The sequence below is a fragment of the Pseudomonas sp. IT-P171 genome (genome assembly GCF_949767765.1).
In the GTDB taxonomy this organism is placed as follows: domain Bacteria; phylum Pseudomonadota; class Gammaproteobacteria; order Pseudomonadales; family Pseudomonadaceae; genus Aquipseudomonas; species Aquipseudomonas fluorescens_B.
This window is the reverse complement of record NZ_CATKQN010000006.1, coordinates 113214-170046: the sequence shown is the minus strand read 5'-3', so window position 1 is coordinate 170046 and position 56833 is coordinate 113214. Positions and strand designations below refer to the sequence as shown.

Genomic DNA, 56833 nt, shown 5'->3' with positions numbered 1-56833 from the left:
TATCTGCGTATGCAGGTAGGGGTTTTGTTTTAGTAGAAGTCACCAATTTTGCTGGCACGTTACCGCGTAACGGGCTGGTCACAGAATTTCTTGACGACCATAGAGCATTGGAACCACCTGATCCCATCCCGAACTCAGCAGTGAAACGATGCATCGCCGATGGTAGTGTGGGGTTTCCCCATGTGAGAGTAGGTCATCGTCAAGATTGAATTCCGAAACCCCTGTCTGTTAACGCAGACAGGGGTTTTGTCGTTTCAGGTTTGCTGAAAGCCCGATAGGCCGTCTCAACGAAACCAAAAAGCCAGCCCTTGTTCTCGATCACGTCTATTGGCGTGCTCAAGGTGCTGATCATCGACTTCGAGTACTCGATGTATGAACGCGACAGCCCGGACGCCACAAATGATAATTAGTCGCATTTTTATCAAGGGCTGGGAAGTTTGCAACCGCCGCTCGAACAACCGTCATCACGAAAATGCTACTGAGGCGCTCTAGCACGCCGTTCGGCGGGTATCTGACGGAAATGCCGGTCATTTCGTACATATCCCTAAGATTTAACCCGTTTGTGCCGACAGACTGATGAGACATGCGTGCACCAAAGTAGAGCGGCCATAGAAGCCACTTGAGCTGCACATGGAATGTTGCAACCCGGACCGCATCCCCACTTTCTGCATAAGAAGTCCCATGAAATGAATCTCAAGTTCAGCCATAAAATCCTGCTGGCCGCCTCCGGCGTCGTGGTACTGGCCTTTGCGTTGTTCACTTTGTACAACGACTATCTGCAGCGAAATACCATTCGGCAAAACCTCGAGTCCTCTGTTCAACAGGCCGGCGACCTGACCGCCAGCAGCGTGCAGAACTGGATGAGCGGCCGCGTGCTGGTGCTGGAAAATCTCGCACAGAACGTCGCTCATCAAGGCGCCAATGCCGATCTGCCGGGTCTGGTTGATCAGCCGGCCTTCACCTCGAACTTTCAGTTCACGTACGTCGGCCAGACCAATGGCGTGTTCACCCAGCGCCCGGACGCGAAGATGCCGGACGGCTACGATCCGCGTCAGCGGCCGTGGTACAAGCAAGCCGTTGTCGCTGACAAAACCATGCTGACTCCGCCTTACATGGCCGCCGTCGGTGGCCTGGTCGTGACCATCGCCATGCCGGTAAAAAAGAACGGCGAACTGCTCGGCGTGGTCGGCGGTGACCTGAGCCTGGAAACCCTGGTGAAGATCATCAACTCGGTGGACTTCGGCGGCGTTGGCCATGCGTTTCTGGTCAGTGCCGACGGGCAGGTGATCGTCAGCCCGGACAAAGACCAGGTCATGAAAAACCTGAAGGACATCTACCCTAATACAAGCCTGCGCATCGAGAAGGGTAATCAGCAAGTCACCCTGAACAACCAGGAACGCATCCTCTCGTTCACCCCGGTCAACGGTTTACCGAATGCGGCGTGGTACATCGGTCTGTCGATCGATAAGGACAAGGCCTACGCACCATTGAGCCAATTCCGAACCTCGGCATTGATCGCGATGTTCATCGCCGTGGCTGTGATCGCAGTGCTGCTGAGCCTGCTGATCAACGTGCTGATGCGTCCGCTGACTACCATGGGCCGCGCGATGCAGGACATCGCCCAGGGCGAAGGCGACCTGACCCGTCGTCTGTCCGTGGAAAGCAAGGATGAATTCGGCGAACTGGGCGGTTCTTTCAACCAGTTCGTGGAGCGGATTCACGCGTCGATTTCCGAAGTGTCGTCGGCCACTCGCCAGGTCCATGACCTGTCGCAACGGGTCATGGCCTCGTCCAACGCCTCGATCGTTGGCTCTGACGAGCAAAGTGCTCGCACCAACAGCGTGGCGGCGGCGATCAACCAATTGGGTGCCGCCACCCAGGAAATCGCTCGCAACGCTGCTGATGCCTCGCAGCACGCCAGCGGCGCGAGCGAGCAGGCGGATGACGGTCGTCTTGTGGTGGAAAAAACCATTCTGGCCATGACCGAGCTGTCGCAGAAAATCAGCCTGTCCTGCACGCAGATCGAAACCCTCAACGCGAGCACCGACAACATCGGGCACATTCTCGATGTGATCAAAGGCATCTCCCAGCAGACCAACTTGCTCGCCCTCAACGCGGCCATTGAAGCGGCTCGCGCTGGTGAAGCCGGGCGTGGTTTTGCGGTGGTGGCGGACGAGGTGCGCAACCTGGCCCATCGCACGCAAGAGTCGGCCGAGGAGATTCACAAGATGATCACGTCGCTGCAGATCGGCTCGCGCGAAGCGGTGACCACCATGAACGCCAGCCAGGTCTCCAGCGAAGAGAGCGTCGAAGTGGCGAACCAGGCGGGCTTGCGCCTGGTCAGCGTGACGAAGCGTATTGGCGAAATTGACGGTATGAACCAATCGGTGGCCGCCGCGACGGAAGAGCAGACGGCGGTGGTGGAGACCCTCAACGTTGACGTCAACCAGATCAATTTGCTGAACCAGCAGAGCGTGGCCAACCTCAATGAAACGTTGAAGGATTGCGATGCGTTGTCGTTGCAGGCGAACCGATTGAAGCAGTTGGTTGATAGCTTCAGGATCTGACCGCGTTATCGTTCAATCGCGGGCAAGCCCGCTCCCACAGGATTTTTGGCGCACACAAAATGTGTGTCCAGCCGCGATACTGTGAGAGCGGGCTTGCCCGCGATTGCGATGGCTCAATTACCACCAAGCTGAAGCTTTAAACAAACAGTTTCAACACATTACTCATCGCATTATCAGCAAATCCCTGCACAAAATCCTTGAACCCCGGCAGTGCCTCATCGCCACCCTCAGCCGGTTCAGCAATGATGGTCCAGGTCGCCCGGGACTTGCCTTCACCGAGCGCTTCAACCGTCATCGCCGCCCACAAATTAGCCACGCCCAGCGTGTTGTAAATCGTGGTCCAGGTCATGCTCTGAGCCTGGTCATCCCGCGAGTTGAGTTGCTCGACCACCAGGTTGCCATCCTTAAAGAATTTCTTGCGCAGGGACGATACGCCTTCGCCGGTCATCTCGATGTGCGACAACGCCGGGATGAAGCGATCGAAGCCGGCAAAATTGCCGACCACTGCCCAGACTTTCAGGGCCTCTGCCGGCACATCCACCGACGACACGACGTGGCAGCCTTGAGGGTTTTTGATCAGGGTATCGGGTTGCAGGGTCTTCATGGTTTTGCTCCGGTTGGGTGAATCAGATGAAGTTGATTTCCTTGAGGTAGTCGCAGCCGCGGCGCAGCAGTGCCGGGGACTTTTCCGGGTAGTGCGCACCCATCTGCCGCACACCGGCCTGGGCGTTGTCGTGGCCGATCATCGAGATGTCGCCGATGTCTTCCTCGAAGCCGTTGAGGTAGAAACCGAGTACGCCGAACAGCGCGTTGTCGCTGTCGACCCGGCCCAGTTGCTGCTGCCAGTCGGCCACGCTGACCATGGAAAATTCCCGCCCCGCTTCACGAAAGGACGCGACGTAATCGTCCCAACTCAAGGGTTCGGGGTTGTGCAGGTTGAACACCGCTTTTTCCGCTGAATAACGACTGGCGTGGAACGCGATGAAACGGGCGAGAAAATCCACCGGCATCAGGTCGAAATTCAACGCGAACTCCGGCACCTGACCAAGCTGGATCGAGCCTTTGAGCATCAGCATCAATCGATTTTTGTGTGGCTGGCAGACACCCGTGAGGCTGTTGAAACTGATGTTGCCGGGGCGATACACATTGACCCGGACCCCACGCTCCCGCGCTCGTTCGAGGATGCGCTCACCGACCCACTTCGACAGGTTGTAGCCGTTCTTGATGTAGATCGGCGGGGTCTGCGCGGCGGGCAGTTCAAGCACCCGACCGTCATCGGAAATCGTGCTCGACGCAGACAATGTCGACACGAAATTGAAGATCTTTTTGCTGCGCCCTTCGCACAAGCGCAGGCACTCGAAAATCGGTTCGACGTTGTCCCGCGCCAGCGACTCGTAATCGAGCACGTGATTGACGTTGGCGGCGTTGTGCACAAGTGCGCCGAACTCGCGATCCAGGTGCTCGTAAACCTCCACGGCGAGCCCGAGTGAGGGCCGTGTGATGTCCGCCGCGTAGACCCGCACCCGGTTCAGATCCAGATGCTCCAGACGGTTCTCGCGCAGTGCATGAGCAAAGCGCTCGGCCGCCGATTGCCCGTCACCATCGCGTACCAGACAAGCCACTTCGCTGGCCCCCCAGGCCAGCAACGCCTCGACGATGTGCACACCGACAAAACTGTTGGCGCCGGTGACGATCACCTTGTGCACATCGCCCATGCGGCTGACCGGTAACGGCTGTACATCCAGCTCGCGGAACGCATCCGCCATGGCCTGCTCGCTCAGCACTTCTTCGGTGCCGGAGCCGCGTACCAACGTCGCGAGTTTCGTTACGGTGGGCAGTTCGATGAAGCGGTTGATCGAAATGCTGCGCCCGAACTCTTCACGCAGTCGCAATAGCATGCGCGACAACAGGATCGAGTGACCGCCCAGATTGAAGAAGCTTTCGTCAGTGGAAATATCGCTGGCCGGCAGCTCCAGCAGCTCGGCCCAGATCTCCAGCAGCAACGCTTCATCGGCGTTGGCGGGCAAACGGCGCGACGGGTTTTCCGTCATGCTGACGGGCAGTTCCAACAGCGCTTTGCGGTCAACCTTGCCGTTGCTGGCGAACGGCATGCTCGTCAATTCGGTCCAGGCGGTGGGCTGCATGTAGTCCGGCAGAAACCGGGTAGCGTGTGCCTTCAGTGCTTCTCGCGCGGCACCGGTTTGATTTTCCTGAGGCTGGGCGAGGAAGGCGAGGATCCGCCGCTGGCTGTCGATCACCACCGCCACCTGGCGGTACAGCTGACTGTCACGCAGGCAGCGTTCGATCTCTTCCGGCTCGACCCTAAAGCCGCGAATCTTGACCTGATTGTCCCGGCGTCCGCACAGCTCGATGCCTGCACCGGTCCACTTCGCCATGTCGCCGGTGCGATAGGCGCGCAGACTCTCACCGTTCGGCAAGCTCAGGTTCAGGTAACGTTCGGCGGTCTGTTGCGGGTTGTTCAGGTATCCCAGGCAAACGCCCGGTCCGATGATGTACAACTCGCCGACGGTCTGTTCGGGCACCGGTTGAAAATCCTCGTCGAGAATCAGCACCTGACTGTTGGCGATCGGCGCGCCGAGTGTGCGATTGCTGTCATCGACGCGCAGTTGCCGCGCGGTGATCAGCACCGTGGCTTCGGTCGGGCCATAGAGGTTGTAGAGATTGCCCTGGCGGGTGAGTTGCTCGATGACACAGGGTTCGCAGACATCGCCACCAGTCATCACGTGGTTCAGCACCTGCAATTGATCCAGCGGCAGAATGCTCAGCAAGGCCGGTGGCAAAAACGCATGGCTCAACTGTTGGTGGCGGATCAGTTCGACCAGTTGCAGCGGGTCACGGCGTTGATCGTCGTTGGGTACGATCAGCTCGGCGCCTTGGAGCAACGTCGGGAAAATATCGATCAGCGACGAGTCGAAGCTCAGTGACGAAAACTGCAATACGCGGCTCTGTTCAGTCAGTTGTACATAGTCGGCATACCACGCGGTGAAGTGGGCCAGGTTGGCCTGGCTGAGCAACACGCCCTTGGGATGACCGGTAGTGCCCGAGGTGTAGAGCGCCATGCACGGCGCGTCGAGGTCCGGGCGCTGGCGCATCAACGGTTGATCGACATCCACGTGCTCGATGTCGATTGCGCTGATGTCCAGGCTGGGCATCTCGGAGGCGAGCGGGTGCTGTCCGTCGTGCAGCAACAGCACGGCGCCAGCATTCGACAAAATGTACTGCTGGCGCTGCATCGGGTGGCTCGGTTCCAGCGGCAGGTACACCGCGCCGCTGCCGAGAATCGCCAGAATCCCCGCATACAACGCGCTGCATTTCGGCAGGCAGATGCCCACCACCAACGGCTTGTCGTGCTGTTCGAGCAATGGTTGCAATCGCTGCGCGATTGCACGGCTGTGAGCATGCAGTTGGCGATAGCTGAGGGACGTGCCGGCAATGCTCAGCGCTGGCCGTTCGGCGGAATCGATGAAGCGCTGCTCAAGGCGCTCGATCATCGGCACCTGAGCGCGTTGCAGCACACCGGGGTTAGCGGTTGCGTTGAGGCGGTGGACGAAGGCCAGGTGTTCTAAAAAAAGCAGACTTTCCACCTGCTCGAACTGAACGGGCGTCACCGGTTCGACGAGCAGAAAATAGTCGGCATCCCGGGAGAAACGGCTGACCAGCAAAGCGACATGGTCCACCAGTTGCGCCACCGCTCGCAGACGCAACGCCTGGCCATTGCCCGAAGGTTCGTCGGCAATCGGCACGCGGGTGAGCAGCGTCGAACCGTACAGGCACAGCAGGTCCAGCGGCGGTAAACCTGAATCCCCACGAACTCCGACACCCAGGCGCAACGTCAGTCGAGGTACATCGCCCAACGGCTGGAACGACAGGCTGGCATCGTCGATCAGTAAGTCAGCGTTGTCCGACGGCGGCGGGTCGAGGGCCGTCAGCCGCGTCAGTGAATGACCGTGTTGTTCAAGCTCCAGCGCCAGGTCGGTCAGGGCCTGGCTGTGGCCAATGAGCAGAATGTCGAGACGTCTCATGATGTGCTCCTCGTTAAACCAGGTAGTCGCTCAGGGCTTCTTGAACACACGGCGAATCGAGCAGCGAACTGCTGTGGAAAAACCGCACGATGTTGGCGACCAGCGGGTGATGGCGGTTGATCGGGAAGGCCAGCCCCGACACTTCGCTCTTGAGTGCGCGGCGCGTGGCATCGCTGATTTGCAAGGACTCGATCAGGCGCAAGTCGAATGATTTCTGGATGTCGTTGGTCAGGTAATGGCCGATGAACACCGGCAGAAGCTGAGCGATGCACTGACGGTCGTCTTCGCTTGCGGTGTGCCAGTAAATGCGCACCAACCGCGCCCAGAATCCGGAATGACGGCCCTCGTCGAGCAAGTGATCGGCCATCAATCCCTTGATCGATTGCTTGACCGTGTTGTCCTTGGCGAATGCCGCCACGTCGCCGGTCACGGTGTTCTCCGCGATGGCTACGCAGATCAATTCCACGGCGCTGCGCAAATGCTCCGGTGCCAGTGCAACAGCCGCCGGAATCGCCCGGCTCAGCTCGATTTCATCCGGCAGCCCGATCGGTGTGATCCCGGTCATGGCGACGGTTTGCTGCATGAAATCCATCGCCACCAGCGCGTGGTAATCCTCGTCCACCACGACGGTCATGGCGTCGTAACGACAGGCGAACGGAAAGGTCACGGCGAAGCGGTTCTTGGCGATGCTGCGCGCGGTTTTGTCGACGATCTCGGTTTCGAAAATCACCACGTCGTTGATGAATTTGTAGAGCGTCTGCACCAGGGCGAAATCCCGTTGTTCGGGGCATTCGCGCAGAAAGGTTTCGCTCAACACCAGCGGTTGACGACTCAGCGGGTAGATCAGCTTTTCGTCGTTCTCCAGCACGCGGCGCGGGCGGGTGCGGATGGTCGCGCGGCTTTCCCAGGCGTCGGCGAAGGATTGGTAGTCGGCGGCGTTCATGCGTTCACCTCCGCCACCGGTTCGCTCATGCTCAGGCGCAGGCCGTCCCACAGGGCGATGCGACTTTCAACGGCCGCCAGAGCGCTGGCGTAGACGTCTTCTTCCCGTTGCGGATCGCCGTTGACCAGCCGCGCGAGGAGTTTTTCCGCCGCCGGGCCGTGGTCCTCGGAATCGACTTCAATGTGCCGCTCCAGGTAGTAACGGAAGGTCGGCGCCTGTTCAAAACCGATACCCCAATCGTCGAGAATGCGCTGGAACATTTGCGGAATAACGCTCTCGCGCCCGTGCAGAAACGCCGCCGCCACGCTGTGGCCGGGCGCATGCAGTGCGGTGTGCAAGGTGTGGCGCACGAATTGCGCAGCGGCCGGGTCGATGTCCACGCTTTGCAGCGCCACGTCGTAACTAACGCCCTCTTGTTGCAGCGCCACGAAGCGTTCGATGGCGACGGTGCTGGCGCCCACTTCACGCATCGCATCCAGGTACAACTCGAAGTGGCTGTAATGACCGTGGGCCGGACGATCATCGGACTCTTCGCCCAGCACAATTTCGTTGATCAGTCGGGCAGCCTGCGGATCTCTTGGCGGCAGCCAGGGCAACTGGATGCAGGTCAGTTCCTGTTGCAGGCGCTTGGTCAGCGACATGAAATCCCACACCGCAAAAACATGGGATTCCATGAAGCGTTGGAGTACCGAAAGCGAATGTATTTCAGAAAAAATCGGATGCGCACTCAGTTCTGCTTTCTTCTGATTAAGACGGTCTTTAGTCGATTTCATGGCGAGCCTATAAGTGATCCGGAATGAAGTGTGAACAGTAATTGACGGCGTTTTGAATGTTCTGATGGCGAGCATGTACCTCAAATGAATTGATCGTTATTAGTTGCATACAAGTAGTGTGGCTTTGGTGCTGCGGCCAGTGTCCAGTGGTCGCGAAGAAACGCTAATACACGAGCAAAGTTCCGGGCAAGTTATTTTTATACTATTTGCAAGTTTAACTTTTCCTGGCGCGACAAGTTCCAATAAGACTTTTGATTAAAGTTTTATTTGGGCGTAGTTGCTCCTTCCGGCTTATGTAAGTCGAAATAGAAGTAAAGAGTGAATGCCTCACTCGAAGCAACTTTCCAAGGGTGATCGTTAGTGTGATTTGAGGGGTGGAAGTTGGCCGGGATGCCGATGCTTCCTTTCCCGTTGCAAGACTCCTTCCGTAGGTTCTTGATGCGGGGACTGCACCGCTGATGCGATGCGTCACCCGTTTATTACTGGTTGGCACGCCAAGAGTGAGCGTAAATCAAGGCAGCCGCTATCGCCGACGCGTCATACGGTCGATGCAATTGTCTGGCTTGGGGTAACGGACACGCAGGTGCGGCCAGCGCAGGCGAGCAGGTTGATCTGCTCGCTCCGATAGCCGGTATGATTTATTTCGAGGTTTTTCTGCTTTGTGCTTCGGGGCTGTTGAGGTAGTTCGTGATGACCTCGACGCCCCGGTTGAGGTGTTGTTCGAGCAGCTTCACCGCGCGTTCGACGTCGCGGTCTTCCACTGCGCGCAACAGCGCACGGTGATCTTCCTGGGACAGTTTGCCCAGGCCCATGGCTTCCAGGTTGAAGCGCAGGAAGCGTTCCTCTTCGTTCAACCCGTCTTCGACCAGTTTCAAGAGCCGGCGATTAGGCGCCTTGCTGTACATCGCCATGTGAAACAGACGGTTGAGCCGGCCAATTTCGGTGTAGTCGTGCTCCGTTTCCAGTTCATCGATGTAGCGGGCCGCCTGTTCAAAGTCCTCCTGGGTGAGCAACGGGATCGACAGGCGCAGGGCTTCGGACTCCAGCAGGATCCGCAGCGCATAGGTTTCGACGGCGTCGCCCTGAACCAATGGCGCAACCACCGCACCTTTATGGGCGATCACATTAAGCAGCGCTTGCGCTTCGAGCTGGCGCAAGGCTTCACGGACCGGCATGCGACTGACCCCGAACAGGTCGGCCAGGTCTTGCTGACGAAGGGCTGTGCCGCAAGGAATACGGCCGTCGAGAATGGCGGCGCGCAGGGTTTCTTCGATGACCGAGCGTGCCAGATGAGCGGGAATCGGACCGTTGACCTTGATGCTGCTGAGAGGGTTGGGCTTCTGTGGCACTACTACACACCCTGAATGACTGAAAGAATTTGGATCCAAGAGGACACTAGTGACTGCCTGACAGGTTGTCAAACACGCAGACTAAACAGCTCACACCCCAAGTTTAGCCCGCTCCGGTGATCTCACCGTGCCATTGTCTTTTAACCGGCTAACCTTCACCATCAATCGATTCCACCTGCCTACCTGGATGCCTCCCATTGGCGGTACGTTTCGCGATCCCCTGGACGTTGCGCTGGCTATGCTGCGCGTTGCTGCTGGCCGGCGTCATGTCGGGCGGTCTGCATGCCGACTGGGATTTTTCCCTGGTCAGCCGCCGGGCGCAGGCATTGTACGGGCCATTGGGCGCAGGGCAGCAACGCATTGATGCCTGGCAGCATTTGCTGGCCACGCAGAAGCAGATCAGCGAGCTGGAGCAGCTCAACGTGGTTAACCTGTTCTTCAATAAACAGATGCGCTACGAAGAGGACATCGACCTGTGGCACGAGGTCGACTATTGGGAAACCCCGATCGAAGCCTTGTGGAAGGGTGCCGGTGACTGCGAAGACTACGCCATCGCCAAGTATTTCAGCCTGCGCCGCCTTGGCGTGTCCAGCGACAAGCTCCGCATTACCTACGTCAAGGCCGTGAGCCTGAATCGCGCGCACATGGTGCTGACTTACTACGCCAGCCCCGACGCCATGCCGCTGGTGCTCGACAGCCTGGTCGATGCGATCAAGCCGGCCAGCCAACGAACCGATCTGCTGCCGGTCTACGCTTTCAATGCCGAAGGGCTGTGGTTGCCCGGTGCCAAGGGCAATAAAAAAGTAGGTGACACCAAACGGTTGTCCCGTTGGCAGGATGTGTTGAAGAAAATGCAGGCGGAAGGTTTTCCGGTCGAGACGATTAACTAGGAGCACGCGCTCAGATGTCTTTGTTCAAACAGCTGTTGATCGCAATCTGTCTGTTCCTGGTGGTCGCCTTCACCGGCAGCTTCATGGTCAGCCTCGAGAGCTCGCGCACCCAGTACGTCAACCAGTTGCGCTCCCACGCGCAGGACGCCGCGACGGCGCTGGCGCTGTCGTTGACGCCGAACATCGACGACCCGGCGATGGTCGAGCTGCTGGTCAGCTCGATTTTCGACAGCGGTTATTACGCGAGCATCCGTGTTGTCGATTTGTCCAACGACAAAACCCTGGTCGAGCGCAGCGGGATTCCGGCGGTGACCAACGTGCCGGACTGGTTCGTCAAGCTGATCGGTCTGGAACCCGCGGGCGGCGATGCGATTGTCAGCCGTGGCTGGGAGCAGGCGGCGCGGGTCGAAGTGGTCAGCCACCCGATGTTCGCGTTGGCCAAACTCTGGCAGAGCGCCTTGGGCAGCCTCGGCTGGCTGCTGCTGTGCGGCGCGGTGAGTGCGGTGCTGGGTGCGTTGCTGCTGCGCCGGCAACTGAAGCCGCTGGATTACATGGTCCAGCAATCCCACGCCATCGCCCGCCGGGAATTCCTCAGCCTGCCCAATCTGCCGCGTACGCCTGAATTGCGTCGCGTGGTGCAGGCCATGAACCAGATGGTCGAGAAGCTCAAGGCGTTGTTTCAGGAACAGGCCGAGCGCAGTGAAAAATTGCGCGAGGAGTCCTATCAGGACACGTTGACCGGGTTGGCTAACCGGCGCTATTTCGAAATGCAATTGAATGCCCAGGTGAGCAATCCGGAAAAGGCCAGTTCAGGCTATTTGTTGTTGCTGCGGGTCAGGGACCTCGCTGGGTTGAATCAGCGTCTCGGTGGCCAACACACGGATGATTTACTGATCGCGGTCAGCGAGCAGCTGTCCCGTGAGTGCGCCAGGTATCCGCAGACACTGAACCTCGTCACGCGGATTCGCGGTGGCGAATTCGCCGTGCTGGCGCCGGGGCTGTTGCACGCCGAAGCGTTGCAACTGGCGCAAAACCTCGACAATGCCCTGGCGAGCCTGCACGCGACCGGCGCCACCGATGTGGCCGCTGTGGCGTACATCGGGCTGGCGCCGTTTATGTATGGCGACTCACCGCAAGCAGTGCTCGGACTGGCGGATCAGGCGTTGGCACAGGCTGAAGGCCAGGGTGATTCGAGGTGGGTCTGCCTGGATCACACGGCTGCTGCGAGCCTTGGCGATGCTCATCATGCCTGGCACCGCTTGCTCGATGAGGCGCTGAATCAGCGGCGGTTCGAACTGTATTTCCAGCCGGTGGTGGCGAGCCAGGACACGACACTGGTGCTGCATTACAAAGTGCTTTCGCGCCTGATTGACGAGCAGGGCCAGGCGATTCCTGCCGGTCGGTTCCTGCCGTGGCTCGAGCGTTTCGGCTGGGCTGCGCGGCTGGATCGCCTGATGCTGGAGCGAGTGCTCGAACAAATGGTTGACCACGAAGCGTCGCTGGCGCTGAACCTGTCTTCGGCGACGCTGAACAATCCGCAGGCGCTGGGCAAAGTCCTGGATATGTTGCGCGCGCACTCCAGTCTGGGTCCGCGGCTGACCCTGGAGATCGGCGAGGAGCAACTGCCGGAGCAAGCGAAGCTGGAAGACCTGACGCGACGCCTGCGAGAAATCGGCTTCTCGTTGAGCCTGCAACATTTTGGTGGCCGTTTCAGCATGATCGGCAACCTGGCCCGGCTCGGGTTGGCGTATCTGAAGATCGACGGTGTTTACATCCGCGCGATTGATCAGGAGAGCGACAAGCGTCTGTTTATCGAGGCGATTCAGCGGGCGGCGCACAGCATTGATCTGCCGTTGATTGCCGAACGGGTGGAGACCGAAGGGGAGTTGTCGGTGATTCGCGAGATGGGGGTTTATGGCGTGCAGGGGCGGTTGTTTGGGGAGCCCAAGCCTTGGGATTAAGGTCCTGAAGTTGCTTTGCCTGAACCGACGCTAACGCGGGCAAGCCTGCGATAGCGTCAGTTCAGGCAATGAAGACAGCGAGGGCTAGATCAACCCCGAATCATCCTCATCCACTAGATTACTCAACCCACCCAACTCCTCCCGGGCCTGGGAACGGCCCATGAGCTTGGCCTGTGCAGCGGCCGGCAGGTCGGTGATGCGCATTACGCCCTTATCAGTCAGCACCTGGATCAGGTCGTCCAGTACCCGGATCATGTCCAGGTCGCTCTGCCTCAACTGCTTGAGTTGTTTGATTTGCTGCAGTTGCTTGTGATTGATCGCCACGACTTCGCGGGCGAACCAGGCCTGAAGATCCGGGTGATCGGCGGGCAGGCTTTCGGTGGACTCGGCATAGGCCTCGGCTTCCACGCGCATCAGTTGGCCATCTGCATTGCGTTGCACGTAGAGCATTGAGCGTCCCTCAAGCGTTGAGCGGCTTCATCCTGTCAGCAGCATAGGCGAAATCAGCCATATGGTTATTCGCTAATGGTATTTAAATTCGCGTTCTTATACCTATAAAGTCAGTCCCCTGCGTACCTGCCGACCAATCGGCGCGCCGCACGACACAAACCAACACGGGATCTCCGTGAGTTTCTGATCGACGCGCGCGCCCTTGAGCGCGCCGTGCGTGGGAGTGATTTATGTCTGTCGTCTCTGCAACTCAAAGCATCGCGCCGCAAATTTTCGACATTCGTCCGTTCAGTGGCGCCGTCGGTGCCGAAATCATCGGCCTCGACTTGTCTCGCCCGGTCAATGATCAGGACTTCGCCCGCATCCACCGCGCGCACCTTGATCATCATGTCGTGGTGTTCCGCGATCAACGCATTACCCCCGAACAGCAAATCGACTTCAGCCGCCGCTTCGGCGTGTTGCAGATCCATGTGCTCAAGCAGTTCCTGCTGGCCGGGCACCCGGAAATCCTCATCGTTTCCAACATCATCGAGAACGGCCAATCCATCGGTCTCGGCGACGCCGGCAAGTTCTGGCACTCCGACCTGTCCTATAAAGAACTGCCCAGCCTGGGCTCGATGCTGCACGCCCAGGAGTTGCCGTCCGAAGGCGGCGACACCTTGTTTTCGGACATGCATAAAGCCTGGGAAAACCTGCCCGACGCACTGCGCAAAGCGGTCGAAGGTCGCTCGGCGGCTCACTCGTACACCGCGCGCTACAGCGAAACCAAATTCGAAGGCAATTGGCGCCCGACGCTGACGCCGGAGCAGCTGGCTCAGGTCGCCGAAGTCGTCCACCCGATCGTACGCACGCATCCGGAAAACGGTCGCAAGGCGTTGTTCGTCAGCGAGGGTTTCACCACCCGCATCGTTGGTTTGCCGGACGACGAGAGCAAGCAACTGCTCGACGAGCTCTACGCCCACAGCGTATTGCCGCACAACATCTACCGCCATCAATGGCAGCCCCACGACCTGGTGTTCTGGGACAACCGCTCGCTGATTCACCTCGCCGCCGGATGCCCGAGTCATCTGCGCCGCAAGTTGTATCGCACCACCATTCAGGGCGACGCGCCTTTCTGATTTGTCGGAGATTGAATCATGTCCAAACGTCTTCCCTTTGCACCGCTGGTTGCGGCCATCGGCCTGGGTTTCAGCCTCTTCGCCGGCAGCCTGGTGGCGCCGACCGTGGCCCACGCTGAAGGTGAAATCCGCATTGCCGAGCAGTTCGGCATCGTTTATCTATTGCTCAACGTGGTGCGCGATCAGAACCTGATCGAAAAATACGGCAAGCAGGAAGGCATCGACATCAAGGTCGACTGGACTCAGCTGTCTGGCGGCGCGGCGGTCAACGATGCGTTGCTTTCCGGCTCCATCGACATTGCCGGCGCGGGCGTCGGTCCGCTGCTGACCATCTGGGATCGCACCCACGGCAAGCAGAACGTCAAGGCCGTGGCTTCCCTCGGCAACTTCCCGTACTACCTGGTAAGCAACAATCCCAAGGTCAAAACCATCGCCGACTTCACTGAGCAGGATCGCATCGCGGTGCCGGCGGTGGGCGTGTCGGTGCAGTCGCGCTTCCTGCAATACGCAGCCGCCAAGCAGTGGGGCGACAAGGAATTCAATCGCCTCGACAAGTACACCATCGCTGTTCCGCACCCCGATGCCACGGCGGCGCTGATTGCCGGCGGCACCGAGCTGACCGGGCACTTTTCCAACCCTCCGTTCCAGGATCAGGCGCTGGCCAACCCGAACGTGCATGTGGTGCTGAACACTTATGACCTGCTCGGCCCGAACTCGCCGACAGTGCTGTTCGCCACCGAGAAATTCCGCAACGAGAACCCGAAAACCTACAAGGCGTTCGTTGAGGCGCTGACCGAAGCCGCGCAGTTTGCCCAGAACGATAAAGGCGCCGCCGCCGATACGTACATCCGTGTGACCAAGGCGAAAATCGATCGGGCTGCGCTGCTGAAAATCATCGACAACCCGCAGTTCGAATTCAGCGTCACGCCGAAAAATACGTATCCACTGGCCGAGTTCCTGTACCGCGTCGGCGCGATTAAAAACAAACCGGATTCGTGGAAGGATTACTTCTTCCAGGACGCCAAACCGCTGCAAGGGAGCTGATCGTCATGAATGCCCCTTTGCAAGACCACACGGTCAGCAAACCGAACGCCACAGCCCAGGCGTTGCTGTCGGTCGACAACGTCAGCCTTGAATACCGCACGCCACAGCGTGTGGTTCGAGCGACCCATCAAGTCAGTTTTGACATCGATCCGGCGGACCGCTTTGTGCTGCTCGGGCCGTCCGGTTGCGGCAAGTCGACCTTGCTCAAGGCGGTTGCCGGGTTCATCCAGCCCGTTGAAGGCGAGATTCGTCTGCAAGGGCAAACGGTCAACGCGCCGGGGCCGGACCGGATCGTGGTGTTCCAGGAGTTCGATCAACTGCCGCCGTGGAAAACCGTCAAACAGAACGTGATGTTTCCACTGTTGGCGTCGAAAACCCTCAAGCGCAAAGAGGCCGAAGAACGGGCGCTGCATTATCTCGACAAGGTTGGGCTGGCCGCGTTCGCCGATGCGTATCCGCACACCTTGTCCGGCGGCATGAAGGCGCGCGTGGCGATTGCCCGGGCGTTGGCGATGCAGCCGAAAATCCTCCTGATGGACGAACCCTTCGCCGCGCTCGATGCGCTGACCCGCCGCAAGATGCAGGAAGAATTGCTGCTGCTCTGGGAAGAGGTGCGCTTCACCCTTCTGTTCGTCACGCACTCCATCGAAGAAGCACTGGTGGTGGGCAATCGGATCCTGTTGCTGTCGCCGCATCCCGGCCGGGTCCGGGCGCAAGTCCACAGCCATCAATACGATTTGCACAGCCTCGGTGGCGTGGATTTTCAGGCGTCGGCGCGACGGATTCATCGGTTGTTGTTCGATGAAGGCCAGTCGCCGGAAACCGCGCGCGAGCTGGATTTTTCCGATATTCGCATCGCTTACTGAGCCATTGAGAGGAGTGCCCGATGAGCCAGTTATCATCTGCGCGTGAAGAATTTGAAACCGTTTTGCAGCCGCTGACCAGTGTACCGCTGGAGCGTGAGTTGCCCCTTGGCCAACGCCTGTGGCAACAAGGCTGGATTCGCAAAAGCCTGATCCTGGTTCTGCTGGCGGTGCTGTGGGAAGTGGTTGCGCGCATCCAGAACAATGACCTGCTGCTGCCGAGTTTTTTGCAAACCGCCAGTGCGTTGTATGACGGCCTGCTGAGCGGCGAATTGCTGGGCAAGGTGTGGATTTCGCTGGTGGTGTTGCTCAAGGGTTACCTGATCGGCATCGTCCTGGCGTTTGCCCTGACCACGCTGGCGGTGTCGACGCAGTTCGGGCGCGATTTGCTGAGCACGCTGACGTCGATGTTCAACCCGCTGCCGGCCATTGCGCTGTTGCCGCTGGCGCTGTTGTGGTTCGGGCTGGGGCAGAACAGCCTGATTTTCGTGCTGGTGCATTCGGTGCTGTGGGCGTTGGCGTTGAACACCTACGCCGGGTTTCTCGGCGTCTCGGAAACCCTGCGCATGGCCGGGCGCAATTACGGTTTGAAGGGCATGCGCTTCGTGCTGTTCATCCTGATACCGGCAGCGTTGCCGTCGATTCTCGCCGGGCTGAAAATCGGCTGGGCGTTCGCCTGGCGCACGCTGATCGCTGCTGAGCTGGTGTTTGGTGCGACCAGTGGCAAGGGTGGTTTGGGTTGGTACATCTTTCAGAATCGTAATGAGCTTTACACCGACAAGGTGTTTGCCGGGTTGGCGGTGGTGATCTTGATTGGGTTGCTGGTAGAGAATCTGGTGTTTGATTCGCTGGAGCGGGTGACGGTGAAGCGGTGGGGGATGCAGCGTTAGGTGCGTCCATCTCACCCTTATTTTATTCACGGCTCGTCAAGCATTGAACAGCATGACCAGGAAGAACTTCGTATCGAAGAAACCTCGGAGTGAAGTGACTCATTCAAGGAGTCAATGGCGCCACCGGTGATAGAGCCGCACCAGGGAGCCGATCTCCTGGCGGGTCTCTATCGTCGGCCAGCGCTCGAATCATAGTGTTGAACCGGCTCTCTGGATTTCAACACCTTGACGATTTCAGCAACGAAATTAACCACCAACACTCGCTCACCGACCGGCAGGCTCTGAATCAGCTCATTGATGTTCTGGGACTGGCTGTGGGAGTCATGGGCGTTGGTGCGCACCAGATCGCTAAGCGAGCAATCGAGCACTTCCGACATTTGCTGCAGGCGTGTCAGGGTCAGGGAAATCACGCCATTTTCCATGCGGCTGACCGTCTCTTTTTCCACGCCGATAGCTTCGGCAATATGAGCCTGAGTCAGGCCCTTTGCTTTACGGCGGGCTGCGATTGCGGCACCCACGTGATCTGTCACTGTGCGCTCCTTCATGATTTTGACCTCCAGCGTCAATTTTCCGTAGTTATGTGACATTTTGCGCACTTACTACGTTCAAGCGAATGATGTTATACGACGAAGGTATTGATGTATTACGTCATTGTTTGTTTGATTCATATCAAATTGCCCCTATAGGATGTGGTGTAATTTGATGCTGGCTTTTTGGCTGGTGACCGCCCGTACAACTGAGAACTGTCCAAAATGCTGACTCATCTGAAAATCCGAACGGGTATGTTCTGGGTGCTTGCATTGTTCGTCTGTGCATTACTGGTTTCCTCGTTGACCAGTTGGCGCAGCGCGCTGAGCAGCGATGAGCAGATCCAAGACCTGCATCAGGTCGGGGTGACCCAGAACAGTCGGGTGCACCTGGCCTACTTGCGTCTATTGCGTTCCCGCGTGGGCATGGCGGGGGCATTCCTTGAAACGCGCACGGGCGATACCGTCAAGGCCCAGGCCAGTCTGCAGCGGGCGACGACCCTGTTTCAGGAAGCCATCGATTACTTCGACACGTTTGCTGCGCAAGAGAAGAGCAGCGGTTCGACCCTTCAGAGCGATGAGTTGCAGCAGGCTTTTGCGGTGTATCGCGATACCCTGGAGGAGCAGATGCAGGCGCTGAGCCAAGGATCGGAAGCGCGTTACATTGAGGTCAATCTCAAGGCGCGGACGGCTAACGACCGGTTTGACATGGCTTTGGTCGGCTTCGAAAAGCAGCTCGATGTGCAAACCGCCGCAATCATGGATCAAGCCCATTCCCGCTACAGCATGGCCCAGGCTCAGGCGGTGATTCTGTTTGTGATCGCCGGGTTGCTGGTGGCCGGTTGCTGGTGGTTTATCGCCAGCCGCGTGCTGCGCCCATTGCGCGAGGCAAGGCAGCATTTCGAGGAAATCGCCTCGGGGGATTTGCGACATCCGATCGATGTGCAGTCGAGCAATGAGATCGGCCAGCTATTTTTGGGGTTGCAGCAGATGCAGATCAGCCAGCGTCAGACCATCGAGCAGATCAGCCATTACGCCCATCAATTGGCCAGTTCTGCCGAGCAATTGAGCCGGGTCACGGTGGAAAGCAATCACGGCCTGAATCAGCAGCACAACGAGCTCGAACAAGCGGTCACCGCCGTCACCGAGATGACGGCGGCAGTCGAAGAAGTCGCGAGAAACGCAGTGTCCACATCAGAGGCCTCCAACGCGACCAATCAATTGGCGGGCCAAAGTCGTCGGCAGGTGCAAACCACGCTCGAGGAGGTGGATGCCATGAGCCGGGAGATCAGCACCAGCTCCGCCTTGGTACAGGATCTGGCCACCCAGACTCGCGACATCGGCAAGGTACTGGAGGTGATTCGCAGTATTTCTGACCAGACCAATTTGCTGGCGCTCAATGCCGCTATTGAAGCTGCGCGAGCCGGTGAAGCGGGGCGCGGGTTTGCAGTAGTCGCAGACGAGGTGCGGACCCTGGCTTATCGCACTCAGGAGTCGACCCGGGAAATCGAACAGATGATTGCCGGAATCCAGAGTGGCACTCACCAGGCCGTCAACGCCATGGACGCCAGTACCTTGAGGGCCAGTAGTTCGTTGCAGGCGACGGAAGCTGCCGGTCAGGCGCTTGAGGCGATCTTTGCCGCAGTACACGAGATCACCGAACGCAACCTGGTGATCGCCAGCGCCACCGAGGAGCAGGCCAAGGTTGCCCATGAAGTGGATCGCAATCTGTTGAATATTCGTGAATTGTCGACCCATGCAGCTGACGGCGCGCATCAGACGAGTTTGGCCAGCAGCGAATTGTCTCGCCTGGCCTCCGAACTGAGCTCGATGGTGCGGCACTTCAAGACCTGACGCCGGGGAATTCTGGAAGACCGGTTGGCTCGGCAAACCTGACGCAGCATGGAGCCTTGTACGTTAAAGCGTTATCAGTGAGTCATCGGCATGTCGGATGTTCAGGATTTTTCACCCATCTTTACCCAGGCACTCGCGCAATCCATTGATAGCGTTGTGGTCATCGACAGCCAGAATCGGGTCATTTTGTTCAATGATGCCGCAGAGAGCCTATGGGGCAATGACCGCGATCAGGTGCTCGGACAGAACGTCCGCTTGCTGGTGCCGGACATGATCCGGGCTGATCACGACAGTTACATTGACGCCAACAGACGGAGCGGCATCAACAGGATTGTCGGTAGCAGTCGAGACGTATTGATTGAACGGCCGGACGGTGATCACCGCTGGGGAGCCATGTCCATCTCCAGAGTCAACGCTTCAGGGCAGCTGTTCTATGTTGCAGTCGTCAAGGACATAACCCGTCAACACAAGGAGCACGAACGCCTGCAACTGCTGTCGCTGGTGGTCGACACCACGGAAAACGCCATCATCATCACCGACGGTCAATGGAGCATGGTGTACGCCAACGGTGGATTCACCCGGATGTTCGGGTACGACCTCGATCAGGTCCGCGGACGCACGCTCGATAGCGTGATCGCGCCGGATTTTGATCCGCAGACCATTGCCGCCATCAACGGGCAGGTAATGCGTGGCGAGGTCTACCACTCGCAGGCTGTCGGCTACCTGCGCGAGGGGCGCCGGGTTTGGTGCGATGTCACGATTTACCCGGTCTGTGACGAGCACGGTAACCTGGTCAATACCGTCAGCGTGATGATCGACGTCACTCACTCTCGAATGCCGGAGATCCTGCGTCACAAGATGCTTGAGGCGATGGTGCAGGAGGAGTCGATTGAGTCGTTGATGGGCCTGGTATGCAATGAGGTCCAGAGGGTCGCGCCGGAAGTGGTCGCCTCGATTTTGAGCGTCGACGATAGCGGGCGGTTGCGTACCCTGGCGGCTCCCGACCTGCCGGCCAGCTACTGTGCGGCGTTGGATGATGTGGCAATCGGACCGGGCGTCGGCTCTTGCGGCGCAGCTGCGTTCAGCGGCACGGCGGTGATGGTCCGTGACATTGCCAGTCATCCGTTCTGGGTCCGTTTTCGTGATTTGGCGTTGCCCTTGGGCCTCAGGGCCTGTTGGTCGACGCCGATCAAATCCAGCTCGGGCCGGGTGTTAGGTACTTTTGCGTTTTACTATCACGAGCCCCGTGAGCCTTCGTTGCTGCATCAGCAATTGATCAGCGCCAGTATTTACTTGTGTGCATTGGCCCTTGAGCGCGAGGAATCACGTGCGCATATCCGTCAACTGGCTTTTTATGACGACTTGACCGGTCTGCCCAACCGCAACCTGCTTAACGCCCGCGCGGACCAGGCCATCGCCGAAGCCTCACGCGACGACACGCCGCTCACCGTCCTGTTTATTGACCTGGACCGTTTCAAGCAGGTCAATGACTCGCTGGGGCATCCGGCCGGTGATGAGTTTCTGCGAATGATCGCCCGGCGCCTGGGCAAGTGTCGGCGCAACGTCGACATCGTGAGCAGGTTATCGGGTGATGAGTTTGTCGTGGTGTTGCCCCAGTGCGCACTGGCGCAGGCGCAGGTAGTGATCGAGCATTTGAGGTATGAACTGTGCGCGCCCTGCGAGATTGCGGGTGTGACGCTCAAACCTTCGGCAAGCATCGGTGTCAGCCTGTTTCCTGACGATGGCCGTTCCATGGAGACCTTGCTGCATCGCGCCGACATGGCCATGTATCAAGCCAAGACCAGCGGGCGTGGGTGTGTCAGCTTCTTCAGCCAAGGTCTTGATCAGTTGGCGCGCGCACGCTTGAACCTTGAGGCCGCATTGCGTGAAGCCATTGATCAACATCTGTTGCACCTGGTCTATCAGCCGCAAATCAATCTGCAGGGTAATGATCTTTACGGCGTGGAGGCCTTGGCTCGCTGGAGGCATCCACAATTGGGCGATATCTCGCCCGGCTGCTTTATTCCACTCGCCGAGGAGTGCGGCTTGATTGTCGAGCTTGGCCAATGGGCCCTGCGTGAAGCCTGCCGCCAACTGGCCACCTGGCGTCGCGAAGGGCTTGAGGTGCCCGCCATATCCGTCAATCTGTCGCCCACCAATTTCCATAATCGGGGATTGCCCGGGATTCTGACCGGGATCCTCGCCGAGCAGCAACTGACCACTTCCGACCTGACTCTGGAAATTACCGAAAACGTCCTGATGGATAGCAATCCCGACACCCTGACCACGATCAACGAGGTGCACGCCCTGGGGATCCGCCTGGCCATGGATGACTTCGGTACGGGTTATTCGAGCCTCAGCTATCTGCGTCGAATTCCTATCCAGGAACTCAAGCTCGATCGCAGCTTTGTTCATGACCTGGAAGATGACATCACTAGTCAGGCCCTGAGCGAAGCGGTAATCCGTATTGGTGAGAGCCTGAAATTACGCGTGGTGGCCGAAGGTATTGAAACGCTGGGCCAGCAACGCATCCTGCAGGCGCAGGGCTATCACGTCGGCCAGGGCTACCTTATTTCAAGGCCGCTCTCGGCATCGGGGTTGAGGTTTTGGCTTGAGGATCGCTCGTATCGCGAATAAGGGTGGCCTTCGGCGCGCTCATTCAAGCTGCTAGCATTGCGTCTGAATCAATCCAGATCAGCCACGAGTGTTCAGCATGCAACTCCCGGACATGAATCTTCTGGTCGCCCTCGATGCTTTGCTCGACGAAGGCAGCGTGGTGGGTGCCGCGCGGCGGATGAACCTCAGCCCGGCGGCCATGAGCCGCACGCTCACACGCATTCGCGAAGCCATCGGCGATCCGATTCTGGTGCGCGCCGGTCGTGGCCTGGTGCCGACGCCCAAGGCACTGGCGTTGCGTGAGCAGGTGCGGGATCTGGTTGAGCAGGCCGCGCTGCTGTTCCGATCTGCCGACGACGTGGAGCTGGGCAGCTTGCGTCGACGCTTCAGCATTCGCGCCAACGATTTCTTTGTAGGCGTGTATGGCGGCAAGCTCTTCGACACGATGGAGCGCCAGGCGCCGCATTGCGAACTGCGCTTTGTCCCGGAGGGCGATGGGGATGACGAAGCGTTGCGTGAGGGACGCATCGATTTGAGCGTCAGCAACAACCGGCCGCTAATGCCGGAAGTGAAGGTGCAGACCCTGTTCTCCACGCACTTTGTCGGCCTGGTGCGCGACGATCACCCGTTGTTTGATGAAGAGATCACCGCCGAACGTTATGCCGGGTTTTCTCACATCAGCATGTCTCGTCGCGGCATCGCTCGCGGGCCGATTGATACGGCGCTTAACGCATTGGGCCTGGAACGACGGGTGGCGGTGATTGCGCCGAGTTTCCATGCCGCGATGTTTGCGTTGCCTGATTCGGATCTGATTCTGCCGGTGCCCAAGGAAGCGCTGCTGAGCGTGCGACGCCTGGGGCTGAAATTGCGTTCGTTTACCCTGCCGATCCCGTTGCCGACCCTCATGCTGACCCAGGCCTGGCACCCGCGCTTCGACAAAGACCCGGCGCATCGCTGGATGCGTGAAACGCTCAAGTCCTGTTGCGACGAGACGTGGCTGGCCGCGCAACCTTGAAGATCGAAAGATCGCAGCCTTCGATCTGACAGTTGCGTGGAGCGCACTTATAACCTGCCAATAAGTTGATTTTCGTCAGCTTCCACGCTTCCTAAAATGCTTCGGTATTCAAATCCCGGAGCTTGCAGTCCATGACTTCCCTGACGGCCCCGGCACCTCCCGCCGCGGCCAGCCACTCCGCCATGACGCCACCGGTCTTCGGCCCGCGGATCATCATCGGTCTGGTGGGCGTGTTGCTGGCGGTGCTGGTGTCGGGCCTCAACGAAATGGTGACCAAGGTCGCCCTCGCCGACATCCGCGGCGCATTGGCCATCGGTTATGACGAAGGTACCTGGCTGGTGGCCAGTTACACCGCGACCTCGGTGGCGGCGATGGCATTTGCACCGTGGTGTGCGGTGACGTTCTCGCTGCGGCGCTTCACCCTCTGTGCGATCAGCGTGTTCACCTTGTTGGGCGTGCTGTGCCCCTTCGCTCCTAACTACGAAAGCCTGCTGGTGATGCGCACTGTGCAAGGCCTGGCGGGCGGTGCATTGCCGCCGATGCTGATGACCGTCGCCCTGCGCTTCTTGCCGGCCAACGTGAAGCTCTACGGCCTGGCCGGTTATGCCCTGACGGCGACGTTCGGCCCCGGGCTCGGCACACCGCTGGCCGGGTTGTGGACCGAGCATGTCGGCTGGCAATGGACCTTCTGGCAAATCATCGCGCCGTGCCTGATCGCCATGGCCGCAGTGGCCTACGGCTTGCCTCAGGATCCGTTGCGCCTGGAACGTTTCAAGCAATTCAACTGGCGCGGGTTGTTATTGGGTTTTCCGGCGATCGGCATGCTGGTCATCGGCATCCTGCAGGGCAACCGGCTGGACTGGTTCGAGTCGAGCCTGATCTGCGGCTTGCTCGGGGGCGGGCTGCTATTGCTGGTGCTGTTCCTGATCAACGAATGGTCGCAGCCGATCCCGTTTTTCAAGATGCAGATGCTCGGCATCCGCAACCTGTCGTTCGCCTTGCTGACCCTGGCCGGCGTGCTGGTGATCTTGCTGGCGGTGATCATCATTCCGTCCAGTTACCTCGCGCAGGTTCAGGGTTATCGCCCGGTGCAGACTGCGCCGATCATGTTGCTGGCGGCCCTGCCACAGTTGCTTGCGCTGCCGTTGGTGGCGGCGCTGTGCAACCTGCGCTGGGTCGATTGCCGCTGGGTACTGGGAATCGGCCTGAGCATGCTGGCGCTGTCGTGCATGGGGGGTTCGCAGCTGACGTCGGTGTGGATTCGCGACGATTTCTACGTCCTGCAACTGCTGCAGATCTTCGGGCAGCCCATGGCGGTGTTGCCATTGTTGATGCTCTCGACCGGCAGCATCAGCCCGATGGAAGGGCCGTTCGCGTCGGCCTGGTTCAACACCGTGAAAGGCCTGTCGGCGGTGATCGCCACGGGAATGATCGACGCGCTGACCACGTCGCGGCTGCACTTTCATTCGACCATGTTGGTGGACCGCCTGGGCAACTCGCCGCTGGCCGACAGCGACAGCGTGGGCCTTGCCCATCGGTTGCATGAACAGGCGGTGGTGCTGACGGCATCGGATCTTTATCTGTGCATGAGCGGCGTCGCCCTGGCGCTGATCCTGCTGATTTTCTGGCTGCCGACGCGGATCTATCCGCCGCGTGCGCCGACTTGAATGCTCCACTGAAACAGAAGGTTTTTATGACGACTCAAGCAACGAAAAAAGTGGCCGTGGGCGTCGCCACCCTGATGGCGGTCGGCGTGCTGGTTTATTTGCTGGCGCCGGGAGTGTTTGGCAAGCGCACGCAACAGAACACCAATGACGCGTTTGTCTCCGCGGACTTCACCCTCGTGGTGCCCCGCGTCGCCGGGTTCATCAAGGAAGTGCTGGTGGAAGACAATCAGCAGGTCAAGGCCGGGCAATTGCTGGCGCTGATCGATGACCGGGATTTACGCGCTGCCGCTCAGGCTGCCGACGCCGAAACGCTGGTGGCGCGGGCGCAACTGCAAAACGCTCGCGCAACCCTTGAGCGCCAGACATCGGTGATCGCCCAGGCGCAAGCCACGGTGGTGTCGGCCAAGGCGGAAATGGCGTTCGCTGAACATGAATTGAACCGCTACAACCACCTCGCCGGCGTTGGCGCGGGTACGGTGCAGAACGCTCAGCAAGCCCGCACGCGTATCGATCAGGCCCGCGCCCGGTTGGCCAATGCGACGGCGGTGTTGGCGGCGGAACGCAAGCAGGTGGACATCCTCACCGCCCAGCGCGATGCGGCCGACGGTGGGTTGAAACGTGCGCAAGCGGCGCTGGAAATGGCCAGCTACGAGCTGTCCTATACGCGTATCGTCGCGCCGCAGGACGGTATGGTCGGCGAGCGCGCCGTGCGGGTCGGGGCTTACGTGACACCGGGGAGCAAGTTGCTGGCGGTGGTGCCGCTGACGCAGGCGTATGTGGTCGCCAATTTTCAGGAGACCCAACTGACCGACGTGCAACCGGGGCAAGCCGTGCAGGTGCGCGTCGACAGCCTTGGCGGTGAAGCGTTGCGCGGTCGCGTCGAGAGCATTGCCCCGGCGACTGGCGTGACTTTCGCTTCGATCAAGCCGGACAACGCGACCGGTAACTTCACCAAGGTTGTGCAGCGGATTCCGGTGAAAATCGTTCTGGATCCGGGGCAAGTGCTGGCCGAACGGCTGCGTGTGGGGATGTCAGTGGAGGCGAGTATTGATACCGCTGATATCGGTGAGCATGAGGTTGCACAGCGATGAACTTCGTCAATCGCGTCCCTTTGTGGCGAGGGAGCTTGCTCCCGCTCGAGTGCGCAGCACTCGCCAATTTTGAGTCCGCTTCGCGGCCCAGCGGGAGCAAGCTCCCTCGCCCCAAGGTCGGTGTTTATTCAGTAGCGTTGGTGCTGAGCCTCCTGACCCTGAGTGCCTGCACTGTCGGCCCGGACTTTCAGAAACCGCAGGCACCCCAAATCAGCGAATGGTCCAAACCACAAAAAGCCGCCGCCAGCCAAGCCGTCGCCGACACCATGGACGAACGCTGGTGGGAAGTCTTCCACGACCCGAAACTCTCGGCCCTGACCCAGCGTGCCCTGACGGATAACCTTGACCTGAAACTCGCCAGCAGCCGCCTGCAGCAAAGTCGCGCCGCGCGCCAGGTGGTCACCGCGGATCGCTACCCCAACACCGCCGCCACGGGCAGCTACGGGCGTAAGCGCAACAGCGGTGAAGGCCTGAGCGATCCGTCGGGTAACAATGGCCATTCGGCGTTCAATCTGTGGGATGCCGGCTTTTCGGCGTCCTGGGAACTGGATTTCTGGGGGCGGGTGCGCCGCGAAACCGAAGCGGCGGATGCCACGCTGGACGTCGCGGAAAACGACCGGCGCGGCGTGTTGCTGTCGGTCCTTGCCGAGACTGCCCAGGACTACATTCAGCTACGCGGCGTGCAAAGTACGCGTGCCGTCACGGAAGAGAACCTCGACGTCGCCCGCCACAGCCTGAAGCTGTCGCAGCTGCGCCTGGCCGACGGTGTCGCCACCGACCTCGATGTCGCCGAAGCCGCCGCACAAGTCGCGGCCATCGAATCGCGCCTGCCGGCGCTGGAGCAGCGTCAGTCGCAATTGATCAATGCCCTGAGCCTGTTGATGGGCGAACCGCCCCAGGCGCTGCATGCCGAGTTATCCACAGACGCGCCCGTGCCACAGACCCCGCGCCAGGTCGCCATCGGCCTGCCGTCGCAACTGGCCGAACGTCGCCCGGACATTCGCCAGGCCGAAGCTCGCCTGCATGCCGCCACGGCGAACATTGGGGTGGCCAAGGGGGATTTCTATCCGCGTATCACCCTGTCGGGCAACGTCGGCTCCCAAGCGATGCAATTGGGTGATTTCGGCTCCTGGGGCTCGCGCGCGTTTGGCATCGGCCCGCAATTCAGTCTGCCGCTGTTCGATGGCGGTCGCCTGCGCGGCGTGCTGAACTTGCGCGAAGCCCAGCAACAGGAAGCCGCCATCGCCTACCAGCAAACCGTGCTGCGGGCCTGGCATGAAATCGACGACCAACTGACTGCCTACAACGCCAGCCAACTGCGCCGCGACAGCCTCGCCGAAGCCGTAGGCCAAAACCGGATCGCCCTGCGCACCGCGCAACAACAGTATGTGGAAGGGGTGGTGGATTTCGTCAACGTCCTCACCGTGCAAGGCGAATTGCTGGCGACCCAGCAGCAATGGGTCGAGAGTTCGACCGGCGTGTCGCTGGCGATGGTCGGGTTGTACAAGGCGTTGGGTGGAGGGTGGGAGTCGGTGTATCCGGTGGCGGTGCAGCGCTGAGTGAAATCGGGAGCCTGAAAGTAGGAATCGTCCTGTTTTTTTTGTGTGGGCATTGTCCAGGGCATTCGAGCGTTAGCATTTTCGCGAATTCCTTGAGCAAGGTTGCGCAATTCTATGATCGCCAGTTCCGGTAAGCCCTTTTCAGTCGAACTGCTGGAAACATCGCCAAAGCGTCCAGCCTTTTATGTCGTTGGCCAAAGCAAGTTTGCGCTGCTGTTTGTCTCGACATTCGGTTTGTACTGGACCTATTGGACCTATAAAAACTGGAGGCTTTACCGTGCTGCCACCGGCAATAAGGTTCTGCCATTGGTACGCACAGTCATGGGTGTTTTTTTTGTGTACTCGCTCTTCATGAAAGTCGACCGACGAATACTCGCTTCAGGCCGACAATACCGCTGGTATCCACGCAGCCTGGCGGTGGCTGTGATCCTGACAGCGTGTGTGGGTGCAACGCGGGTATGGGTTCTGGATGCGCACGTCAGCTTCGCTTTGTTTCTATTGGTTTTGCTCTTGCTGACCTGTTGCCTCATGCGCGTGCAAGCGGCAATCAATTTCTCGGAGTATGGTGTTGAAGAGCCGGTTAACTCGACGCTGACGTTCGCTAACGGTATCTGGGTAGGTCTGGGATTGAGCTGGTGGGGGTTGGTGATACTCACCTTCTATTTTCTTGTGCAGGGCGGACCGTTAGAGGGTGCAACCCCGTGAAACTCCCTGTGAATGTGTGAACCTCGTGGACAAGGGCGGATGGCTGCTGTGGGGCAGGTCAACTCGATGGGGCAGCGATGGCTCCGGTCGGCTCGCGAATGCGGGTTGTTGCCGATCCTGATCCTCGCCGCCGTCGTTCGGCTCTATGGCCTCACTGACTCGGCCATCTGGTGCGATGAAGGCTCCAGCCTGCTGCTGAGCCAATATTCACCCGCGCTGACTTGGTTTCACACCGCTCACGATGTACACCCGCCGCTGTATTACCTGTTGCTGCACGGCTGGATGAGCCTGTTTGGTAACAGCCTCTTTTCGATCCGATTCATGAGCGTTGTGCCCGCGCTGGGCACCGTCGCACTGGTGATCTGGCTGGTGCGCCTGATCGCAACGCGGCGTGCGGCGGTGTTGGCCGGAGTGCTGGTGGCGTTGCTGCCGATTGCCGTGCGTTACAGCCAGGAAGTGCGGATGTATTCGCTGATGGGCTTTTGGCTGGTCGGGGCGACCATTGCCCTGGTACTTTGGGTCAAGCATCCGCAGCGTCATCGTTATCTGGTTATCTATGCCGTGCTGATGACGGCCAGCTTCTACACCCATTACTTCACGGCGCTGTGCGTTATGTCGCATTGGGCGTACCTGCTGGTGCTTCGGCTAAGCGGCTAGGGCAACAAACTGATCACGCGCCCGGCGTGGTGGCTGGCCAACGTCGCCATCGTCGCGCTCTATTTGCCGTGGATTCCCAGTCTGGTGGATCAACTGCAGCACCTGGAGCAACTCAAGCTCGGCGGGGATGTGGGCTGGATCGAGCCGGAAACCCTCACGTCGATGCCGTCGGTCCTCTGGCAATTTCTGACCTATGACGAAGGCCTTGGGCTCCCGGGGCTAGTCTTTGTTCTGTTGCCGCTGGTGGTGGGGCTGGTGACGATGTTGATCCTTCGAGCGGACCGCAGCGAATACCGATTCAACGCACTGATTGCGGCGTACACGCTCGTCCCGTTGCTGGTGATTGCGCTGGCTTCGCTGGCGACCCCGCTGTTGGTGGATCGTTACCTGATGTTTGCGGCGCTGGGCTTGCCGATCATTCTGGCCATAGCGCTTGATCGGCTCGCCGAGCACTACCGGGTGTGGGCGCTGGCGGGGTTGCTGCTGGTAATCGGCGTGCAAGGTGTCGGACTGAAGAATATTTACACCACCGCTCCGGATCGAATCGATCGAATGGTCGACTACGTGAACCAGCAGTACGTCGCCGGTGATCGCATCGTGGTCAGCGATCTGTTCTGGTACTTCAGTTACGTCTATTACAACCGCACGGCTGCTGCGCCGATGCTTTACACGCCGCCGCAGCCCGACGGACGTTCGGGTCGCCCCAATGCATACGGATTTGGCACGTTGGTAGAGGACAGCGGCGAAAAAACCTACCTCGATACACTGACGGACTTACCGCGTGGCACCGGGCGTGTCTGGCTGATCAGCAGCAGCGAAGCACCTTATGATTTCGCGCCGGTACCCAGTGGCTGGAAAGCCATCGATGAGCTGAAAGTCGACGACACGCTGGCGCGGCTGTACGCGATCTGTCCGGACGAGGGTTGTCCTTAAGGTTTCGACAAATCCGCCATGCCCTTGAGCAATTCAATCGGCAGTGGAAAGACGATGGTCGAACTCTTGTCCCCTGCAATCGAACTCAGGGTCTGCATGTAGCGCAGTTGCATGGCGCCCGGCTGGCGGCCGAGCATTTCGGCGGCCTGCATGAGCTTTTCCGAAGCCTGCAGTTCACCTTCGGCGTGGATGACCTTGGCCCGGCGCTCCCGCTCGGCTTCAGCCTGTTTGGCGATGGCGCGGACCATCGATTCGTTGAGGTCCACGTGCTTGATCTCGACGTTGGCGACCTTGATGCCCCAGGCGTCGGTCTGGGCATCGAGCACTTGCTGGATATCGATGTTCAGCCGTTCGCGCTCGGCCAGCAGCTCATCGAGTTCGTGTTTGCCGAGCACCGCGCGCAAGGTGGTCTGGGCCAGCTGACTGGTGGCCATGAGGAAATCTTCGACCTGGATAATTGCCTTCTGCGGATCGAGCACGCGGAAGTACAGCACCGCATTGACCTTGACCGAGACGTTGTCGCGGGTGATCACGTCTTGCGGCGGCACATCGAGCACCACGGTACGCAAATCGACGCGAACCATTTGCTGCACCACGGGAATCAGCAGGATCAGGCCGGGACCTTTGACTTGCCAGAAACGGCCGAGCTGGAACACCACCCCGCGCTCGTATTCGCGCAGGATGCGAAAGGTCGATCCCGCCAGCGCAATGACCAACAGCAGCAGCGCGGCAAAACCCAGTTGCAGGCCCATGGCTATTCTCCACCCGGCGCCGCGTCAGCCGCGGCCACTTGCAGCAGTAATCCCTTGCGCGCCACCACCCGGACCCGCTGCCCTGTTTCCAGTGGCGTGGCGCTGAGGACTTGCCACTGTTCTCCTTGCAGGTGCACCCAGCCGTTGCAGGCATTGCCGGGTTGTAACGACATGATCGGCGCCACGCTGCCCACGAGCCCGGCATCGCCACTGACGGTTTGGCGCGGTCGGGTTTTGAGGGCGCGGATCACCAGGAATATCAGCAACAACGCGCTGATCAGGCCCAGGCCGATCATCAACGGGACAGGCACCTCGGTGTTGCTCAGGATCACCGCGCCGATGACGAACATCACAATCCCGCCCAACCCGATCACGCCATAATTGGGCAAGGCCGCTTCGGCGATCAGAAAGGCGATGCCCAACACAATCAGCCAGATCCCGATGGGGTTGGGGATCAGCACGAGGGTGTCCGCCGCGAACGCCGATCCGCTCAAGGCCAACAGCAACGCCACTGCACAGCTACGCGTGTTCACTTGACCCTCCTTGTAGGAGCGAGCCTGCTCGCGATGAACCTGAGAGCGCCTCGCCCATCCATTGAGTCCGCGTTCCCGTTAACGCCCATCGCTAAATACAGTCTAGTCGAGCCGTTGGTTGTACGAATTTTGATCAGTTGTCGACGATGTTCCAGTGGGCAGATTTCCCGCCGGAATGCGTCGGCAGGCCTAGACTTTCAGTACAGAGCAACGTGTTAACCCATCGTCCGTCACAGACTGTTCGCGGACACCGAGGTGCATCATGCGTATGGCAAGAACCGTGCAGAGAAGCCTGGAAAAGGCTCAATGCGAATATGACATTGTCACCCACCCACACTCGGCCAGCAGCCTGGAGACCGCGCGGGTCTCGGGCATTCCAGCCGAACGGATGGCCAAGTCGGTGATCCTCGACGATCACCACGGCCATTACCTGATGGCCGTACTCCCCGCCAGCCGTCACCTGGACCTGAGCAAAGTACGCAGTAGTGGCGAATGGCAGGTCTCCCGGGAAAGCAACCTGCCGCACCTGTTCGATGATTGCGAACGTGGCGCGGTGCCAGCCCTCGGCGAGGCCTATGGGCTGGATGTGGTCATTGACCCACTGCTGACCCGGCAGAAAGACATTTATCTGGAAGCCGGCAACCACATCAACCTGCTGCACATGAATATGCCGGAGTTTCTGAAAATGGTGCCGCATGCCGAAGTGCGGGAGTTGAGTTATTGAGTCATGTGTCGTCAGTGACGCCGCCATCGCGAGCAGGCTCGCTCCCACAGTTGACCGCGTGTCCCTGTGGGAGCGAGCCTGCTCGCGATTGACCGCTTGGCGGTCACCCAATCATCAGCCATTCCCAGGAGCCCGACATGGAATCCCCAACCCACAGCCTCCCCTCACTGTTCAAACAGCTCGGCCTCCCGGATGACGCCGAAAGCATCGATAAATTCATCGCTACCCACTCGCCACTCAAGCCGGAATTGCACCTGGCGGACGCCTTTTTCTGGACCAAGAGCCAAGCGCAGTTTTTGCGCGACGAGATTCTCGATGACGCGGATTGGGCGGAGGTGGTGGATCAGTTGAATGTGCTGCTGAGGAAGGGGCGAGGGGGGTAAAGAACATCGGAAAACTGGCTTTTGCAGGATGCGATGAGGGGTGGGCAGGCAGGAGGTTTAGCGATCCCTGCTGATTTTTACGGTGTCTTGACCGCCAAATTGTTTCAAAACTTGACCAACTTTCCCCCCAAATGCCATATTGATAGTTAGCAAACTAACAGTGTGTCTATTCGCCCGTGTCAAAAAATCTCGACGTTCTTCAGATGAGCATCAGCAGTTCCATGGTGGTGGCCGCCCGGCACTGGCGGAAGATCTGCCAGACCACCTTGGTCAACTATGGAATCTCCGAAGCCTGCGCCGTTCCGTTGTTGATGATCGGGCGTCTGGGCGAGGGTGTGCGGCAGGTGACGGTGGCACAGGCGGCCGGGATGGAGAGCCCGTCCCTGGTACGTCTGCTCGATCAGCTGTGTCATGCCGGCTACGTTCGTCGAACCGAAGATGCGCATGATCGTCGCGCCAAATGCCTGAGCCTGACCGACACCGGCCGCGAGCTGGTCCAGGCGGTTGAAATCGAGCTGGTGCGCTTGCGCAATGAAGTACTGGAAGGAATTGCCCCGAGTGATCTGGAAGCGGCGTTGCGGGTATTGAAAGCGTTCGAAGCCGCCAACGCTCCATCGGTGGTGAACCCTTGAGCGGATTTTTTACCGGCGTTCCCCCGGCCCGGGACTGGTTCTACGGCGTGCGCACCTTCGCGGCGTCGATGATCGCGTTGTACATCGCCATGCTCATGCAAATGCCGCGTCCGTACTGGGCGATGGCCACGGTGTATATCGTTTCCAGCCCCTTCGTCGGCCCGACCAGCTCCAAGGCGCTGTATCGCGCGGTCGGTACGTTTCTGGGCGCGGCGGCGGCGGTTTTTTTTGTGCCGATGTTTGTTCAGAGCCCCTATGTGCTGGTGCTGGTCATCGCGCTGTGGACCGGGATTCTGCTGTTCCTGTCGCTGCACCTGCGCACCGCCAACAGCTACGCGTTGATGCTCGCCGGTTACACGCTGCCGTTGATCGCCTTGCCCGTGGTCGATAACCCGCTGGCGGTGTGGGACGTGGCCGAGGCGCGGACTGAGGAGATTTTCCTCGGCATCGCCGTCGCAGCGGTGGTCGGTGCGATGTTCTGGCCACGGCGGCTGGCGCCGGTGTTCAACGATTCGGTGAACAAATGGTTCGCCGATGCCTCGACCTACAGCCTGCGCTTCCTTAGCCGCAACGTGCAGCCCGATGAAGCCAGCGCGTTGCGCGCATCAATGGTCGCAACCTTCAACACCCTGGAATTGATGATCGGCCAGTTGCCCCACGAGGGCGCGCGCCCGCAAACCGTGCGCAACACCAAGGAACTGCGCGGGCGAATGATTCATTTGTTGCCGGTGATCGACGCCCTCGACGATGCGCTCTACGCCCTCGAGCGGCGCACGCCGGAGCTGGTGGACAAATTCTCGCCGTTGCTGGCCGCCACCACGGCATGGCTTGGCCACAAAGACGCCGACCTCTACCGCTGGCAAGCGCTGAAAGATCAACTCGAAGCGCTGCAACCGTCCGCCGAAGCGCTGGATGATCGCAAGCAACTGCTGTTCTCCAACGCCTTGTATCGTCTCGGCGAATGGATCGATTTGTGGCAAGACTGCCGCAGCCTGCAATACGCGATTCAGTGCGAAAGCCAGGACAGCTGGCGCGCGGTGTATCGGCACTGGCGCCTCGGTCGGCTGTCGCCATTTCTCGACCGTGGGCTGATGCTCTACTCGGCGGCGTCCACGGTCACCGCGATCATCGTCGCCTCGGTGCTGTGGATTCTGCTCGGCTGGACCGACGGCGGCAGCGCGGTGATTCTGGCGGCGGTAGCGTGCAGTTTCTTCGCCTCGATGGACGACCCGGCGCCGCAGATTTACCGGTTCTTCTTCTGGACCGCGATGTCGGTGCTGTTCGCCAGTCTTTACCTGTTTCTGGTGCTGCCCAACCTGCATGATTTTCCGATGCTGGTGCTGGCGTTCGCCGTGCCGTTCATCTGCATCGGCACCCTGACGGTCAAGCCGCAGTTTTACCTGGGCATGCTGCTGACGCTGGTCAACACCTCGTCCTTCATCAGTATTCAGGGCGCTTACGACGCGGATTTTCTCGCCTTCGCCAATTCCAACCTGGCCGGCCCGGTTGGTTTGCTGTTTGCGTTTGTCTGGACCCTGATTGCCCGGCCGTTCGGCGCGGAACTGGCGGCCAAGCGCCTGACCCGTTTCAGTTGGCGCGACATCGTCAGCCTCACCGAACCGGCCTCTCTGGCCGAACATCGCCGCTTGGGTGTACAGGTGCTCGACCGTTTGATGCAGCATTTGCCGCGCCTGGCCATGACCGGTCAGGACACCGGCATCGCGTTGCGCGAAGTGCGTGTGGCGCTGAACGTGCTCGACCTGCTGGCCTACACACCGCGCGTGCTCGGCATGCCGCAAACATTGCTGCACCAAGTGGTGGCCGAAGTCGGCGAGTACTTCAACGCCTGCCTCAAGGCCGGCGAGCGTTTGCCGGCGCCGAGTGCGTTGTTGATGACGATGGACCGCGCGCGCCGCGCCCTGAACCGCCAATGCGATGACGGCGCCCGCCTGCACCTGCTGCACGCCTTGAGCGGCTTGCGTCTGGCGTTGCTGCCCGGTGTCGAGTTCCTCGGCGCCGGCGACCTCGAAGAACCGCTTCCCCATGGCATCGATGGAGCGCCTTTATGATCGGTGACCTGGATATCAGCGGGGTGTTCCTGCCCACGCTGCTGGTGCTGATGGGCATTACGTATGTGATTTACCTGCTGGTGCACGGGTTGCTGACGCGCCTGCACTTTTACCGTCTGGTCTGGCACCGGGCATTGTTCAACGTGGCTCTCTACGCTTTGCTACTCGGCGCCGTGGACTCACTCAGTCGATACCTGATGACATGAAAAAACCTTTTTTGACCCTCGGCCGTGTGGTCCTGACCCTGTTGATCGTGACCTTCGCCGTCGTCGTGGTCTGGCGCATGGTGATGTATTACATGTTCGCCCCGTGGACCCGCGACGGGCATATCCGCGCCGACATCGTGCAGATCGCCCCGGACGTGTCCGGCCTGATCCAGCACGTCGAGGTGCGCGACAACCAATTGGTGAAACGCGGCCAGGTGCTGTTCAGCATCGATCAGGACCGTTTCAAACTCGCACTGCGCCAAGCCAAGGCGGCGGTCGCCGACCGTCAGGAAACCCTGGCGCAAGCGCAGCGAGAAGCCAAGCGTAACCGCGGCCTCGGCAACCTGGTGCCGGGCGAGCAGCTGGAAGAGAGCCAATCGCGGGTGGCCCGCGCCGAAGTGGCATTGATGGAAGCGCAGGTGGCGGTAGACAGTGCCCAGCTCAACCTCGACCGCTCGACCATCCGCAGCCCGGTCGATGGCTACGTCAACGACCGGGCGCCGCGTGCGCAGGAATTCGTCACTGCCGGGCGCCCGGTGTTGTCGGTGGTGGACAGCAATTCGTTCCATATCGACGGCTATTTCGAAGAAACCAAACTGGATGGCATCCATGTCGGTCAGTCGGTCGATATCCGGGTGATCGGCGACCGCGCTCGCCTGCGCGGCCACGTGGAAAGCATCGTCGCCGGCATCGAAGACCGCGACCGCAGCAGCGGCAGCAACCTGTTGCCTAACGTCAATCCTGCGTTCAGCTGGGTGCGACTCGCGCAGCGGATTCCGGTGCGGATCGCTTTCGACGAGGTGCCGGCAGATTTCCGCATGATTGCCGGGCGCACCGCGACGGTGTCGATCATTGATGACCAGCAGCGGGAGCCGGGCAAATGAGCAGGGCCTCGGGTTTGGCGGTTGCCGGATTAGGTTTGTTGCTGTCGGCGTGTCAGGTGGTCGGGCCGGATTATCACCTGCCTGACGAAGCCGCGGTACACCGTGAAGACCTGCAGGGCAACCTGGCGGTGAACGGCAAAAATGTCGTCTCGGCGCCGGTGCCCGGCGATTGGTGGCGCCTTTATCAGGACCCGCGTCTGGACCAGTTGGTGCAGCAGGCCATGGCGTCCAACACCGATTTGCGCGTGGCCGCCGCGAACCTTTCCCGCGCCCGCGCTCAGGTCGACGAAGCCCAGGCCGCAGGTGGCTGGAGTGGCGGCGTGAAGCTCGGCGCCCAGCGCTTGCAGGAGTCCGGCGAAGCCTTCCTGCTGCCGGAAAAAGTGCCGGTGGCCAATGTCGGCGACATCGGCCTTACCACCTCGTACCAATTCGACCTGTTCGGCACCTTGCAGCGCGGGATCGAGGCGGCCAAGGCCAATGCCGATGCGACGCAAGCGGCGGCGGATACGGCGCGAATCACCTTGGTGGCCGACGTTGTCCGGGCGTACACCCAAGTGTGCGCGGCCAACGAAGAACGGGAAATCGCCCAGCATTCCCTCGACCTGCAAGCCCAGGGCACCACGCTGATCCAGCGTTTGCGCGATGCCGGGCGTGGCGATGAAACCCAGGTCACCCGCTCGCAAACCCAATTCAAATCCCTGCGTGCCGACATGCCGCGTTATGAAGCGGCGCGTCAGGCGGGCTTGTTCCGTTTGTCGATGTTGCTGGCCAAACCGGTCGACCAATTGCCCGCCGGCACCGCCACGTGCGCCGAATTGCCGAAAATCGCGCAATTGTTGCCGGTCGGTGACGGCGCCACGTTGCTCAAACGCCGCCCCGATGTGCGTCAGGCCGAGCGCCGACTGGCCGCGGCGACCGCAGGTATCGGCGTTGCCACCGGCGAGTTGTACCCGGACATCAGCATCGGCGCTACCGTCGGCACGGTCGGTATTCTGGAGAATCTCGGCAAACCGGCGACCAACCGCTGGGGTTTCGGCCCGTTGCTGACCTGGACCGTGCCGTCCAATGGCTCCCGGGCGCGAGTCCGCGAGGCCGAAGCGGCGACCCAAGGCGCGCTGGCGCACTTCGATGGCGTGGTGCTCAACGCCATTCGTGAGACCCAGACCGGTCTGGCCCAATACTCCGCACTGCTGCAGCGCCGCGATGCCCTGGCGGATGCCGAGCAGTCCGCGCAACTGGCTGCGGATCAGACACACCGCTTCTTCCAGGCGGGTCGTGAATCGTTCCTGGCAGACCTGCAAGCGACCCGAACCTACACCGATGTGCGGGCGCAACTGGCTTCCGCCAACACGCAAGTTGCCATGAGCCAGATCGATTTGTTCCTGGCGCTGGGCGGTGGCTGGGAAAGCGGACGAACGCAAGCGACGAACACCAGCAAACCCTGAGGCCGTTGCTATGCTTTGACTTGATGAGATCGTGCGTCGAACTCATCAATCAAGGCTCGCGTTGGTCATGGGGACTCTAATAATGAAAAACCCTTATGCTCCCGGCTTCTGGTGCGCTATTGCGGCATTGGTGTTGCTGTCGGCCACCTATTTCTACGGCGTCATGCTGGCTCACCAGATCGACAAGGCGCTGGTGTTCCTCGACAGCGCAGCCGCGCTGATCGCCGTGATGGCCATCGTGGTGGTGGCCTGGGCTTCGCTCCAGGGCCAGCGCATCAAAAAAAGACAACTGGAACAAGGCAAGACGCTGGTGCTGATCTGGGACACCAAGGTCGCTTTGCGTCGGGTCGAAACGGTATTCGACCGGTATTTCTGGGGCAGTTACTGGCAACCGGGGCGCACGTTCCAGGAAGTCATGGGCGAACTCACCGGCACGCCGCTGGAAAAAAGCCTCGAAACGCTGAAGAAGCAATGTCTTGAGCTGGACAAGCAAATCGCCGAAGACGACTGGCACTGGCTGAACAACGCCCGAGAGCTCTCCGACGTTGCCGCCGCCATGGCCCGCGAGCGCTATCAGCTGGATTTCTGCGACCCACGCGCGGACGTGACGGGCGGGACGGTGATCAATCGGGATTTCGAGGTGCTGGTTTATACGTGGACCGCACGGCTGAAAAGTTTTGATCATCAGCTGGATGAGATGGAAGTGCAGTATTCCTGAATTGATGTCGCCTTATCGGACGCCATCGCGAGCAGGCTCGCTCCCACAGGGTTCACTGCAATTCCTGTGGGAGCGGGCTTGCCCGCGATGGCGATTTCATGCCGCCGAAACTCTCAACCCCTTCGCACAGTCCATAGACACTCTTTAACCTTTAAACATTGGGCCACGCGGTGTGCCTGATGCTAATCTCCATCGCGCTTTAAACGCAGTCGTGACCATAGCCCGTCAAGGGCTCAGGGAAGACGACCACACCTCAGACAACGGACATTGAACGGGTCATTCATGAATAAATCAGCAGGCGTGCTTCTTGGAATTGTCGTGGCCATCGGTGCAATCAGCGCCGGCGGTGCCTGGTTCACCGGCACCAAACTCGAAGGGGTACTGAACACCTCGATCGCCGACGCCAACAAGGAACTGCAAGCCGCGCTGGTCGGTTCCAATGGCACCGCGTCGCTGGAACTGGTGTCGCTTGAGCGCCACGTGTTCAGCAGCACCGCGCACTACCGCCTCAAAGGCCAAGGCGAAATGTTCGGCGAGGCACCGGTCGAATTGCTCTTTGTCGATCACATCGAACACGGTCCGCTGCCGCTTTCGCGTCTGATGTCACTGAAGTTGTTGCCGGTCCTGGCCACCAGTCACTACGAACTGGAAAAGACGCCAATCACCGAGAAGTGGTTCGCCGCCGCCAAGGACAAATCGCCGCTCACCGGCGTGGTCAACATCGGCTATGACAACTCCACCAACGGCACCCTCCAATTGCTGCCGCTGGATGTCGCGCTGGACGACAAGTCCCACCTGAAATTCTCCGGCCTGAACCTCGATGTCTCGGCCAACGCCCAGGCGCAGAAAGTCAAAGCCAACGGCTACATGGACAACTTCACACTGACCACCGTGGCTGAAGACCAGACACCGGTAAAAGTCGAATTGAGCGGCCTGACCCTGGCCAGCAACCTGGTGAAAAGTACCTATGGCTACTACACCGGCGAGAACACCCTCGAGCTGACCGACAGCAAAACCACGTTCGGCGCGCAGCAGTCGGTGTTGGGCATCAAGAAATTCGAAATGAAGAACCAGACCGAGGAGTCGGGCACCAGCGCTTCCGGGCGTGCCGATTACAAGATCGGCGAAGTGTCCCTGAACGGCAAATCGGTGGGTTCGGCGCAGATGGCCATGAGCCTGAAGAACCTCGACATCCCGGCGACAATGTCGTTGATGCAGATTTACCAGACCAAACTGCAGCCCTATGAAAAAGCCGCCGCCGAAGCGGCCGCGGCTGGCGAACCGGCACCCGAGCTGGTCTTGACCCCGGCCGAAGAAGCCCAGGTCAAAACCGGTCTGGAGAAACTGCTGGCGGCCGGTCCTCAAGTCGCCCTGGAGAACCTGTCGTTCACCACCGCCAACGGTGAAAGTCGCGCCAACCTGCTGCTCGACCTGACCAAACCACAATCCATGGACCTGCCGCCGGATCAACTGACCCAACAGCTGATCGCCCTGCTGGACGTCAATATTCAAGTGTCCAAACCGATGCTGGTTGATTTGCTCAGCGTCCAAGGGCAAATCGACGGTCAGACCGACGCCAAGGTCATCGCTGATCAGGCCACGGCCACGGCCGACATGTTCGGCGCCATGGCGGTCGGCACGCAGTTCGCCAAACTGGACGGCACCAACATCGTCACCAAGCTGCACTACGCCAACAAACAAGTGGAATTCAACGGCCAGAAAATGACCGTCGAAGAGTTTGTCGGCTTTGTCATGAGCAAGCTCGGTGGTGCTGGTGTCGTCCAGTAAAACCACAAACCCTGTAGGAGCTGCCGAAGGCTGCGATCTTTTGATCTTCAAAGGCAACAGATCGCGGCCTGCGGCAGCGCCTGCACATGTTCAGATCAATCGCGAATCAGCCGCCACGCCTCGTCAACAGGCAGCGGCTGTTTCATCCGCTCGGCCAGCATCGCCATCGCCCGCTCTTCATCGCAGGCGATGGCGGCGGTCACCACACCGTTCTTGCCGAACAGGCCGATAAACGGTGGGTGGTACGGATCGCCCTTGAACTCGACCTCGTCCCACGTTTCGGCGTGACCGAGGTAGTCGTAGTTCTTGCCGAAGTGCCAGGTCCAGAAGTACGGCACATCCAGGTAATGCTCGTCACCGCCCAGCATATTTGCCGCCGCGATCCGTGCGTGCTGTTGTGCCAGGCGCCAATGCTCGATTCGTTGCGGCTGGCCGTTGAGCGGGAAGGTCACGATATCACCGGCCGCCCACACCCCTTCGACCACGCGCATACCGCCATCGACCTTAAGGGAATGATCTTTTTCCTTGGGCAGCTCCTTGAACGGTCCGGTTGCCGGGCTGACGCCAATACCGACCAATACCAAATCCGCCGGCAAACGCTGACCGTTTTTCAGTTTCACCGCTTCAACCTTGTCTGTGCCCTCAATCTGCGCGGCTTCGCTGTCGGTGTGAAACACCACGCCGTGGGCCACATGGCGGGCAAGAATGGCTTTGCCGACCGTTGCGCCGAACTGTTTGGCGAAGGGCACCTCGTGACGGGCCAGCACGGTGACGTCCAGGCCGTATTCGCGTAGCGCCGACGCGGACTCCATCGCGATAAAGCTGTCACCGATAATCACGGCCCGTTGGCCTGGCTGGGCCGCGGCCAGAATTTTTTGTGCCTGGTCTTTCGAGCGCAGCAAAAACACCTGCGGCAGGGCGGCGCCCGGTAAATCCAGAGATTTGGGTGTGCCGCCCGTGGCGATCAGCGCAGCGTCATAGGTCAATGTCTGGCCATCCTTGAGCTGCACGGTTCGGGCCTTGGCATCCAGGCTCGCCACTTCACCGTTTATGCGATCAATGCGCTGCTCGCGATAAAAGTTTTCATCACGCAGCGGCGGGACTTCCTCTGGCGGCATCTCCCCGGCGATCACGAATTTACTCAACACGGTACGGTCGTAACCGGCCTCGGGTTCGCGGTCGATCAGCAGCACGCGGCCACCGAAACCCTTTTCGCGCAGCGCCGCTGCCCCCGCCGTGCCTGCGGCGCCGGCGCCGATAATCACAAACGTACGTTCATCATCGGCGGGTGGGGTGTGAGCATCCGGAAGCGGGTTTTCGTCGACCCAGACTTCATCATCGCGCACTTCCAGGGGATAGCGCTTGAGGCTGTCCAGCGACGGTGGTTCACACAACGCGCCGTCCTCGATCCGGTACGCTGCCTTGTGCCATGGGCAAATCAGGCGCCCATGACACAGCGCCCCTTCGGCCAGCGGCGCCCCGGCGTGGGGGCATTCGCCCTGATAGGCGCGCAATTCATCGCCACTGCGCAGCAAGACGATTTTGGTGTCCCCAATCCGGACTTCCAGGCCTCGGTTATCGGGAACATCGGCAAAACGGGCAACGCGGTGCAGTGCCATGATCGTTCTCCAGGCAGGCGTTTCACTTAAGAGTCTGGCGCCTATCCCGTGGTTCAGCCAATTCCCACTGCCACCGCACGAACGGTTTGGCTATAGTTTGCACGCCGACCACGGCCCCACCCGCACAAGGTGCTCCGGTATGACCCGATTGACCTCTCTGAACCCTTGGCTGGCGGCCGTTGCCGTCGCACTTTGCGTGCAGTTTCCGGCGCAGGCCCAGGAACGCTTCACCGTCAGCATTCCCGGCGTTTCGGACAATCGCCTGTTCACCTCGGCGGCGGCCAGCGATGCGCCCGGTTGCGGCGGCAAGAACCAGTCCCCGGCCCTGAGCTGGACTGCGCCCCCGACGGGCACGCTGAGCTACGCCATCGTCATGCACGACCCGGACGGTCAGAAAGGCCTGGGTGTCGATCACTGGATTCACTACGGCATCAAACCCTCGACCCGTCAGATTGCACCCGGTGTCGGCGCCAAATCCGCCCTCGAAGGCGTGAGTGGCAGCAACAGCAAAGGCACCACCGGCTACATCGGCCCTTGTCCGCCGGTCGGCGACAGCTCCCACCACTACATCATCCAGCTCTACGCGCTCGACCTTGCACCGGACGCCTTGCCCGCTGGCCTGACCCGCGCGCAATTGCTGGAAAAAATCAAAGGCCATGTGCTGAAAAACAGCAGCGTGGTGCGGCGTTATCACCGCTGAAGATTTTTACAGCGGGTTTAACCCGAACCGATCGGGCTGTCCGTCTCAGAGGATGAATGGATCAATTTCCTCCTGAGGTCAGCCCCCATGTCCCTCCCTCTGCATGTCCTCCGCCCGGCCGCCCAGGGTTTCACCGCCGGGTTGCTGCTGGCCGTTGCCGGTTGCGGTGTTTCGTCCAAGCCTGAATCCGCTGCGGTTCCGGTTTCGCCTCCGGCGCAAAGTACGTTGGTGCGCAATGAGGCGGTCATGGCCGATGCGACCATGACCAAACGCAGCCTGCGTCCGGCCCCCATGGCGGGGTTTGCGCCTGAATCTTCGCCGCCGGGTTATCAGGATGAGCAGCGTGAGCACTATCAAGCGCTGGCGGATAACCCGATTCACAGCGTCGCCGAAGCGCCGTTCTCCACCTTCAGCGCCGACGTCGACACAGGCGCCTACGCCAACGTTCGCCGCCTGCTCAATCAAGGTCGCCTGCCACCCGAAGGCGCGTTGCGGCTGGAGGAGCTGGTCAATTACTTCCCCTACGATTACGCCTTGCCCACCGACGGATCGCCGTTCGGCGTGACCACTGAGCTGGCGCCGTCCCCGTGGAACCCGCACACCCGCTTGCTGCGCATCGGCATCAAGGCGTCGGACCGTGCGGTGGCGGAACTGGCCCCGGCGAACCTGGTGTTTTTGGTGGACGTGTCCGGTTCGATGGATCGGCGCGAGGGCTTGCCGCTGGTCAAGAGCACACTGAAATTGCTGGTCGATCAGTTGCGCGAGCAGGATCGGGTTTCGCTGGTGGTTTACGCCGGCGATTCGCGTGTGGTGCTCGAGCCAACTTCTGGACGGGAAAAAGCGAAAATTCGTACAGCCATTGATCAATTGACTGCGGGCGGTTCCACCGCCGGGGCGTCGGGCATCGAGCTCGCCTATCAAATGGCGCAGCAAGCGTTCATCCCCAAAGGCATCAACCGCATCCTGCTGGCCACCGACGGCGATTTCAATGTCGGCATCAGCGACTTCGACAGCCTCAAGCAAATGGCTGTGGACAAACGCAAGACCGGCGTTTCCCTGACCACCCTGGGTTTTGGTGTGGATAACTACAATGAACACCTGATGGAACAACTGGCCGACGCCGGCGACGGCAACTACGCCTACATCGACAACCTGCGCGAGGCACGCAAAGTGCTGGTGGATCAGCTCGGCTCGACCCTCGCGGTGGTGGCGAAAAACGTGAAGCTGCAAGTGGAGTTCAACCCGGCGCAGGTCAGCGAGTACCGGTTGTTGGGCTATGAGAATCGCGCGCTGAAGCGTGAGGATTTCAGCAACGACAAGGTTGATGCCGGTGAAATCGGCGCAGGGCACACGGTCACGGCGTTGTACGAAATTGTGCCGAAGGGCGAGAAGGGCTGGTTGGAGCCGTTGCGGTATGGCAAGTCCGAGTCGGTTGTTTCGGGGAGTGCCGGGGAACTGGCGATGCTGCGTGTGCGCTATCAGTTGCCCGAAGGTAGGAATAGTCGCTTGATCGAGCGGCCGATTGCGGGGGGGACGGAAGGCAAGGCCAGTGACGACCTGCGATTTGCGGCGGCCGTGGCAGCGTTTTCCCAGCAGCTCAAGGACGGCCGTTACACCGGTGATTTCAGCCTGAAGGACACCGAAGCCTTGGCTCGCGGGGCGCGAGGCGAAGACCGATTCGGTCTGCGCGCAGAGTTCGTTCAACTGGTGGAACTGGCGCAGAGCCTGCGAACCACCACAGCTTCCAACAGTGAGCCGCTTAAAGGAGGCTACAACTGACATGTCTGCTCCCGAATCGAGCGACGAATCACTGCTGGCCCGCTATCGCTCGGGCGACGGGCCTGCGTTCGAGATTCTGTACGCCCGTCACCGGCAAGGCCTTTATCGATTCCTCCTCGGCCTCAGCGGCAAGTCCGAACTGGCCGAAGAGGTTTACCAGGAAACCTGGCTAAGCCTGATCCGCAGCACCAGTCAGCCACAAGGTCGGGCGAATTTTCGTACATGGCTTTACCAGATCGCCCGCAATCGCCTGATCGATCACTGGCGCAAACACGGAATCCACAACCCCTTGCACGACAGCTATGACGAACAGACCCACGCCCTGGCCGATGACACCGCCGATCCCGAACAACTGCTGAGCCTGAGCCGCGATACCCAGCGCCTCGAAGTCGCCCTGCACACCTTGCCCACCGACCAGCGCGAAGTATTCCTGCTGCGCGCCCACGGCGATCTCGACCTGCCGCAGATCGCCACCCTCACCGAAACACCGCTGGAGACCGTCAAAAGCCGCTTGCGCTACGCCCAGCAAAAACTGCGTCGGCTGCTGGCCGAGGAGGTACTGACATGACTGACGCCCGCAAACCACCGGAAGACGAAGTGCTTCAACATTTCCGCGAGCATTCGACCGGCGCACCACCGGCCCATCTCGATGCCTTCATCCTGTCCGCCGCACAGCGTGAAGTCCCTGCGCCGAAACCGAACCGGTGGCAACGCCGGGTTCAGGCGTGCCAGAAACCCCGTTGGCAGGTCGCATTTGCCAGCCTTGTCGGTGTCGCGCTGATGCTGGCGCTGGTGCAGCGAACTCCAGAACAGCCCGCGAGTTACGACTTCGCACCCAAAGCGTCCGCACCGGTCGCCAAAAAAGAGGCCGCACAGGCACCGTCCTCGGTTGCGCGCTCGCTGGCGACCCCAGCGCCAGCCGCACCGATGGCCGGTTTTGCCGCCCCTGCACAGAGCGAATCGTTCAACGCCGAAGTGGCCGATGAAGCAAAAGTCAGCAAACGCGCCGCCGCCCCGGTGAAAAGCCTGGATGAGCAATTGCTTGAAGTCCTGCGCCTACAAAGTGCCGGTCAGACACTCGCGGCGGATGAATTGTTGGCGACATTGCACAAGCGCTTTCCCCAGGAAAATCTCGCGGCACGACTCAAGGAATTGAAGAAAAACTGAGGGGAGCGATGCTCCGCGATTTGGCATCAACACCCGAAAGCGCGCACTATCGGCCTATAGCCGATGCGTTGGAGGATGCCGTGGCAAAAAAAATCGACCGCATCGCCCAAATGCTCAGCTGCCCGGAAAAGGGCGAGGAACTGCGGCGAGCAGTGACGGAGAGTCGTAAGGAGTTTCTTCTGGCCAAGCAGGCAGAGGAGGCTCTGGAGGAGGACGTCCTTGATGAAGAAGAGTTTGAGGACGACGAAGACGATGATTACGACGAGTTCGACTGGACGACTGAGTGACCTTCTCTGGTGAAATGATCTCCCCGTAGGAGCGAGCTTGCTCGCGATGTTCTTCCAGACAACGCGGGCATTCAGGCTGCTTGCGTCATCGTAAACGCCCATCGTCGGAACGCCGCCCGGAGCCGGCTCGCTCCTACAGAAAAAGCCCCACATCCCAGTGATTTTGGGCTTGTTTAAAAGGGCTTTGGTTTACTTCTAGCAAGCTACAAACTCTTGCGCCATTACCTACGGCTACGCCAGAATCCGCCGGCTTGTGCGCTTTGGGACCGGTCTGTAATTTGACTCGCGTCACTGGTTTTCAGTGATCGGGTTTAGCAGCCCGCCGTGGTTAGTGAAGTGCATAGCATCCTCTTCAGTCAGGTTATTAACCTGCACATTATGGTGGCTGTGCGTGGGGCGCCCCCGGGCGCGCCGGTTTGCTAACTTCCCGGTCTGCTAACCCGCGCACAGCCGCCACCCATCGTTTAGCAGCGACGTGTGAACGGCTCCACTTCTGGAGTTAGTCAAATGTCCAAAATAGTCCCCGACCCACCAGCATCCGAACCACAGCAACCTGAACGCAAAGGCTCGCTCTTCACCGTCAGCCCCAACATCAATACCGAAACCCTGCTCGCCAACGCCTCGGAAGACCTGCTGTCAATCAGCGCCATCGCCGCCGACCTTGCCGACGGTGTGGACGGTTCACGCCGCTCCAAAGCCCTGGCACTCAGCCGCATGGCCGATGGCGTGCATTTGTTGGTGGAACGAGCGCTGGATCACTTGGATGAGCCAGAGATGGCGGCGATCTTCACCAAGCAGCAGAACCAAACCGCTGACGCTTAGGCGCCGGCCACAAAAAATGGGCACTGGATAATTGTGGGAGCGGGCCGGCTCTGGGCGGTGCTCCGACGATGGTCTTAAACGATAACGCGGGCTGCCTGAATGCCCGCGTTATTTTGATCAAATTATTTATTGATCCGTATCTGCCCAAGCTGGATCCACGAGCAGAGCGACACGATCTCGCAGACTATTGGTTCACCAAAGTGTTCGGCGCCATTCTTGGCGTCTGCCGCAGTTAAAACATTAAGCGGAACAGGACAGTTGAAAGATGAGCTCAGGACTATCGAAGGTCTTTCCAATCATGCTTTCAAGACCACTTACCTGCTCTGGTGATAGCTCGTATTCATAAATGGCATCTTCCGGCTCAAGCCATGCCATCAGCTCTGCCAATGTCGCAAATTGGTCAGCAGGGATTTCAATGCTGAAAACCAATTGCTCGGTTTTCTTGTCGAACGCAAGAATTTCATATTGCATTTTTTCGGGCTCCTCTCAAATTACTTTGGCGTGGTCCGGGCTGTCTCGGCGTTCAGCTGACTCAGACCGGGCGCCCTGACCGCCTCCAGCGGCGACCTGTTCTGGCGTGCTGTTAGGGGCCCAACTGGTTAGCTAGGCTTCTAGCCCAATGAATAGATCCAGGTCGTTGGGTAACTGCTCATTAATCGCGGTCGCAATCCGCTGAGATTGGTCGCCTGTAAGCAGCCATTCGCCGTCCGGGCTTTCTGCAAGGCTTTGCCACCCCAGCACTTCCAGTACCGCTGGCTCAAACTGCGACAGTACGTCTAGTTCATATTTCAGCGAAGTATCATCACTGTCGCCCGATAAAAAACCTGTGATGCATAGGTGCATGATTTTCCCCTGAATTACTTTGGAGTTGTTCTGCCTGGCTCGGCGCCCTTGGTCCGCTCTCCTGTGTCAGGGTTGAACTCTCCCAGATGCTTTCCTTGTTTGTCGTACAACTCAACCCGGCCATTCTCGTAGTCCCACTCATAAATGCGTCCCTTGCGATCCTTCCAGCGTTTGCGTTTCTGCCCGCCACCTTTGACTGAGCTCTTGGAAGGGCTGAGCACCGCATCTGGAAAAGCCGTTAGTCCTTTGGGGGCTGGGTGATAGTTGTGGTCGCCCCCAATAGGCCGAGCAAACACCACGTACAGCGACTTCAGCCCCGCGTCCGCTGGAAACACCAGAATACAGTCGTCAGTGGTGATGTCCTCACCGGGGAGGCCTTCGAGCTGACTGTCTGTGTTGTCCGGAATCGGGTGGACAAGGATGGTGCCAAGCTGTTCGCCGCTGCTGTCGGGGTAGATCAGCGGGGGCATCTGTCCCAGTGGCCCGCGCTGGGGCGTCCACAAGATAGTGATGCCATTGAGCTTGGCTTCCAAGGCAGTTTTATCGGCATTCCACGTGGCTTGCACCGTGCGTACCGTATCGTCGCCGGATGCGGTGGTGTGGATGCCGTAGACCTGAAATACCCCCTCGGTGTCTCGACGAAACTGAAATCGCACACGGGTGGGCGCGTGGGTCATGCTGCGCAACTGATTATCGGAATGGAGGGTGCCGTCGCCCATCTGAGTGGGGAGCATGCCGAGTATGAAAACACTGGCAGGCCCGCCAGCACCGCGAATCGTCCAGTTAAGACGCTGCTGCAGTATGCCGCCGCCGGCCATGCGGCCTAGTGCCAGATCGGCACCGAGTGCCGTCGCTACGGCGGTGCTGGCAGACGGAAAAAGCATGGCGCCCGCGACCATTATCTTGCCAAAGTTCGAGGCGGGCTCCGGAGCGGTGCCGGCGTCGGTGCGACACCAGTTACCGGGGATGCAGGATTTGGAAAAGACCTGATCGTCGCGAGGCTTGACCTGTGGCCATGGATCTTTTGGGGGGATATAGACCGGTTCAGGCGCTGGCGCTGATCTAACCATGAAGCCACTGCCTGAGCTGGCAAAGCGCTCCTTTACCAACAGCAAATCACCCTTGCGGACGGCCTCGATAATTTCGCTGTCGCTGCTGATGCGGGAATGGCTCCCAAAATGAGTGAGTCCGCCAATGCAATGGCGACCACGGGCCAGCGCGTCTTTAACCAATCGGGCGGCATTGGCGGGGCTTTCGGTCTGCTCGAGGCCTTTGTCGACATTCCTATCAAACGCATGGCGTTCCCTTCGGTTTAGTCCTCGGGGAGGCATTCTGGCGAGCATGAAGCGCGCCGGGCAAAAAACAGTTTTGCGGGATTTGTCTGAATCGGAGGAGGGGGAGTAGCGCCCCTGACTGCAACACCCACAAAAAAGCCCCAGACCCTAAGGCCTGAGGCTTTCTCGTTTCTATCTATGGTGCCCAGGCGTCGTTTGAACTGGAGGCTGTGATGCCCGGCTTATAAGGGGGCGGCTGGTGGTGTTTTGGTTAGGCATACACGTGGGCATACACGGAGGCGTTTACTGGGTATGTCGGACGGTGTGCGCTTGGTCATCCATGGGGTGCTCTAATTACCCACCTGCAAGCTCTTTTCGATGGGGTGACCTTGTCGAATCAAGGACAAATTAATGGATCGCCCCTTCCGTGCTGATGCCATTCGCGTGAAGCCCTCTTGATTTGACACTCTTTCTCCATCCATCGCCACGATCATATCGCCGGGTAGAACGTCAGCTTTGTAAGCCGGACTGTCATCGACGATATTAATGACTACTACGCCTTGATTCGTTTGTAATTGCTGACGCTCGGCGTCGTTCAGGTTGCGAACGAATGCGCCAATTCGGAACCGACCTTTCACAAAGTAAATTGCGCCGTAATCAGATCGATTGACGGTGACGGGGATATACGTCGTGTTGCTCCCGTAGGTCGTGGTTGTGGCGTTACCGTAGGCCGAAACCGGTCCACCTGGCCCGTACGCGGTGGCATTAGCGGTGGTGTACGAAGTGTTTGTCGTTGGCGTCGTGAATGGCACGCTTGAGGTAACCGATCCCGTGTATTGCGGTACAAAAACTAGAACCAAATCTGCTCCGACGGCCTGCCCCTGCTCGATTGCGTCATCATCTGAGACGCTTTCACCGCTGTTGAAACTCGATTCACCAATAATCAAATAACCGCGCTTTGCATACCCTGCCAGGAGCTGATCTGTGTTTCCAAATGCTGATCGTTCAACAGCGGGTGTCTGCGGCGCGGCTGATGCGCGAGTGGACGCGATAGCTTCCGGGGTTGCGCCAGGAGTGGGGGTATAGAATTCTTTGTAGCCACTGGCACACCCCGCGATGCTGAGCGATGCACTTATCGCCACCAGCACATGCATGAACTTCTTTTTCATACGTCCCTTCCCTTGGCCTGAAAGCGTTGCGCTATTTGCAAGGGAGTATGGCGTAACGCCGCTACAAGACCTAGTTCTACAGACGAGCTTTCTACCCGTGAGTGTTGGGGGTGGGTTCGATGCGTGAAGAGCACCAGTTCAAATTGCTGACGGGTCAGGAAATCAGCGGGGACCCTGAGGTTTTCCTAGTAACACGGGGTCGGAAACCCGCGGGATCTGGTTAGCAGCAGGCGCCCCAGCTTACTGAAATTTCAGCGTTGAAATTGAAAGGGTCTTGAAGAAAAAAGGGCATCGTTACTGTATCGGTAAAGGTAGCCTGAGACCGGCTGTTTTCTAGGGCAAATGCACAGGTGAACAGCAGTTCACCAGGTTCACCAGTTCACTAAGCTGGGCACCTTTCCGCTAACAAGATCGGGCGGGTTTCCGACCCCGTACCCACCGAATACCTCCAGGGTCCCCGGCGGTTTTTGGCGCCCCGCCGTGATTCGTCACCCTGTTCGCCACTGGCAGGTGGCACTTCAGAAACGCCCAGCCACTTGCCAGCCCCAGCGTTCGTAAAGATCGATGGCGACATCAGCACCGGCCATCGTGTATTAGTGCCTCGGTAGGTGAATCTCCGCAGACGGTACCTCCAAGCGTCCTAGCGTTCGGCGACCCAGCGTTCGAATCTGCATTAGTCGATAACACGCCAGTGTTGCTTTCGCTGGAGGTGCTAGCACCTATGGGGTGTGGGGGGCTCGAAAAGACGTGTTACAGGTGTTACGGGTGTTGCGATTGATGCTAACTAGTTGATTTTATTAGGTTTTACTTGTGTTACACATCGTTCATCTTTCACGTGCGCGTGGTGTTACAAGCCAAATAGGTGTTACAGCAGCGTTTACAAACTTGAGTAAACCGTAGGCCATAATCGGCCAAAAACAGCCAGTTGGATATGCCTAGGAAACTAGAGGCGATTCACACCGACTCGCCGTCGATTCGCACTATGGCCTTCCCGGTGTCATTGTACGGAATGCTCACCTCGACCACCTTCCCCGTTTCCGTTGTGACTTTGATCACCAGCCGGTGAGGTGGTGCGGCGAAGTCGTCGGTGAACAGGACGTGTACAGCCTCCTTGCACGAATCTCCTTTCGCTATTGGCCAATACGCCGATCCATCTACTGCTGGCAAATACACCTCAATGTTGGACATTCCACTTTTCCTAGTTGCGTTCAATAAACGAGCTCACCACTCACGAAACTGCACCACCATGCCATAGCGTCACGATTGTTTTAACTCCAGGACCTAGTGCACACCGTCGAGGTGTGCAATATCCGAAGCTATCCCACCGCGGAAGTCGTAAGGCCTTGTCCCAGCTGGAGCTTTACGTTTCTGATAGCTTATTGGGTGCCATTTTGCCAGTATTGGAGCTTTGACAGTTAGCAAACCTATCACAAGGACGTACGATGAGAAATTATCGGGTCGAATATCTCGCAATTATCGAAACAAAAGAGGACTTTTGCAGCACGGTGGAAGCATTTAACTCCTTGTTACAAGCCTACGGAAGCATCAAAGCGTCGGCTGATAATATCAGCTACTCTGGTTCGGCTTTTGATTACAGCGTGCAGAGAGGAGTTGTCGCTGAAGGGGCGCAAGTGTATTTTCACATGAGATTCAATTGCTCCAAAAAGGAGAACCTGCCAGATTACAAAAAGTTCCTTAAGTTAGTACGTACGATTCTGCAAAAAGTGTGTATTAAAATGCCGGAGGTTCTCTGGGATGACTTAAGCGGAGAACTTTGCTCTAAGGCGTACCCGATAATTTACGAACTTGAAAACATGATGCGCAAACTCATCACGAAGTTCATGCTGATAAGCATCGGGATTTCATGGGTAAGCAGTGCAGTTCCAAAGGAAGTTTCTGATTCGGTAAAAGTTAAAAAGAGCGCAACTCAGGGGTATCTTTATGACGCCGACTTCATACAGCTATCAAACTTTCTTTTCAAAAAATACTCAACCGCAAACTCTGACAAACTACTTTTAAGGCTTGCCAAAGCGAAAAATATACAGGATATAGATCTTTCTGAGTTGAAGGAGATGATCCCTCAATCTAATTGGGAGCGATATTTTTTGCCAATTGTTGACTGCAATAGTGAGTACTTGGATGTTCGCTGGAAGAAAATATATGATCTTCGGTGTGTTATTGCGCACAACAACTTTCTTACCCAGGAGGAGTTCGATGAAATAATAAAGCTTTCAGCGGAAGTTAAGGACAAACTTACAGCGGCGATTGATAACCTTGATAAAATTCATGTTTCTGATGAACAGAAAGAAGAGGTCGCTGAAAGTGTTGTAGGGAGCTTTAGTGTATTTTATGGAGAGTTTTTGTCCTCTTGGAACGGTCTTGTTGAAGACTTATATACCCTCTTAAAATCAAAAGGGCTTGAGATACGATCGGCAGGAAAAACAGCGAGGCCAGGGCCTGCCATGTGTGCTCGCATGCTCCTTGGTGCAGGATTAATTGATAAAGATATTTTTGAGGCCTTCGAGGACCTTTTAAAGTTCAGGAATGCTCTCGTCCATAATCAGCTGAAAGTAGAGTCTCATGAGTATATCGAGCAATATGTAACATTTACTGAGGAATTACGTGAAGTTATAAATGTTATCCTTGGTCGTCAGTGACTGGTGGGAACTTGCAAGTTTATACCAGGCGTCTATCTGGGCGTAAGCGAACTGGAAAGCGGACGTTCAATTCAAAGCTACTTTCGGCCATAAGCAGCGTTTCAAACTATCTGCCGAAGCGTAGGCGATTCACTAGGAGCTGCCATGAAAGAAAGTTGGATATTGACCGGAATTGGTGCAGCCATTGGGGTTGGTGTTGTAGTTGCAGTAGCGGTGCTTTGGACTTATGGCTACTACCTGGGCCCGGTATCTCGGAGTTCAACAGACTGGGGTAGCTTTGGTTCAGTTATGAGCGGTGCTTTCACCTTGTTGAGCTCGTTTGCAACTATTGGAACGCTGCTTTTCCTCTATCTTCAACAGTTAAAAAGTGAACAACGACAGGTCGCACAGGACGCTGGCAATCTTATTAAGCAGCAGAAACACGACGATGTCGTAGATAAGCAATTAGCAGCCCTAACCTTCGAGCAATACCTTAATCATCGGAAGGTATTTATTGAAAGACTAAATGAGCAATCGGTTTTTTTTAGAGGTGATATTAGCTTCGCTGATCCTGATAGGGTCTATACAGCGATGTTTGCTAAAAACAGCCCAAGCCATTGCGAATACAAAGTGGAAGTTGGTAAGCCGGAAAATGCAAGGGCTTATGACCTTACTGATTGCCTAGCTATTTACGCATCAATTAGCGAATTGCTAGAAAATTATCGAGATATGGAAAAACACCTAATCTTTGTCCAAAAAATTGTGCATTTACAGGGTTGCCTTGGCATAACATATACTGGTGCAGCTAGAGAAGGAGATATTTTCTTCCTCAATATGAATGCTGGGCTTAATATCTACGACATTCCTAAAACACTATTGCGAATAGAGCGCGTGCTAAATTCGATACTGTTTTACACCGGAAATGAAAGTGTCGCTCAGATACACCATAAAGGGCAAAGCTCACTAATCCGTGACGGGCTTTATAAAACATTAATGGAGTATTATCGAGCAAAAGGAGCGGTAGTAATAAGACATCAGATAGAAGCCCTTCCATCCCTTCACAACATTTATGAGCTAAGTCAAACGCACATCATAGTAACCGAGAGAGTTCTTGAGGAAACCTTCTCAACGTTGGCTGAGGTTTTTGGTAGCCATGAAGAGATCGAGAAGCTAAAAGACTTTCATTACTCCGATAGGTTGACAGATATTATCCTCTATGAAATTAGAAGTGCTAAAGACCATTATAGTGATGACCCAGCAGCAATGGATATCTTGAGTAGAGCTGATAGCTACCTTTGGACCGCAATGGAGCACCTAGGAGTAGTCAAGTAGCTTACACGGTCGCCCATGCGATTTTGCCTGACCGTCCGCTCTTGGCCGACAGCTGCCCGCCATGATAAGCGGCAGATGGACAGACGCTGACGCTCGCCGGTATCTGCTGGCCCTTTACCACTTGAAGTCTCACCCCTGCGACGCTTTACAAACAGAGTCCGGCCATCCTGATAGAATCGATCAGGTTATAGATAACACCCTTCTGAGAAATGGTATGAATACAGAATTGATGGAAGATGAGATGCGCCGGGCGCTATTCGGTGATTCTGAGCCCTCTGAGCCCTCTGCGCCGGAAATTAACTCAGACGTACAGAACACAGTCCCGGATGTTGTGATCGTGCAACCGGTGAAGGCAGCGAAGAAAAAGACAGTCTCAAAAGGCTTCACACCTAGGTTAAGAGTCACCCTCCGTGTGGGAAATGAATTTGAAGGCGAGATGCACGAGATGGTACATGAGGCCGATACGCTGAGCTCCCTAGTCGCAGAACAAGAAGCTACTAAGACGGCCAGAAAAAAATTCAGGTTTGTGGAAGTGGTCTCGGTCAAGTCGATGTAAGTGGGTACTCTCACTTAGCTCGCCCGCCTGGCATTAAACCGCATTCGGTTACCTCGGGTCACTTAACAGGTTCGTGTCGATTGAAGCCTCAAACATTAGGGGGCGGTAGCCGTATCCCGGACTGGATTTAACACCATCACTCCATCCAACTCTCAATGTTTAACTGGTCGCCAGCCCCAAGCCACATAACTGAGGGTGGCGACAGGCAGAAATGGGCCAGGAGCGGGCATTTAGAATAGAGAAAAATAAATCTGTCCCCGTACCGTCAGACAGAGTCTCGGCGCCGAAGACCCAGAGGGAGTTGCCCCAAAACCCAATCAATCTGTGGTCGGTGGAATACGATTCCGTCGTTATGGGGGAAGTCTTGGGCCAGATTTGGGCTGTCTTCGAAGTCCCACGCTTTGAGCGTTTCGGCACACAACAACCCAAATTCCGTTACAGAGCGGAGAGAAAGCAGCCAGGATATTTCATCACGCGTGAAACCCACGAGTGGGAATTCACGAGCAGCATCTCGATGTATCGCCCAGTCGCTGGGCTCAGACAGAAACAACCAACCATCCCGGGCCTCAGGTTCAGATCTTTGGATCACGCCCGCCATGTGATCGAAAGAGTTCTTCACCCGCAACGCCAACCAGGCAACTGAGGCAAGCAAGTCCTCCTTTTGCTTTCGTACTCGCATCTGTTCGTGCTGATAAGGAATCAACCACGCAGCAATAATCGCGGCAATAGATCCGACAGCCTGAACCCAAGCAGGGGCGTTCGGGCTGTCCCACGGCAAGTACAGCAAGAAGCAGATGGGCACCACCACTGCGGGTGAGATAAAGAGAACCTTCACCACACTTACCCAGGTAAACCTGATGACGATTTCCGTTCCCAACATGCCTTGTTCCCAACATTAAAAGTCAGGGAGCATGCAGGATGCCGATTCGGTAGTCCATGGGAGGAGCAACATAAATAACCTCCAGCTCCAGCGGCAGTTTCGGGTCGATTACTGCCTTTTGAGAAGGACAGCAATCGACACAAAGCGGCCCTTGGTCTGTATGAGCATTTACAGCCTGAATTCAGAAGTGCCCATCCATATTTGCTAAAATTCGGCCTTCAGGTGTCTACAGAATCTGGGGGAATTCATTTTTCGGCAGCTCGGCGGCAATCATGTTGATCGCGCTGATCGTTTGATTAAGTAAATCTTGAGCTTCGTCCATTGTATAAAACGCGTCGGGGTGCTGGGTTGGATTTCTAAAGTGAATACGCATCCCATCTAAATGAGCTAATAGCTTTGCGCTTGGTTTTGGTGCTCGTTTATCACGTAATTGCGCAGTCATTGGACCCCACATTGGTTTGTCCAATCTTTTTGTTTTTTTAAAAGAAAAGTACAACACTTTTACCTGCGCTTCCAAAGCCCGCATTAGATGAAAAGCTGCAGAAGTTGGTTGGCTGAAGGCAATAGATCTGCATGCAGCACTGAAATCTTTTTTTGTGGTGGCGGCTAGTGTGCTAATTGAAATTTTAGAGAGTAATTCACTCGGTGATGTAAGCAACGATTCGAGCGGGTATCTTTTCTTTGTTAAGATATATGCATAGCGTAAAGCTAGCTCAGAGTCTAAAGTTGGGTCAAGCTTTTCTAGGGTTGCTTTTATTTGAGCAGTTTGCTCTTCGGTAATATGTGTTTGATTTGATGTTTTCAGTTTTTCGAGTAATTTGATCAGATCGCTTGCTATGCCTTTTGTAACTTGAAGGTCGAGTTCGTCGAGATAGTCAAGAAACTCCGAAAGATCGGTGATTCCCTCTTTGAGAGTAAATCCATCTAGGCCTTCTCGCTTCAGTAAGTTGTAGTTATAACCAAAAACGAAATATCTGTGTATCCGGGATTTCTGCATTGCCGTGTTCCTTGGCCTGTAGCGAGTGAATTATTATGGTATCCAACCTCGAGATTTGGATAGTGAATCGCCCTCAGTTTCGCAGAAAATGCGAACGTCCGCTCTGCCCAGGCTGTGTGAAAACGTACTTACCATTTTGAAGTCCGCGTTGCTGCTTAAAATTTGCCAGAGTTTGGTTGGTCAGCCAGACCTGAAATTTGCATAGAGATGCGATTTTCGTTCCGGTTCTGACCATCAAACCTGCTCTAAATCGTTTTCACACAAACCTCGGCCGGAAGCTGCCTGCCGAATTTGAATGCAACGGAAGCTTTCGCGAGCTTCCGCTTATCTTGATCACCGCTTTTTCAGCTTATGCTCGATTAGCCCCATTTCTGCTTTGATCGCAGTGATGGTGAGGTTCTGCATCGCCGTGTTTTTTCCGATTTTAGTATCCACGAGCTTGAGTAGGGCGTTCAGGTGGGCTTTTCTCGCCTTAAGCGTTTCGGAAATGGATGAGCTGTTTTGTGTCGTTGTGTTCATGGCTTCGATCCTTGGGGTGAATTAAACAGCCCGCGAAAGCAGGCTGTTTCAGGGAGTCGGCAGTTACATCGAGAGCAGATCGCGCGTGCGATGCTGGCGGCCACGGTCCGCCAGTTCGCTCCACCTCCAACTGCCGAAGTTTTCACCCTGCTCGGGGATGTCGAGTTTCATTAAGGACACCGGGTCGCGGCCTATCAGCCGAGCGGCCGCGTACAGCTTACCGCCTACATCCAGCAGCGTTTGGGCGGCGTCATTCCACGCTTCCTCCAAGGCGTTGTGGGCCAGGCGCAAGGCCGTATCCTCAATTTTTTGGTGTTCTACCTGAGCCTCACTGATGTGTCGGTCTACGATGGCCAGCTCTTGCTCCAAGGCGGTGATGATCAGGAGCTGGCGGCGATGTTGTTCGGTGGCGGTAGTGAGGTTTTTCGCCGCTTTCTGAGCGTCGGTGCTAGCTGCTTTTTCGCCCTCGACGTCGCCCCAAGCCACGGCCTGTGCGTAAGCGGTAGCCGCCTGAGTTTCAGCATGCCGTGCGCTGGTAATCTCTTCCTGTGCTTGCTGACGAATTTCCTCCAGGCGAGTGCTCAGGCTTTGCCGTTTAGCGTTA

Annotated in this window: 53 protein-coding genes and 1 rRNA gene (1 of these 54 running past the window's edge); 35 read left to right on the top strand and 19 right to left on the bottom strand. The window is 58.2% G+C overall.

What is annotated here, in order from left to right; translation table 11 throughout:
* The first annotated feature begins 89 nt into the window (after window positions 1–89).
* Both rrf and ACM6I5_RS05745 read left to right on the top strand, forming a co-directional pair.
* Window positions 90–205, top strand: a 5S ribosomal RNA gene (gene rrf, locus ACM6I5_RS05750).
* Between the two features lie 481 nt (window positions 206–686).
* The gene (locus ACM6I5_RS05745; protein WP_414879227.1) at window positions 687–2567 is read left to right on the top strand and encodes a methyl-accepting chemotaxis protein; all 1881 of its coding nucleotides are present in this window, start codon (window positions 687–689) and stop codon (window positions 2565–2567) included.
* A 136-nt stretch (window positions 2568–2703) separates the two neighbouring features.
* Here the strand turns inward: ACM6I5_RS05745 and ACM6I5_RS05740 are convergent, their stop codons facing one another.
* The 5 genes from ACM6I5_RS05740 to ACM6I5_RS05720 form a co-directional block, all read right to left on the bottom strand.
* Window positions 2704–3171 carry an SRPBCC family protein gene (locus tag ACM6I5_RS05740; protein WP_017335812.1) on the bottom strand — a complete coding sequence of 156 codons (468 nt, stop codon included), beginning with the start codon at window positions 3169–3171 and terminating at the stop codon, window positions 2704–2706.
* Between the two features lie 22 nt (window positions 3172–3193).
* Entirely contained in the window at window positions 3194–6610 is a 3417-nt protein-coding gene (locus ACM6I5_RS05735; protein WP_414883370.1) for an amino acid adenylation domain-containing protein, read from the bottom strand.
* 13 nt (window positions 6611–6623) lie between these two features.
* Window positions 6624–7553: a diiron oxygenase gene (locus tag ACM6I5_RS05730; protein ID WP_017335814.1), complete on the bottom strand. Its 930-nt coding sequence runs from the start codon at window positions 7551–7553 to the stop codon at window positions 6624–6626.
* Window positions 7550–8326, bottom strand: coding sequence for a DUF3050 domain-containing protein (locus ACM6I5_RS05725; protein ID WP_017335815.1), 777 nt, complete (start codon window positions 8324–8326; stop codon window positions 7550–7552). Before ACM6I5_RS05725 ends, ACM6I5_RS05730 begins: the two co-directional genes overlap by 4 nt.
* A 638-nt stretch (window positions 8327–8964) precedes the next feature.
* Window positions 8965–9675 (bottom strand): GntR family transcriptional regulator, encoded by a 711-nt coding sequence (locus tag ACM6I5_RS05720; protein WP_414883369.1) that lies wholly within the window; start codon window positions 9673–9675, stop codon window positions 8965–8967.
* Window positions 9676–9872: 197 nt separating this feature from the next.
* Between ACM6I5_RS05720 and lapG the strand changes: the two genes are divergently transcribed.
* Entirely contained in the window at window positions 9873–10565 is a 693-nt protein-coding gene (gene lapG / locus ACM6I5_RS05715) for a cysteine protease LapG (RefSeq protein ID WP_414883368.1), read from the top strand.
* Between the two features lie 14 nt (window positions 10566–10579).
* A complete protein-coding gene (lapD, locus tag ACM6I5_RS05710) occupies window positions 10580–12526 on the top strand; it encodes a cyclic di-GMP receptor LapD (RefSeq protein ID WP_414883367.1) in 1947 nt (648 codons plus the stop codon).
* An 84-nt stretch (window positions 12527–12610) separates the two neighbouring features.
* Here lapD and ACM6I5_RS05705 read toward each other — a convergent pair whose 3' ends face one another.
* Window positions 12611–12976, bottom strand: a complete 366-nt coding sequence (locus tag ACM6I5_RS05705) for a hypothetical protein (protein WP_017335819.1) — start codon at window positions 12974–12976, stop codon at window positions 12611–12613.
* Window positions 12977–13206: 230 nt separating this feature from the next.
* Between ACM6I5_RS05705 and ACM6I5_RS05700 the strand changes: the two genes are divergently transcribed.
* The 4 genes from ACM6I5_RS05700 to ACM6I5_RS05685 are packed head-to-tail and all read left to right on the top strand — an operon-like array spanning window position 13207 to window position 16891.
* Complete coding sequence (locus ACM6I5_RS05700; protein ID WP_017335820.1) at window positions 13207–14094, top strand: TauD/TfdA dioxygenase family protein; 888 nt, start codon at window positions 13207–13209, stop codon at window positions 14092–14094.
* A gap of 18 nt (window positions 14095–14112) precedes the next feature.
* Window positions 14113–15138 carry an ABC transporter substrate-binding protein gene (locus tag ACM6I5_RS05695; RefSeq protein WP_414883366.1) on the top strand — a complete coding sequence of 342 codons (1026 nt, stop codon included), beginning with the start codon at window positions 14113–14115 and terminating at the stop codon, window positions 15136–15138.
* A gap of 5 nt (window positions 15139–15143) precedes the next feature.
* A complete protein-coding gene (locus ACM6I5_RS05690; RefSeq protein ID WP_414879221.1) occupies window positions 15144–16004 on the top strand; it encodes an ABC transporter ATP-binding protein in 861 nt (286 codons plus the stop codon).
* Window positions 16005–16024: 20 nt separating this feature from the next.
* Window positions 16025–16891, top strand: coding sequence for an ABC transporter permease (locus ACM6I5_RS05685; protein ID WP_414879220.1), 867 nt, complete (start codon window positions 16025–16027; stop codon window positions 16889–16891).
* A 167-nt stretch (window positions 16892–17058) separates the two neighbouring features.
* On the opposite strand, the gene ACM6I5_RS05680 is transcribed toward ACM6I5_RS05685, so the two are convergent.
* Entirely contained in the window at window positions 17059–17421 is a 363-nt protein-coding gene (locus ACM6I5_RS05680; protein WP_238588308.1) for a helix-turn-helix domain-containing protein, read from the bottom strand.
* Window positions 17422–17643: 222 nt separating this feature from the next.
* On the opposite strand from ACM6I5_RS05680, the gene ACM6I5_RS05675 reads away from it, so the two are divergent.
* The 9 genes from ACM6I5_RS05675 (at window position 17644) to ACM6I5_RS05635 (ending at window position 29515) form a co-directional block, all read left to right on the top strand.
* Entirely contained in the window at window positions 17644–19272 is a 1629-nt protein-coding gene (locus tag ACM6I5_RS05675; RefSeq protein ID WP_414879219.1) for a methyl-accepting chemotaxis protein, read from the top strand.
* Between the two features lie 90 nt (window positions 19273–19362).
* Window positions 19363–21909, top strand: coding sequence for an EAL domain-containing protein (locus ACM6I5_RS05670; RefSeq protein ID WP_414883365.1), 2547 nt, complete (start codon window positions 19363–19365; stop codon window positions 21907–21909).
* Between the two features lie 76 nt (window positions 21910–21985).
* Window positions 21986–22903 carry a LysR family transcriptional regulator gene (locus tag ACM6I5_RS05665; protein WP_017335827.1) on the top strand — a complete coding sequence of 306 codons (918 nt, stop codon included), beginning with the start codon at window positions 21986–21988 and terminating at the stop codon, window positions 22901–22903.
* Window positions 22904–23034: 131 nt separating this feature from the next.
* Complete coding sequence (locus tag ACM6I5_RS05660; RefSeq protein WP_414883364.1) at window positions 23035–24570, top strand: MFS transporter; 1536 nt, start codon at window positions 23035–23037, stop codon at window positions 24568–24570.
* Between the two features lie 26 nt (window positions 24571–24596).
* Window positions 24597–25661: an HlyD family secretion protein gene (locus ACM6I5_RS05655; RefSeq protein ID WP_414883363.1), complete on the top strand. Its 1065-nt coding sequence runs from the start codon at window positions 24597–24599 to the stop codon at window positions 25659–25661.
* On the top strand, window positions 25658–27220 hold the full coding sequence (locus ACM6I5_RS05650; protein WP_414883362.1) for an efflux transporter outer membrane subunit: 1563 nt from the start codon (window positions 25658–25660) through the stop codon (window positions 27218–27220). The genes ACM6I5_RS05655 and ACM6I5_RS05650 overlap by 4 nt, the downstream gene beginning before the upstream one ends.
* 114 nt (window positions 27221–27334) lie before the next feature.
* Window positions 27335–27925 (top strand): hypothetical protein, encoded by a 591-nt coding sequence (locus ACM6I5_RS05645; protein WP_414883361.1) that lies wholly within the window; start codon window positions 27335–27337, stop codon window positions 27923–27925.
* 39 nt (window positions 27926–27964) lie between these two features.
* Entirely contained in the window at window positions 27965–28582 is a 618-nt protein-coding gene (locus ACM6I5_RS05640; RefSeq protein ID WP_414883360.1) for a glycosyltransferase family 39 protein, read from the top strand.
* A gap of 84 nt (window positions 28583–28666) precedes the next feature.
* Window positions 28667–29515: a hypothetical protein gene (locus ACM6I5_RS05635; RefSeq protein ID WP_414883359.1), complete on the top strand. Its 849-nt coding sequence runs from the start codon at window positions 28667–28669 to the stop codon at window positions 29513–29515.
* Here ACM6I5_RS05635 and ACM6I5_RS05630 read toward each other — a convergent pair.
* Complete coding sequence (locus ACM6I5_RS05630) at window positions 29512–30267, bottom strand: slipin family protein (RefSeq protein ID WP_008034707.1); 756 nt, start codon at window positions 30265–30267, stop codon at window positions 29512–29514. The genes ACM6I5_RS05635 and ACM6I5_RS05630 overlap by 4 nt on opposite strands.
* A gap of 2 nt (window positions 30268–30269) precedes the next feature.
* On the bottom strand, window positions 30270–30800 hold the full coding sequence (locus tag ACM6I5_RS05625) for an NfeD family protein (RefSeq protein ID WP_017335843.1): 531 nt from the start codon (window positions 30798–30800) through the stop codon (window positions 30270–30272).
* A 262-nt stretch (window positions 30801–31062) separates the two neighbouring features.
* Between ACM6I5_RS05625 and ACM6I5_RS05620 the strand changes: the two genes are divergently transcribed.
* The 9 genes from ACM6I5_RS05620 to ACM6I5_RS05580 all read left to right on the top strand — a co-directional run bounded on the left by ACM6I5_RS05620 (window position 31063) and on the right by ACM6I5_RS05580 (window position 39649).
* Window positions 31063–31524: an aminoacyl-tRNA deacylase gene (locus ACM6I5_RS05620; RefSeq protein WP_017335844.1), complete on the top strand. Its 462-nt coding sequence runs from the start codon at window positions 31063–31065 to the stop codon at window positions 31522–31524.
* Window positions 31525–31661: 137 nt separating this feature from the next.
* The gene (locus ACM6I5_RS05615) at window positions 31662–31907 is read left to right on the top strand and encodes a DUF2789 domain-containing protein (protein WP_017335845.1); all 246 of its coding nucleotides are present in this window, start codon (window positions 31662–31664) and stop codon (window positions 31905–31907) included.
* Between the two features lie 203 nt (window positions 31908–32110).
* On the top strand, window positions 32111–32539 hold the full coding sequence (locus ACM6I5_RS05610; RefSeq protein WP_414883358.1) for a MarR family winged helix-turn-helix transcriptional regulator: 429 nt from the start codon (window positions 32111–32113) through the stop codon (window positions 32537–32539).
* On the top strand, window positions 32536–34608 hold the full coding sequence (locus ACM6I5_RS05605) for an FUSC family protein (RefSeq protein ID WP_414883357.1): 2073 nt from the start codon (window positions 32536–32538) through the stop codon (window positions 34606–34608). Before ACM6I5_RS05610 ends, ACM6I5_RS05605 begins: the two co-directional genes overlap by 4 nt.
* Window positions 34605–34814, top strand: coding sequence for a DUF1656 domain-containing protein (locus ACM6I5_RS05600; protein ID WP_008034684.1), 210 nt, complete (start codon window positions 34605–34607; stop codon window positions 34812–34814). The genes ACM6I5_RS05605 and ACM6I5_RS05600 overlap by 4 nt, the downstream gene beginning before the upstream one ends.
* Window positions 34811–35698, top strand: coding sequence for an efflux RND transporter periplasmic adaptor subunit (locus tag ACM6I5_RS05595; protein WP_414879205.1), 888 nt, complete (start codon window positions 34811–34813; stop codon window positions 35696–35698). The genes ACM6I5_RS05600 and ACM6I5_RS05595 overlap by 4 nt, the downstream gene beginning before the upstream one ends.
* Window positions 35695–37143, top strand: a complete 1449-nt coding sequence (locus ACM6I5_RS05590; protein ID WP_017335849.1) for an efflux transporter outer membrane subunit — start codon at window positions 35695–35697, stop codon at window positions 37141–37143. Before ACM6I5_RS05595 ends, ACM6I5_RS05590 begins: the two co-directional genes overlap by 4 nt.
* Before the next feature lie 82 nt (window positions 37144–37225).
* Window positions 37226–37861 (top strand): hypothetical protein, encoded by a 636-nt coding sequence (locus ACM6I5_RS05585; RefSeq protein ID WP_017335850.1) that lies wholly within the window; start codon window positions 37226–37228, stop codon window positions 37859–37861.
* 282 nt (window positions 37862–38143) lie between these two features.
* On the top strand, window positions 38144–39649 hold the full coding sequence (locus tag ACM6I5_RS05580) for a YdgA family protein (protein ID WP_017335851.1): 1506 nt from the start codon (window positions 38144–38146) through the stop codon (window positions 39647–39649).
* A 95-nt stretch (window positions 39650–39744) separates the two neighbouring features.
* Here ACM6I5_RS05580 and ACM6I5_RS05575 read toward each other — a convergent pair whose 3' ends face one another.
* Entirely contained in the window at window positions 39745–41268 is a 1524-nt protein-coding gene (locus tag ACM6I5_RS05575) for an FAD-dependent oxidoreductase (RefSeq protein WP_414883355.1), read from the bottom strand.
* 139 nt (window positions 41269–41407) lie between these two features.
* Between ACM6I5_RS05575 and ACM6I5_RS05570 the strand changes: the two genes are divergently transcribed.
* The 6 genes from ACM6I5_RS05570 (at window position 41408) to ACM6I5_RS05545 (ending at window position 46023) form a co-directional block, all read left to right on the top strand.
* On the top strand, window positions 41408–41968 hold the full coding sequence (locus ACM6I5_RS05570) for a YbhB/YbcL family Raf kinase inhibitor-like protein (protein ID WP_414879203.1): 561 nt from the start codon (window positions 41408–41410) through the stop codon (window positions 41966–41968).
* An 87-nt stretch (window positions 41969–42055) separates the two neighbouring features.
* The gene (locus tag ACM6I5_RS05565) at window positions 42056–43747 is read left to right on the top strand and encodes a vWA domain-containing protein (protein ID WP_414883354.1); all 1692 of its coding nucleotides are present in this window, start codon (window positions 42056–42058) and stop codon (window positions 43745–43747) included.
* A 1-nt stretch (window position 43748) separates the two neighbouring features.
* Complete coding sequence (locus ACM6I5_RS05560) at window positions 43749–44315, top strand: RNA polymerase sigma factor (RefSeq protein ID WP_414883353.1); 567 nt, start codon at window positions 43749–43751, stop codon at window positions 44313–44315.
* Window positions 44312–44914, top strand: a complete 603-nt coding sequence (locus ACM6I5_RS05555) for a hypothetical protein (RefSeq protein WP_414883352.1) — start codon at window positions 44312–44314, stop codon at window positions 44912–44914. Before ACM6I5_RS05560 ends, ACM6I5_RS05555 begins: the two co-directional genes overlap by 4 nt.
* Before the next feature lie 20 nt (window positions 44915–44934).
* Complete coding sequence (locus ACM6I5_RS05550) at window positions 44935–45201, top strand: hypothetical protein (RefSeq protein ID WP_414883373.1); 267 nt, start codon at window positions 44935–44937, stop codon at window positions 45199–45201.
* Window positions 45202–45708: 507 nt separating this feature from the next.
* Entirely contained in the window at window positions 45709–46023 is a 315-nt protein-coding gene (locus tag ACM6I5_RS05545) for a DUF6124 family protein (RefSeq protein WP_414883351.1), read from the top strand.
* Between the two features lie 240 nt (window positions 46024–46263).
* Here ACM6I5_RS05545 and ACM6I5_RS05540 read toward each other — a convergent pair whose 3' ends face one another.
* The 5 genes from ACM6I5_RS05540 to ACM6I5_RS05520 form a co-directional block, all read right to left on the bottom strand.
* Window positions 46264–46494, bottom strand: coding sequence for a hypothetical protein (locus ACM6I5_RS05540; RefSeq protein WP_414883350.1), 231 nt, complete (start codon window positions 46492–46494; stop codon window positions 46264–46266).
* Between the two features lie 132 nt (window positions 46495–46626).
* Window positions 46627–46866 (bottom strand): pyocin S6 family toxin immunity protein, encoded by a 240-nt coding sequence (locus ACM6I5_RS05535; protein ID WP_414883349.1) that lies wholly within the window; start codon window positions 46864–46866, stop codon window positions 46627–46629.
* 14 nt (window positions 46867–46880) lie between these two features.
* Window positions 46881–48209: an S-type pyocin domain-containing protein gene (locus ACM6I5_RS05530; RefSeq protein WP_414883348.1), complete on the bottom strand. Its 1329-nt coding sequence runs from the start codon at window positions 48207–48209 to the stop codon at window positions 46881–46883.
* A gap of 281 nt (window positions 48210–48490) precedes the next feature.
* Entirely contained in the window at window positions 48491–49309 is an 819-nt protein-coding gene (locus tag ACM6I5_RS05525; RefSeq protein ID WP_414883347.1) for a PDZ domain-containing protein, read from the bottom strand.
* A 954-nt stretch (window positions 49310–50263) separates the two neighbouring features.
* Window positions 50264–50497 (bottom strand): hypothetical protein, encoded by a 234-nt coding sequence (locus ACM6I5_RS05520; RefSeq protein ID WP_414883346.1) that lies wholly within the window; start codon window positions 50495–50497, stop codon window positions 50264–50266.
* A gap of 254 nt (window positions 50498–50751) precedes the next feature.
* On the opposite strand from ACM6I5_RS05520, the gene ACM6I5_RS05515 reads away from it, so the two are divergent.
* The 3 genes from ACM6I5_RS05515 (at window position 50752) to ACM6I5_RS05505 (ending at window position 53833) form a co-directional block, all read left to right on the top strand.
* Window positions 50752–51966, top strand: a complete 1215-nt coding sequence (locus ACM6I5_RS05515) for a hypothetical protein (protein WP_414883345.1) — start codon at window positions 50752–50754, stop codon at window positions 51964–51966.
* A 144-nt stretch (window positions 51967–52110) separates the two neighbouring features.
* On the top strand, window positions 52111–53277 hold the full coding sequence (locus tag ACM6I5_RS05510; RefSeq protein WP_414883344.1) for a hypothetical protein: 1167 nt from the start codon (window positions 52111–52113) through the stop codon (window positions 53275–53277).
* Between the two features lie 214 nt (window positions 53278–53491).
* Window positions 53492–53833, top strand: a complete 342-nt coding sequence (locus tag ACM6I5_RS05505; RefSeq protein WP_414883343.1) for a hypothetical protein — start codon at window positions 53492–53494, stop codon at window positions 53831–53833.
* A 265-nt stretch (window positions 53834–54098) separates the two neighbouring features.
* Here ACM6I5_RS05505 and ACM6I5_RS05500 read toward each other — a convergent pair whose 3' ends face one another.
* From ACM6I5_RS05500 to ACM6I5_RS05485, 4 genes are all read right to left on the bottom strand, one after another.
* Entirely contained in the window at window positions 54099–54713 is a 615-nt protein-coding gene (locus ACM6I5_RS05500; protein WP_414883342.1) for a hypothetical protein, read from the bottom strand.
* A gap of 226 nt (window positions 54714–54939) precedes the next feature.
* On the bottom strand, window positions 54940–55710 hold the full coding sequence (locus ACM6I5_RS05495; protein WP_414883341.1) for a hypothetical protein: 771 nt from the start codon (window positions 55708–55710) through the stop codon (window positions 54940–54942).
* 333 nt (window positions 55711–56043) lie between these two features.
* Window positions 56044–56229, bottom strand: a complete 186-nt coding sequence (locus ACM6I5_RS05490; protein ID WP_414883340.1) for a hypothetical protein — start codon at window positions 56227–56229, stop codon at window positions 56044–56046.
* A gap of 63 nt (window positions 56230–56292) precedes the next feature.
* Window positions 56293–56833 carry the 3' portion of a chromosome segregation protein SMC gene (locus ACM6I5_RS05485; protein ID WP_414883339.1) on the bottom strand. 302 nt of this gene lie beyond the right edge of the window, so the window shows 541 of its 843 coding nt (coding positions 303–843); its start codon lies off the right edge, out of view — the gene reads right to left on this strand; it ends in the stop codon at window positions 56293–56295.

What these genes read in the sequence shown, in the direction of transcription:
- ACM6I5_RS05745 (WP_414879227.1), top strand. Translation starts at nt 687, where the DNA reads ATGAATCTCAAGTTCAGCCATAAAATCCTGCTGGCCGCCTCCGGCGTC.
- ACM6I5_RS05740 (WP_017335812.1), bottom strand. Translation starts at nt 3,171, where the DNA reads ATGAAGACCCTGCAACCCGATACCCTGATCAAAAACCCTCAAGGCTGC.
- ACM6I5_RS05735 (WP_414883370.1), bottom strand. Translation starts at nt 6,610, where the DNA reads ATGAGACGTCTCGACATTCTGCTCATTGGCCACAGCCAGGCCCTGACC.
- ACM6I5_RS05730 (WP_017335814.1), bottom strand. Translation starts at nt 7,553, where the DNA reads ATGAACGCCGCCGACTACCAATCCTTCGCCGACGCCTGGGAAAGCCGC.
- ACM6I5_RS05725 (WP_017335815.1), bottom strand. Translation starts at nt 8,326, where the DNA reads ATGAAATCGACTAAAGACCGTCTTAATCAGAAGAAAGCAGAACTGAGT.
- lapD (WP_414883367.1), top strand. Translation starts at nt 10,580, where the DNA reads ATGTCTTTGTTCAAACAGCTGTTGATCGCAATCTGTCTGTTCCTGGTG.
- ACM6I5_RS05705 (WP_017335819.1), bottom strand. Translation starts at nt 12,976, where the DNA reads ATGCTCTACGTGCAACGCAATGCAGATGGCCAACTGATGCGCGTGGAA.
- ACM6I5_RS05700 (WP_017335820.1), top strand. Translation starts at nt 13,207, where the DNA reads ATGTCTGTCGTCTCTGCAACTCAAAGCATCGCGCCGCAAATTTTCGAC.
- ACM6I5_RS05695 (WP_414883366.1), top strand. Translation starts at nt 14,113, where the DNA reads ATGTCCAAACGTCTTCCCTTTGCACCGCTGGTTGCGGCCATCGGCCTG.
- ACM6I5_RS05690 (WP_414879221.1), top strand. Translation starts at nt 15,144, where the DNA reads ATGAATGCCCCTTTGCAAGACCACACGGTCAGCAAACCGAACGCCACA.
- ACM6I5_RS05685 (WP_414879220.1), top strand. Translation starts at nt 16,025, where the DNA reads ATGAGCCAGTTATCATCTGCGCGTGAAGAATTTGAAACCGTTTTGCAG.
- ACM6I5_RS05675 (WP_414879219.1), top strand. Translation starts at nt 17,644, where the DNA reads ATGCTGACTCATCTGAAAATCCGAACGGGTATGTTCTGGGTGCTTGCA.
- ACM6I5_RS05670 (WP_414883365.1), top strand. Translation starts at nt 19,363, where the DNA reads ATGTCGGATGTTCAGGATTTTTCACCCATCTTTACCCAGGCACTCGCG.
- ACM6I5_RS05665 (WP_017335827.1), top strand. Translation starts at nt 21,986, where the DNA reads ATGCAACTCCCGGACATGAATCTTCTGGTCGCCCTCGATGCTTTGCTC.
- ACM6I5_RS05660 (WP_414883364.1), top strand. Translation starts at nt 23,035, where the DNA reads ATGACTTCCCTGACGGCCCCGGCACCTCCCGCCGCGGCCAGCCACTCC.
- ACM6I5_RS05655 (WP_414883363.1), top strand. Translation starts at nt 24,597, where the DNA reads ATGACGACTCAAGCAACGAAAAAAGTGGCCGTGGGCGTCGCCACCCTG.
- ACM6I5_RS05650 (WP_414883362.1), top strand. Translation starts at nt 25,658, where the DNA reads ATGAACTTCGTCAATCGCGTCCCTTTGTGGCGAGGGAGCTTGCTCCCG.
- ACM6I5_RS05645 (WP_414883361.1), top strand. Translation starts at nt 27,335, where the DNA reads ATGATCGCCAGTTCCGGTAAGCCCTTTTCAGTCGAACTGCTGGAAACA.
- ACM6I5_RS05640 (WP_414883360.1), top strand. Translation starts at nt 27,965, where the DNA reads ATGGCTGCTGTGGGGCAGGTCAACTCGATGGGGCAGCGATGGCTCCGG.
- ACM6I5_RS05630 (WP_008034707.1), bottom strand. Translation starts at nt 30,267, where the DNA reads ATGGGCCTGCAACTGGGTTTTGCCGCGCTGCTGCTGTTGGTCATTGCG.
- ACM6I5_RS05620 (WP_017335844.1), top strand. Translation starts at nt 31,063, where the DNA reads ATGCGTATGGCAAGAACCGTGCAGAGAAGCCTGGAAAAGGCTCAATGC.
- ACM6I5_RS05615 (WP_017335845.1), top strand. Translation starts at nt 31,662, where the DNA reads ATGGAATCCCCAACCCACAGCCTCCCCTCACTGTTCAAACAGCTCGGC.
- ACM6I5_RS05610 (WP_414883358.1), top strand. Translation starts at nt 32,111, where the DNA reads ATGAGCATCAGCAGTTCCATGGTGGTGGCCGCCCGGCACTGGCGGAAG.
- ACM6I5_RS05600 (WP_008034684.1), top strand. Translation starts at nt 34,605, where the DNA reads ATGATCGGTGACCTGGATATCAGCGGGGTGTTCCTGCCCACGCTGCTG.
- ACM6I5_RS05595 (WP_414879205.1), top strand. Translation starts at nt 34,811, where the DNA reads ATGAAAAAACCTTTTTTGACCCTCGGCCGTGTGGTCCTGACCCTGTTG.
- ACM6I5_RS05590 (WP_017335849.1), top strand. Translation starts at nt 35,695, where the DNA reads ATGAGCAGGGCCTCGGGTTTGGCGGTTGCCGGATTAGGTTTGTTGCTG.
- ACM6I5_RS05585 (WP_017335850.1), top strand. Translation starts at nt 37,226, where the DNA reads ATGAAAAACCCTTATGCTCCCGGCTTCTGGTGCGCTATTGCGGCATTG.
- ACM6I5_RS05580 (WP_017335851.1), top strand. Translation starts at nt 38,144, where the DNA reads ATGAATAAATCAGCAGGCGTGCTTCTTGGAATTGTCGTGGCCATCGGT.
- ACM6I5_RS05575 (WP_414883355.1), bottom strand. Translation starts at nt 41,268, where the DNA reads ATGGCACTGCACCGCGTTGCCCGTTTTGCCGATGTTCCCGATAACCGA.
- ACM6I5_RS05570 (WP_414879203.1), top strand. Translation starts at nt 41,408, where the DNA reads ATGACCCGATTGACCTCTCTGAACCCTTGGCTGGCGGCCGTTGCCGTC.
- ACM6I5_RS05565 (WP_414883354.1), top strand. Translation starts at nt 42,056, where the DNA reads ATGTCCCTCCCTCTGCATGTCCTCCGCCCGGCCGCCCAGGGTTTCACC.
- ACM6I5_RS05560 (WP_414883353.1), top strand. Translation starts at nt 43,749, where the DNA reads ATGTCTGCTCCCGAATCGAGCGACGAATCACTGCTGGCCCGCTATCGC.
- ACM6I5_RS05555 (WP_414883352.1), top strand. Translation starts at nt 44,312, where the DNA reads ATGACTGACGCCCGCAAACCACCGGAAGACGAAGTGCTTCAACATTTC.
- ACM6I5_RS05545 (WP_414883351.1), top strand. Translation starts at nt 45,709, where the DNA reads ATGTCCAAAATAGTCCCCGACCCACCAGCATCCGAACCACAGCAACCT.
- ACM6I5_RS05540 (WP_414883350.1), bottom strand. Translation starts at nt 46,494, where the DNA reads ATGCAATATGAAATTCTTGCGTTCGACAAGAAAACCGAGCAATTGGTT.
- ACM6I5_RS05535 (WP_414883349.1), bottom strand. Translation starts at nt 46,866, where the DNA reads ATGCACCTATGCATCACAGGTTTTTTATCGGGCGACAGTGATGATACT.
- ACM6I5_RS05530 (WP_414883348.1), bottom strand. Translation starts at nt 48,209, where the DNA reads ATGCTCGCCAGAATGCCTCCCCGAGGACTAAACCGAAGGGAACGCCAT.
- ACM6I5_RS05525 (WP_414883347.1), bottom strand. Translation starts at nt 49,309, where the DNA reads ATGAAAAAGAAGTTCATGCATGTGCTGGTGGCGATAAGTGCATCGCTC.
- ACM6I5_RS05520 (WP_414883346.1), bottom strand. Translation starts at nt 50,497, where the DNA reads ATGTCCAACATTGAGGTGTATTTGCCAGCAGTAGATGGATCGGCGTAT.
- ACM6I5_RS05515 (WP_414883345.1), top strand. Translation starts at nt 50,752, where the DNA reads ATGAGAAATTATCGGGTCGAATATCTCGCAATTATCGAAACAAAAGAG.
- ACM6I5_RS05510 (WP_414883344.1), top strand. Translation starts at nt 52,111, where the DNA reads ATGAAAGAAAGTTGGATATTGACCGGAATTGGTGCAGCCATTGGGGTT.
- ACM6I5_RS05505 (WP_414883343.1), top strand. Translation starts at nt 53,492, where the DNA reads ATGAATACAGAATTGATGGAAGATGAGATGCGCCGGGCGCTATTCGGT.
- ACM6I5_RS05500 (WP_414883342.1), bottom strand. Translation starts at nt 54,713, where the DNA reads ATGTTGGGAACGGAAATCGTCATCAGGTTTACCTGGGTAAGTGTGGTG.
- ACM6I5_RS05495 (WP_414883341.1), bottom strand. Translation starts at nt 55,710, where the DNA reads ATGCAGAAATCCCGGATACACAGATATTTCGTTTTTGGTTATAACTAC.
- ACM6I5_RS05490 (WP_414883340.1), bottom strand. Translation starts at nt 56,229, where the DNA reads ATGAACACAACGACACAAAACAGCTCATCCATTTCCGAAACGCTTAAG.